The 42,119-nt window shown below is 73.0% G+C and carries 32 protein-coding genes and 1 pseudogene; 20 read left to right on the plus strand and 13 right to left on the minus strand.

Annotation, left to right across the window (positions count from 1 at the left end):
- Positions 1 to 120: 120 nt before the first annotated feature.
- A pseudogene (locus V9U70_RS16755) lies at positions 121 to 816 on the plus strand (eCIS core domain-containing protein); the annotation flags it as partial.
- A 650-nt stretch (positions 817 to 1,466) separates the two neighbouring features.
- Here V9U70_RS16755 and V9U70_RS16760 read toward each other — a convergent pair.
- Positions 1,467 to 1,982, minus strand: a complete 516-nt coding sequence (locus tag V9U70_RS16760) for a DinB family protein (RefSeq protein WP_336676073.1) — start codon at positions 1,980 to 1,982, stop codon at positions 1,467 to 1,469.
- A gap of 120 nt (positions 1,983 to 2,102) precedes the next feature.
- Entirely contained in the window at positions 2,103 to 2,675 is a 573-nt protein-coding gene (locus V9U70_RS16765) for a dihydrofolate reductase family protein (protein WP_336676075.1), read from the minus strand.
- Between the two features lie 269 nt (positions 2,676 to 2,944).
- Here V9U70_RS16765 and V9U70_RS16770 point away from each other — a divergent pair, with 269 nt between their 5' ends.
- Together V9U70_RS16770 and V9U70_RS16775 are read left to right on the plus strand one after the other, a co-directional pair.
- Positions 2,945 to 3,415, plus strand: coding sequence for a hypothetical protein (locus V9U70_RS16770; protein WP_336676077.1), 471 nt, complete (start codon positions 2,945 to 2,947; stop codon positions 3,413 to 3,415).
- A 174-nt stretch (positions 3,416 to 3,589) separates the two neighbouring features.
- Positions 3,590 to 4,600, plus strand: a complete 1,011-nt coding sequence (locus V9U70_RS16775) for a DUF5954 family protein (protein ID WP_336676079.1) — start codon at positions 3,590 to 3,592, stop codon at positions 4,598 to 4,600.
- Between the two features lie 72 nt (positions 4,601 to 4,672).
- Here V9U70_RS16775 and V9U70_RS16780 read toward each other — a convergent pair whose 3' ends face one another.
- The gene (locus V9U70_RS16780; RefSeq protein ID WP_336676081.1) at positions 4,673 to 5,965 is read right to left on the minus strand and encodes an LCP family protein; all 1,293 of its coding nucleotides are present in this window, start codon (positions 5,963 to 5,965) and stop codon (positions 4,673 to 4,675) included.
- Positions 5,966 to 6,082: 117 nt separating this feature from the next.
- Here V9U70_RS16780 and V9U70_RS16785 point away from each other — a divergent pair, with 117 nt between their 5' ends.
- On the plus strand, positions 6,083 to 6,631 hold the full coding sequence (locus V9U70_RS16785; protein WP_336676083.1) for an acyl-CoA thioesterase: 549 nt from the start codon (positions 6,083 to 6,085) through the stop codon (positions 6,629 to 6,631).
- Between the two features lie 189 nt (positions 6,632 to 6,820).
- Here V9U70_RS16785 and V9U70_RS16790 read toward each other — a convergent pair whose 3' ends face one another.
- The gene (locus tag V9U70_RS16790) at positions 6,821 to 8,326 is read right to left on the minus strand and encodes an LCP family protein (protein WP_473828699.1); all 1,506 of its coding nucleotides are present in this window, start codon (positions 8,324 to 8,326) and stop codon (positions 6,821 to 6,823) included.
- Positions 8,327 to 8,507: 181 nt separating this feature from the next.
- On the opposite strand from V9U70_RS16790, the gene V9U70_RS16795 reads away from it, so the two are divergent.
- Positions 8,508 to 9,536, plus strand: coding sequence for a glycosyltransferase family 2 protein (locus tag V9U70_RS16795; protein WP_336676085.1), 1,029 nt, complete (start codon positions 8,508 to 8,510; stop codon positions 9,534 to 9,536).
- Between the two features lie 88 nt (positions 9,537 to 9,624).
- Here V9U70_RS16795 and V9U70_RS16800 read toward each other — a convergent pair whose 3' ends face one another.
- From V9U70_RS16800 to V9U70_RS16815, 4 genes are all read right to left on the minus strand, one after another.
- Positions 9,625 to 11,355 carry an LCP family protein gene (locus V9U70_RS16800; RefSeq protein ID WP_336676087.1) on the minus strand — a complete coding sequence of 577 codons (1,731 nt, stop codon included), beginning with the start codon at positions 11,353 to 11,355 and terminating at the stop codon, positions 9,625 to 9,627.
- Positions 11,356 to 11,403: 48 nt separating this feature from the next.
- Positions 11,404 to 13,164 carry an LCP family protein gene (locus V9U70_RS16805; protein WP_336676089.1) on the minus strand — a complete coding sequence of 587 codons (1,761 nt, stop codon included), beginning with the start codon at positions 13,162 to 13,164 and terminating at the stop codon, positions 11,404 to 11,406.
- Positions 13,165 to 13,388: 224 nt separating this feature from the next.
- Positions 13,389 to 14,822 (minus strand): LCP family protein, encoded by a 1,434-nt coding sequence (locus V9U70_RS16810; RefSeq protein WP_336676090.1) that lies wholly within the window; start codon positions 14,820 to 14,822, stop codon positions 13,389 to 13,391.
- 174 nt (positions 14,823 to 14,996) lie between these two features.
- Positions 14,997 to 15,749: a TIGR03089 family protein gene (locus V9U70_RS16815; protein WP_336676092.1), complete on the minus strand. Its 753-nt coding sequence runs from the start codon at positions 15,747 to 15,749 to the stop codon at positions 14,997 to 14,999.
- Positions 15,750 to 15,886: 137 nt separating this feature from the next.
- On the opposite strand from V9U70_RS16815, the gene V9U70_RS16820 reads away from it, so the two are divergent.
- From V9U70_RS16820 to V9U70_RS16830, 3 genes are all read left to right on the plus strand, one after another.
- Entirely contained in the window at positions 15,887 to 17,458 is a 1,572-nt protein-coding gene (locus tag V9U70_RS16820; RefSeq protein WP_336676093.1) for an N-acetylmuramoyl-L-alanine amidase, read from the plus strand.
- A gap of 79 nt (positions 17,459 to 17,537) precedes the next feature.
- Positions 17,538 to 18,629 carry a mannose-1-phosphate guanylyltransferase gene (manB, locus tag V9U70_RS16825; protein ID WP_336676094.1) on the plus strand — a complete coding sequence of 364 codons (1,092 nt, stop codon included), beginning with the start codon at positions 17,538 to 17,540 and terminating at the stop codon, positions 18,627 to 18,629.
- Between the two features lie 176 nt (positions 18,630 to 18,805).
- Positions 18,806 to 19,816 (plus strand): DNA-3-methyladenine glycosylase family protein, encoded by a 1,011-nt coding sequence (locus V9U70_RS16830; RefSeq protein WP_336676097.1) that lies wholly within the window; start codon positions 18,806 to 18,808, stop codon positions 19,814 to 19,816.
- A gap of 18 nt (positions 19,817 to 19,834) precedes the next feature.
- Here V9U70_RS16830 and V9U70_RS16835 read toward each other — a convergent pair whose 3' ends face one another.
- The 3 genes from V9U70_RS16835 to V9U70_RS16845 are packed head-to-tail and all read right to left on the minus strand — an operon-like array spanning position 19,835 to position 22,663.
- Entirely contained in the window at positions 19,835 to 21,157 is a 1,323-nt protein-coding gene (locus V9U70_RS16835; RefSeq protein ID WP_336676098.1) for a coenzyme F420-0:L-glutamate ligase, read from the minus strand.
- The gene (gene cofD / locus V9U70_RS16840) at positions 21,154 to 22,110 is read right to left on the minus strand and encodes a 2-phospho-L-lactate transferase (RefSeq protein ID WP_336676100.1); all 957 of its coding nucleotides are present in this window, start codon (positions 22,108 to 22,110) and stop codon (positions 21,154 to 21,156) included. Before cofD ends, V9U70_RS16835 begins: the two co-directional genes overlap by 4 nt.
- A 13-nt stretch (positions 22,111 to 22,123) precedes the next feature.
- On the minus strand, positions 22,124 to 22,663 hold the full coding sequence (locus V9U70_RS16845) for a cysteine dioxygenase (protein ID WP_336676103.1): 540 nt from the start codon (positions 22,661 to 22,663) through the stop codon (positions 22,124 to 22,126).
- 766 nt (positions 22,664 to 23,429) lie between these two features.
- Here V9U70_RS16845 and V9U70_RS16850 point away from each other — a divergent pair.
- The 3 genes from V9U70_RS16850 to V9U70_RS16860 all read left to right on the plus strand — a co-directional run bounded on the left by V9U70_RS16850 (position 23,430) and on the right by V9U70_RS16860 (position 29,614).
- Entirely contained in the window at positions 23,430 to 23,693 is a 264-nt protein-coding gene (locus V9U70_RS16850; RefSeq protein ID WP_336676105.1) for a WhiB family transcriptional regulator, read from the plus strand.
- Positions 23,694 to 24,206: 513 nt separating this feature from the next.
- On the plus strand, positions 24,207 to 28,079 hold the full coding sequence (locus V9U70_RS16855; RefSeq protein ID WP_336676107.1) for a glycosyltransferase: 3,873 nt from the start codon (positions 24,207 to 24,209) through the stop codon (positions 28,077 to 28,079).
- A complete protein-coding gene (locus tag V9U70_RS16860; protein ID WP_336676109.1) occupies positions 28,076 to 29,614 on the plus strand; it encodes a DUF5719 family protein in 1,539 nt (512 codons plus the stop codon). Before V9U70_RS16855 ends, V9U70_RS16860 begins: the two co-directional genes overlap by 4 nt.
- 77 nt (positions 29,615 to 29,691) lie before the next feature.
- Here the strand turns inward: V9U70_RS16860 and V9U70_RS16865 are convergent, their stop codons facing one another.
- Positions 29,692 to 30,120, minus strand: a complete 429-nt coding sequence (locus V9U70_RS16865) for a metallopeptidase family protein (RefSeq protein WP_336676136.1) — start codon at positions 30,118 to 30,120, stop codon at positions 29,692 to 29,694.
- Positions 30,121 to 30,575: 455 nt separating this feature from the next.
- Here V9U70_RS16865 and V9U70_RS16870 point away from each other — a divergent pair, with 455 nt between their 5' ends.
- The 8 genes from V9U70_RS16870 to V9U70_RS16905 all read left to right on the plus strand — a co-directional run bounded on the left by V9U70_RS16870 (position 30,576) and on the right by V9U70_RS16905 (position 39,500).
- Complete coding sequence (locus V9U70_RS16870; protein ID WP_336676111.1) at positions 30,576 to 30,953, plus strand: DUF3499 domain-containing protein; 378 nt, start codon at positions 30,576 to 30,578, stop codon at positions 30,951 to 30,953.
- A gap of 94 nt (positions 30,954 to 31,047) precedes the next feature.
- Complete coding sequence (locus tag V9U70_RS16875) at positions 31,048 to 32,424, plus strand: phosphomannomutase/phosphoglucomutase (protein ID WP_336676112.1); 1,377 nt, start codon at positions 31,048 to 31,050, stop codon at positions 32,422 to 32,424.
- Between the two features lie 251 nt (positions 32,425 to 32,675).
- Positions 32,676 to 32,858, plus strand: coding sequence for a Trm112 family protein (locus tag V9U70_RS16880; RefSeq protein WP_336676113.1), 183 nt, complete (start codon positions 32,676 to 32,678; stop codon positions 32,856 to 32,858).
- A gap of 163 nt (positions 32,859 to 33,021) precedes the next feature.
- Positions 33,022 to 34,158, plus strand: coding sequence for an SIS domain-containing protein (locus V9U70_RS16885; protein WP_336676114.1), 1,137 nt, complete (start codon positions 33,022 to 33,024; stop codon positions 34,156 to 34,158).
- Positions 34,159 to 34,726: 568 nt separating this feature from the next.
- On the plus strand, positions 34,727 to 35,902 hold the full coding sequence (gene manA, locus V9U70_RS16890; protein WP_336676116.1) for a mannose-6-phosphate isomerase, class I: 1,176 nt from the start codon (positions 34,727 to 34,729) through the stop codon (positions 35,900 to 35,902).
- An 89-nt stretch (positions 35,903 to 35,991) separates the two neighbouring features.
- The gene (locus V9U70_RS16895; RefSeq protein WP_336676119.1) at positions 35,992 to 36,987 is read left to right on the plus strand and encodes a cation diffusion facilitator family transporter; all 996 of its coding nucleotides are present in this window, start codon (positions 35,992 to 35,994) and stop codon (positions 36,985 to 36,987) included.
- A gap of 276 nt (positions 36,988 to 37,263) precedes the next feature.
- Entirely contained in the window at positions 37,264 to 38,721 is a 1,458-nt protein-coding gene (gene ahcY, locus V9U70_RS16900) for an adenosylhomocysteinase (RefSeq protein WP_336676120.1), read from the plus strand.
- A 161-nt stretch (positions 38,722 to 38,882) separates the two neighbouring features.
- Positions 38,883 to 39,500 carry a hypothetical protein gene (locus V9U70_RS16905; protein ID WP_336676122.1) on the plus strand — a complete coding sequence of 206 codons (618 nt, stop codon included), beginning with the start codon at positions 38,883 to 38,885 and terminating at the stop codon, positions 39,498 to 39,500.
- Positions 39,501 to 39,631: 131 nt separating this feature from the next.
- Here V9U70_RS16905 and V9U70_RS16910 read toward each other — a convergent pair whose 3' ends face one another.
- The gene (locus V9U70_RS16910; protein WP_336676124.1) at positions 39,632 to 40,645 is read right to left on the minus strand and encodes an RDD family protein; all 1,014 of its coding nucleotides are present in this window, start codon (positions 40,643 to 40,645) and stop codon (positions 39,632 to 39,634) included.
- Positions 40,646 to 40,764: 119 nt separating this feature from the next.
- On the opposite strand from V9U70_RS16910, the gene V9U70_RS16915 reads away from it, so the two are divergent.
- Positions 40,765 to 41,772, plus strand: a complete 1,008-nt coding sequence (locus tag V9U70_RS16915; protein WP_336676126.1) for a stage II sporulation protein M — start codon at positions 40,765 to 40,767, stop codon at positions 41,770 to 41,772.
- Positions 41,773 to 42,119: the final 347 nt, after the last annotated feature.

Raw genomic sequence — 42,119 nt, forward strand, 5'->3', positions numbered from 1 at the left:
GGGGCCGACCGGCCGTACTGCCTGTTCAGACGCCGAGCTCTGCCCTCGCAGCCCTAGCCGCGTGTCTCGGCTCCCCTGTATCCAGGAACCCGGGCTGTCGATCACGGAAAGGGGCGCTCGGTGCAGACGCAGGGCGGAGAGAGAAGAACGGGCGACCAGGGCAAGGGGCGACGGACCCTTGGCGCCGCGCGGGCGGCAGTCGCATCGGCACGGCCGGGATCGTCCCCGCCGCGGGGCCTCCTCGCTCAGCAGAGCGCCGTGGGCAACGCCGCTGTCGTGCAGATGCTCCGCGACGCCGGCCACCGCGGAGCGCAGGAGGAGCACCAGCACGGGGACGGCTGCGGCCACCCCCAGCCCGAACAGGCGGTGCAGCGGTCCGCCGTCCACGACGTCCTGCGCACCCCTGGCCGGCCCCTCGACGACGCCACCCGCACCGACATGGAGAGCCGGCTCGGCGCCGACTTCTCCGACGTCCGCATCCACAACGACTCCGCCGCCAAGGCGTCGGCCGCCGAGGTCGGCGCCCATGCCTACACCAGCGGCAACCACGTCGTCATCGGCGACGGCGGCGGCGGCAAGCACAAGCTCGCCCACGAACTCACCCACGTCATCCAGCAGCGCCAGGGCCCCGTCGCCGGAACCGACAACGGGTCAGGGCTCCGCGTCTCCGACCCGTCCGACCGCTTCGAACGCGAGGCGGAGGCCAACGCGACACGGGCGATGCGCGGCCCGGCCCCCGTGCAGTCGCTCGCCGACGACCGGGAAGAGGCCTCCGCGCGGCGTGGCCCCGCAGAACCGGCCGTCCAGCGGACGGCCGCGGGGGAGCAGCCCGACCTCCAGTTCCGGACCCACACGCTGAGCGCCGGCACCGTCGCCTTCAAGGGCGGTGACTGGGAGAACGGACAGGCGCTGATAGCGGCGGCCGCGACCTTCCACACCAACGGCGAATGGGGGGCCTGCTACCTGGGCACGCCGGCCAACGTCTCGGTGGGGTACATGGAGGAAGGGAACAACCTCCTCCAGATCACCCTGACCCAGCCCCTCAAGCTCCTGGAGATCTACGGCCGCACAGCGGACGATGGGAGCATCGGAGGGGACGCCAAGGCCGCGATGGTCAAGGCCGCGAGGAACTATCCCGCCGGCGCCTACCTGATGGACTCCATCCTGGCGGACGGGTACGACGGGGCGTACATGAACGCCGACGACGAGGGCCTCGGCAACAAGGAGATCATCCTCCACTGGTCGCGAGTGGCGGAGGTGTGCGAGGCCGTCCTGGCGGACCCGCAGCCCCAGTGGAACCGCCGGGAGTACCGGTTCAACGAACTCCCGTAGCGGCGCCCGTGGGCGGGGCCGGCGGCAGCGGACCCGCCCGCCGGCCCGGGCCGCGGAAGCCGTGGCGGCCCCGTGTGGTGAGGCGCCCTCCGGCCCCGGGGGCCGCGCCCGTCCTCGTCCGGGCGGCCGGGGTGTCAGACCCCGGTCTGCCCGTCGACCAGTTCACGCACCACGTCGAGGTGGCCGTTGTGGCGGGACGTCTCCTCGATGAGGTGGAGGATCACCCAGCGGAGGTCGACGTGGCGGCCGTCGCCGATGGGGCGTTCGGCTGGGGTGTCCAGGCCGTGCCCGGCCACCAGGCGGCGGTAGCGGGCGCTCTGCTCCTCGTACTCCGCGAGGAGCTGGGGCAGCGGGACGTCGACCGCTGTCCGCATCTCCGGGTCGGGGTCCTCCTCCGTCGCCTCCGCGAGCGGGCCGTCGTCCTCCTCGCCCAGGAACATCACGTGGAACCAGTAGTGCTCGACCCACCGCAGATGGCTGATCAGGCCGCACAGCGTCATCAGCGGCGAGTTCGGGAGGGGCGCCTTGCGCGCGTCTTCGGCGGACACGCCCTCGCACTTGGCCCGCGCGGTGTCACGGGCGTAGTCGAGGAAGGCGGTCAGCTGCGCACGCTCGTCCCAGGTGGGGGGCGTGTCGGTTCGTCGAGTCATCGCGAGGAGTCTCCCCCGGCGCGGTGCGGGTGTCGACCTCTTTCCGGGCCCAGCCGCGCCCCGAAGCGGGCGCGGCGCGGCTGGCCGGGCACACGCCGTGACGGCTCTGCCGGTTACGTCTCAGTGGACGACGTCGAAGACGTTCTTCTGGATGCCGTTCGCGTACGCCTCGTGCTCGACCAGCTTCAGTTTCTGGCGGTCCTTGTCCGTGTCGCTGAACAGGCGCTTGCCCGCGCCGAGCAGCAGCGGGAAGACGAGCAGGTGGTACCGGTCGATCAGGCCGGCGTCGGAGAGGCCCCGGTTCAGGGCGGCACTGCCGTGCAGGAGGACCGGGCCGCCCTCGGTCTCCTTCAGGGCGGCGACCTCGTCGAGCGACCGAAGGAGCGTGGTGGCGCCCCAGCCGGGCACCAGGTCGTCGTCGGAGAGGGTGGTGGACACGACGTACTTCGGCATCGCGTTGTACCCGGTGAACTCCTCCATGCCCGGCCAGACCGCGCTGAAGGCCTCGTAGCTCGCTCTGCCCAGCAGCATCGCCGCGGCCTCCTCCTGCTCCCGCTCCTTGATGGCGTACGCCTCGGGGAGGAACTCCACGTCCTTGAAGGTCCATCCGGAGTTCCGGTAGCCGGGCTCGCCGCCCGGGGCCTCCATGACGCCGTCGAGCGAGACGAAGGCGGTGCTGATCAGGGTGCGCATCGGAGCTCCTGTGTGTCGTGACCGTGTCCCGGCCGGCGCTCGGCGCCGGCCCGCGGCTCCCGGTCCATGGCCCTCGCGGGGTGTACCGCGTGGTGACGGAGGTACTGAATCCTCACGGAGGTACTGACCGCGCGCCGGGCGGAAACTCATCGCTCCCCGCGTGCGCCACCGCTTCGGAGCACGCCCCGGGCTCCGAAGCGGTGGCGCCCCCGCCCGCAGCGCCCCGTACCCGTGATACGTCCCCGCCCCGGCCGCTACCCTCCCTCCCCATGACCGAACTCGACAGGCTGACCGCCCTCTTCGGCGCCCTGGGGGCGGGCGGCGACGCGGAGGACTGGGCCGAGTCCGAGGCCGAAGAGGGCCTCCCGCAGCTCGCCCGCTACCGGTTCCTGCGCACGGTGTGGCAGGACATCGACGCGTGGGGCGCGGGCGCGCACCGGTGGGTGGAGTCCTATCGCTGCGGCGGGTCGGCGGCCGAGGCCGTGGAGCGCGCCCTCGCCGCCGGGCTCACCCCGGAGGACCTCGGCGCGCTGGCCCGGGAGATCGCGAGGGAGACCGCGTTCGGGGTGCTGCACGCCCTCTCCGACCCCGCGGACGGCTCGCTGGCCCCCGACGTCGAGGAGCGACTGCCGCGCTGGCGGCTGGCCGAGCTGGACCCGGCCGGCGAACCGACCGGACGCTACCTGGACGCGCTCCACGAGGACTTCGCCGAGGTCGAACCGAAGGGCCCGGCGGCATGACGGCGCACGCGCGAACGGTGAGGCCGACCTCCGGACCGCCTCCGACGACGCCGAGCAGTGCGTCCGGCCCGGCGGGGCGCGCCCGTCGGGGCCGGCCCGTGCGCCGGGAGGCCGCGGAGAGCCCTGTGCGGCGGAAACCCGGACACCGGCCGCCCGGTTCGGCACACTGGGCACATGGCCGATCACCCGGAGCTCTCACCGGACCACCTGACCATCAACGTCACGCGTCGCGACGACCCGGTCTTCGAGGTCACGGAGGCGGACGCGTTCGCCTCCCTCCGCACGTACCCGGACATCGTGGTCCGGGGGCCGATGTTCGGGCTCGCCGAGCAGCGCCGCGGCGACCGGCCGCGCTGGCGGCTGCTGGGCGAGATGGATTCGGGTTTCCCGCAGATGGCCCGGGACGAGCTGAACTCGCACCTGTGGTTCATGGCGAAGGACGACACCGACGACCGGGCGGTGCGGCGGTCGCTGCTGGCCGCCGTGGCGCGGCTGGAGACGGAGCCGGTCGACGAGGTGTCGGCGGCCGGCGTCCGCTACCGGGTGGTGCGCGCCGACGAGTTCGCCCGGATCGGCGGCGGCCGGCTGGAGCCGCCCCGGCCCACCGACGTGGACTCCGACGACTGGGACCCGAACGCGCCGGAACCCCCGTGCGACGACGGGTTCGTGATCGACCACGCGGCGGCCGTCGGACTGACCGAGGGGCTCGGCCGGGCGAGCCTGCTGTCGCTCTCGTACACGTCGAGCCGCTTCCCCGACGACGTACGGGCCGATTCCCGGAGGGCGTTGACCAGCCACCCGGGGGTCGTCCTGCTCCCTCCGGCGTTCCGGGCGATGGAGCGGAAGGAGGCTTCCTGGTCGATGGTGACCGGTCTGCACGCCACCCCGCAGGGCGCCCGGCGCTCCCTCGTCCACCATCTGACGGTGTCCCTGCCCCGGCTGGGGAAGGCCGACGAGAAGGAGGCGCTCGTCCACGCCCGTGCCGCCGACCGGTTCGCCGAGCGCACCCGGCCCAATGAACTGGTGGTGCGGGGAAGGCGGTTCGACATCGTCAGGGTCGAGCGCGTGATGCGCGTCGGGCCCGACGGGCCGGAGAAGCCGCGCCCCTCTGACGCGGACGCGTACGGCCCCTCCCAGATGCACCCCGCCATGGACGAGTCGGGCGTCATCACCTACGGCGCATAGCGGCGGGCCCGTCGGACGGCGTGCCGCCCGACGGGCCCGGCCCGTAGCGCGTGAACCGGTCGGCGACCGGCGTCAGTCGCCGGTGACGGTGACCTTCTCGTCGTTGTTGAGCTGCTCCACGAGCTGCTTCACCTTGGCCTTGTCCCAGACGAGGTTGCTGCCCACGCTGCCCGAGATCGGCATGTTCATCGAGGTGCCCTCGCCGCCGGTGACGCCCTTCATCGCGAAGAACATGTCAGCCAGCGCCCAGAGCGACATGTCCTTGTCCACGATCAGCGTGTCGAGGCCCGCGCCCAGCGTCGGGTACAGCGTGAACGGGTTGAGGATCGTGGACGGCGTCGCCGTCTGGCTCGCCAGCGCCGCGAGGAACTTCTGCTGGTTCTTCGTCCGGTCGAGGTCGCTGCCCGCGAACGCGTACCGGGTCCGCACGAAGGCCAGGGACTGTTCGCCGTTCAGCGTCTGCTTGCCGGCCTGGAAGTCGGCCCCGGACTTCTTGTCCTTGAACGCCTTCGGAATGTCCAGCTCGACGCCTCCGATCGCGTCCACGATCTTCGCGAAGCCGCCGAAGCCGATCTCGACGTAATGGTCGATGCGCAGGCCGGTGTTGAACTCCACCGTCCGCACCAGCAGTTCGGGTCCGTCCTCGGCGTAAGCGGCGTTCAGCTTCACCTGCCGGCCCCGGCCCGGGAACACCTTGCCGGACTCGGACCCCTTGAAGGACGGGATCTCGACGTTGGAGTCACGCGGCAGCGAGATCAGCGTCGGTCCGCTGGAGCCGTCGTGCAGGATCATCATCGAGTCGGTGCGCTTGCCCTCGGCGGAACCGGTGCGCAGCCGCTTCTTCTCCTCGTCCGACATGCCCTGACGGCTGTCGGACCCGACGATCAGGTAGTTCGTCCCGTCGCCGGCCTCCGGCCGCTCGATGACCTTCGCGAGGTCGACCTCGCGCTTCAGCTTCGAGTCGGCCCAGAAGTAGGTGGAGACGGAGACCACGAGCACGACGACCACCAGGGTCAGCGCGCCGAGCTTGATCCGGCGACGCCAGTCGGGGGCGGGGCGGCCCTGGACGTAGCCCCCGTCGCCGCCGCGACGGCCGCCGCCCGCGCCGTAGACCTGGCCCGTGTTGTAGCCGCTGTCGTACCCGGCGGCGGGGCCCCCGTGGCCGGGGGCGCCGGACCGGTGGCGGTCGTCGTGCCCCCGGCCCTGCGGCGGCACCTGCGGCCGCCGCGGCGCCTGCGCCGGAGGGGCGGGGGCCGGGCGGCGGACGTGCGGCATCGCCCGTGCGCTCTCGGGCCGGGGGGCGGCGCTGCCCTGCCCGTAACGCTCGCTGCGGTCGCCGGTCCGGCGATCGGGCCAATCGTTCATCCGACCAGTGTGCCGTCCCCGCGCACACCTATTACAGGGTGTAAGGGAAATTGCACCGGGGCTGTTGCGAAGCTGATGCATTCGGCGAGACCCGGAGCCGCGCATAAGGTGGACTGTATGACAGATCAGGCCACCCGCCCGGAGGGCGAGATTCCGGGCAAGCCGACCGCGGCCTCCCGCACCACCCTCAGCCACATCATGACTGGCAGCGACACCAACCTCCTCGGCACGGTGCACGGCGGCGTGATCATGAAGCTGGTCGACGACGCGGCGGGCGCCGTGGCCGGCCGGCACTCCGGCGGCCCCGCGGTGACCGCCTCGATGGACGAGATGGTCTTCCTGGAGCCGGTCCGGGTCGGCGACCTCGTCCATGTGCGCGCCCAGGTCAACTGGACCGGCCGCTCCTCGATGGAGGTCGGCGTCCGTGTGATGGCCGAGCGCTGGAACGAGTCGACCCCCGCCCAGCAGGTCGGCAGCGCCTATCTGGTCTTCGCCGCCGTCGACGGGGACGGCAGGCCGCGCGCCGTACCGCAGGTGATCCCCGAGACCGAGCGGGACAAGCGGCGCTACCAGGAGGCACAGATCCGGCGCACCCACCGGCTCGCCCGCCGCCGCGCGATCAAGGAGCTGCGCGAGAAGCGCGTGGCCGACGGCATCGACGACTGAGACCCGCCGCGACCCCCACGGCGTGCGGTCCCCCGCGCCCTCACGGCCCGGCCTCCGAGGCCCCCATGGCCCAAGGCTCGCCGCGCCCTCACGGCCCGGCCCCCGAGGCCCTCCCACGGTCCCCGACCCGCCGTGACCCGCGCCTCCGGCCGGTGCGCCCGACCGCCTGCGCGGTTCACGCCCCGCCTTCTACGGGCACACCACCTCGTCGCCCCTCACCGTGGAGAACTCGCCCGCCTCCCGGCTCCCCGACCTCACCCGCCGCACCTCCGTGAAGTCCGAGCCCACCGTCACGCTCAGGGTCCCGCCGTGGCCCTTCACCGCCTCCAGCTCACTGCCGGGCAGGGCGGCCGCCAGGGACTGCGCCGAACGGTCCCAGCGCGGGTCGTACGTCACGACCGTCCGCCTCGCATCCCGCCGCTCCCCGTTGAGCGGGAGGCCCGTCGTGGCGAACCCGGTGCCGCGCAGCTGCTCGTCCACGGCCCGGCCGAGGCCGTCCTTCGAGGTCCCGTTGTAGACCTGGACCCGGACCTTCCGCGGCGCCACATCGACCAGCGCGGCCGCGGGCTCCTCCGGCCCGGCCGCGGACTCCGGCTCCGCCGGGGCCAGCGGCTCGTCCTCACGCAGCGCCCGGAAGAGCTTCTTCGCCTTCGCCGCGTCCCACCGCACCGTCGCGCCGATGCCCTTCACCGGGAAGCTGGGGTTGCCCACGGGGACGGAGGCGAACTCGGACGAGGACGGGCTGAAGCCCCGCATCGCCGAGCCGAGCGCCAGCATCTGCTTCGTGCCGAAACCCTTGTCGGCCCGGACCGAGCCGAGCACAGAGGCCGACACCTGCTGGAACTTCACCGGGTTCAGCAGCACGCCGCTGCTCGTCACCTGTTCGATCAGCGCCGCCACGAACTTCTGCTGGCGCTGCATCCGGCCCAGGTCGGAGCCCCCGTCGACATGGCGTGCGCGGACGTACTGGAGCGCCTGGCCGCCGTCCAGCTCATGGCTGCCCGCCGGCAGGTCCAGGCCGCTGTACGTGTCCTTCATCGGGAGGGCCGTGCAGATCTCCACCCCGCCCACCGCGTCCACCGTCTTCATGAAGCTGGTGAAGTCGACTTCCAGATAGTGGTCGATCTTGACCCCCGTCATGTGCTCGACCGTGCGCACGGTCAGCGTCGGCCCGCCCTCCGCGTAGGCGGCGTTCAGCTTCACCGGGTGGGAGGCGTGCTGCTCGCCCGTGGTGCGGTCCGTGTGGGCGGGGATCTCGGCGTAGCTGTCCCGGGGGAGGCTGACGACGCTCGCCCGCTGCTTGTCCGCCGACAGATGGATCAGCATGATCGTGTCGGTGCAGTGACAGGGCTCGCCCCCCAGCCGGTACTTCTCCCGTTCTTCCCGCGTGATGGTGTCCCGGCCGTCGGTCCCGACGAGCAGGAGGTTCATGCCCCCGCCCGCCCGAGGGCGGTTCTTCATGTCCTTGAACGGGTCGACCCGGCCGATCCCCGTCTCCAGCTCGCTCACCACGGCGTGACCGATCCCACCGGCCCCCAGCACCAGCACGGACAGCCCGACGGCCGCCCGCATGCCCCAGCCGGGCCGCTCGTCCTGCGTGCGGGAGCGGACTGGCCGCGTGCCCCGGGGCGGCCGGCGCCCGGGGGGCGTGGCGCGGGGGCACGGCGGGCGCTGCGGTCGTGGCGGCGTGGGCACGGGGGGAGACACCTCCGCGGTGCAGGGGGGACCATCGCACGGTAGGCCCATACGATCTGCGTCCCGGCCCGCGACCCGGCGGGGCGCACCGGTATCCCCCGTTCGCGGTAACGTGGCGGCCGAATAACGCCGCCTCCAGGGGTGCGAAACCCCCGGCGCCCCGAGGACCCCCGAGGACCACATGTCTGCCGCGCAGTACCCCGCCGTCTCCGTGATCATGCCGGTGCTCAACGAGGAACGCCATCTCAGGAACTCGGTCCGGCACATCCTGGAGCAGGAGTACGCCGGGGAGATGGAGGTCGTGATCGCGCTCGGCCCCTCCACCGACCGCACCGACGCCATCGCCGCCGAACTGGTCGCGGAGGACCCCCGGGTCCACACCGTCCCCAATCCCTCCGGCCGCACCCCCGCCGCCCTCAACGCGGCGATCGAGGCGTCCCGCCATCCGATCGTCGTACGGGTCGACGGCCACGGCATGCTCTCGCCCGGCTACATCGCGACGGCCGTGCGCCTCCTGGAGGAGACCGGCGCGCAGAACGTCGGAGGCATCATGCACGCCGAGGGCGAGAACGCCTGGGAGGACGCCGTCGCCGCCGCGATGACCTCGAAGATCGGCGTCGGCAACGCGGCCTTCCACACCGGCGGCCAGGCGGGCCCGGCCGAGACCGTGTATCTGGGCGTCTTCCGCCGCGAGGCGCTGGAGCGGGCCGACGGCTACAACGTCGAGTTCATCCGCGCGCAGGACTGGGAGCTGAACTTCCGCCTCCGCGAGGCCGGCGGGCTGATCTGGTTCTCGCCCGAGCTGAGGGTCCAGTACCGCCCGCGCCCCACGGTGAAGGCGCTCGCCAAGCAGTACAAGGACTACGGCCGGTGGCGCCATGTCGTCGCGCGCTACCACCCCGGCTCGATCAACCTGCGCTATCTGGCCCCGCCGACCGCCGTCGTCGCCATCGCGGCGGGCCTGGTCGTGGGCGCGACGCTCACCCCGTGGGCCCTGGTCGTCCCGGGCGGTTACGCGGCCGCCATCGTCGCCGGCTCGCTGCCCGCCGGCAAGGGGCTGTCGCTGAAGGCCCGCGCACAGATCCCGGTGGCCCTGGCGACGATGCACATGTGCTGGGGGTTCGGCTTCCTCACCAGCCCGCGGTCCCTGGCGAAGAAGGTCATCGCGAGCCGCCGCCCGGCGATGACCGGCAGGGCCGAAACCGTCTGACGGGCCCGGGCCGGCCCCGTACGGTCCCGGCGTCCGCGCCCGTGGGGTCCACCGCCGCGGTGGGCCCCGCAGGCGCACGCCCCTCACGTCACCAGGTGTACGCCGGGTTGACCTTCATACAGGCCTCCTCCTCGCCGTTGAGGGCCCCCGCGGACTCCGGGGTCTTCTCCTGGCCCTCGGGCACGGGGTAGGCCTCGCCCTCCCGCCAGTCGGCGCCCACGACGAGCGAGATCCCCGAGACGTCGGTGGACTTCTTCACCTGCGTCAGCGGGATGCCCAGCGCCTTGGCGGCCGCCTGGGCGTCGCCCTCCAGATCCGCGCTCGGGTACAGCACGCCGGTCCGCGCCGCCCCGGCCACGTCGGCCGCGTCGACGGTGGTCTTCGTGAACCCGGCTTCCCTCAGCTGGTCCGCCACCGCGCCCGCACGCCCGGAGGCCGGACCGAGCGCGTCCGTGGCGGTCCCGTTCCGCACGGCGACGGCGATGTCCCCGACCGGGGCAGAGGGGTCCTCCACGGCCTCCTGCGGCTTCTTCCGCTTCGACGCCTTCCCGTCCAGCGGTACGTCCTCGCGGACCATCCGGAACAACTGCTCCGCGTCTCCCGCCTTCGGGTACACCCGGCCCCTGTTCACGCCGGTGCCGTAGACGTTCGGCATGGTCGACATCGTGATGCGCTTCGTGGGGACCTTCTTGAACTCCTCGGCCAGGTCGTAGAGCTTCTTGACCGTGTCGAGGCCCTTGTCGACCGTCAGCGCCTCGGTGGCGGCCTCGGCGAGGTTCATCAGCTTGGCCGGGTCGGTGAGCTTGGTGCCCTTGCGCAGCTCCCGGACCATCGCGTTCATGTACTGGTGCTGTGCCTTGGCGCGCCCGAGGTCGGTGTTGTCCTCGAAGCCGTACCGGGTGCGCAGCCACGCGAGGGCCTGCTCGCCCTGGACGTAGGTGGTGCCCTTCTCCAGCTTCAGCCCCGAGCCCTTGCCGTCGCGGCCGCGCGAGTGGATGTTCGCGTCGACGCAGACCGGCACGCCGCCGATGGCGTCGGCCATCGACACCACGCCCGCGAAGTCGATCATCATGAAGTGGTCGATCCTGATACCGGTCAGCTCGTACCAGGTGGCCACCGTGCACCCCGGTCCGCCGCGCCCCAGGCTCTCGTTCGTCTGCACGTCCACGGTGGAGGCCGGGAACACCTCGCCGTCCGGGGCCGTGCACTTCGGCATCTTGAGCATGGTGTCGCGCGGCATGCTGATCACCGAGAGGTTGCTGCGGTCCGCGGATATGTGGAGCAGCATCTGCACGTCGGCGAGCGGCGGTGCGCCGAAGGTCTCCTTCGCCCCGCCCAGCTTCTGGTTGGCCTTGGAGTCGCGGGCGTCGGAGCCGATGAGGAGGATGTTCAGCGGGGTCTGCCCGGCGGCGTTGGCCTTGTGGTCGGCCATCTGCTCGTCGCCGAGGGTCAGATCCTCTTTCCTGATGTTGCTGTTGAGGTACTCGTAGTAGAGGTAACCGGCGCCGCCGGTGCCGAGTATCAGCACGGCGAGCACGGAGGCGCTCCAGCGCAGCACGCGCCGTTTCCCGCTCTTCGGTGCGCGGCGGGTGCTGCGCCCGCGGGGCCGGTCGCCGTCGCCGCGCCGGCCCTTCGGCGCCCGGCGGCCCCGGCCCTCGTCGGCCCGACCGCCGGGGCCCTGGCCGCCGCCCGCCCCGTACGGGGTCCCGTCCTGCGGGCTCTCCTCCCGGCCGCGGCCCCGGCTCCGGTCCCGCTCGTCCGCGGTCGTGTGGCGGACGCGTGACCGCGTTCCCTCCCCGGGCGTACTGCTCCGTCCCACCGGACCCCCCTGCTGTTCAGGCCGTCGCTGCGGCGCGGATACCCGGTGTCACTCGGCGCATACCGCCTTGTCGGCGCTTGCTTGCTTGGCGCTCTCCGGAGCCTTCGCCGGCCCGGTGATGAGCTGTCCCGCGCCCTTGAAGTCCGCCCCCAGCGTGAGCACCATCGCCTGAAGCCCCTCGGCGTCGGTGGCGCCCTGCTTCATGGCCGAGGCGGGCAGCCCCATCATCGCGGCGAGCGCGCGGGCCTGGTCGGCCTGGTTGGGCGCGTACTCCAGCGTCGTCTTGTCGATCTTCTCGGGGGCGTTGGCCTTGTTGGTGGACTTCAGCACGCCCTGTTCGTTCTGGAGCCAGGTGACGGTCGCCCCCGCGGCGCCGGAGATGCTGCCGCCGTTGAGGACGTCCACGCGCACATCGGCGGGAGCGGCCTGCGGGCCCTTCAGCAGGGCCGCCTGCTTGCCCTTGGCGGCCTTCTCCTGCTTCTTCACCTCGGTCAGCGAGGTGTCGGAGCGCAGCATCGAGAAGAGCTGCTCTCCCTGCTCCGGGTGGACGACGACGGTGACGGGCTTCGGCTCGGCCGGGTTGTCGATGACCGGCATCGTGACGAAGCTGATGTTCTTGGTGTCGACCTTGCCGATCTCCTGGGCGAGTGTCATCAGCTTCTTCGCGCTGCCGATGCCCTGGTCGACCGTCAGGGCCTTGGTGGCCGCGTCGGCGAGTGTGAAGAGCTTCTTCGGGTTGGTGAGGGTGTCGCTCGACTTCATCTCCCGGATCATGGAGCCGAGGAACTGCTGCTGCACCTTGATGCGGTCGAGGTCGCTCTTGTTGCCGAAGCTGTCCCGGGTGCGCAGCAGGGCCAGGGCGTCCTCGCCCTGCACCTTCGACTCGCCCTGGGGCAGCTTCAGATGCGACTTCGGGTCGTCGATCGGCTTGGCCATGCAGACCTTGACGCCGCCGACCGCCGTCGTCAGCTCCTTGACCGCGTTGAAGTCGACCATCATGAAGTGGTCGGGCTTGATGCCGGTGATCGCCTCGACGGTCCGCATGGTGCAGCCCGGGTCGCGGCCCTCCTGGCCGAGGCTGGTGTTGAAGCGGACGTTCGGCGTGCCGGGGATCACCTTCGTCGACCCGTCCGGCTGCTTGGTCTCGCAGTCGGGGATCTCCGTCACCAGGTCGCGCGGGATGCTCATCGCCGTCGCGTTGGTCCGGTCCTCCGCGACGTGGAACAGGATGTTGGTGTCGGCGTGGCCGGCGCTGCCCGCGTCGCCGTACCCCTTGTTGCCCTCGCCGGTGCGCTTGTCGGTACCGATGATCAGGATGTTCATCGGGCCGTCGCTGAGGACGTCGCTGTTGCCGGCGTCGCCCACGTCGACGGTGTCGATGTTGCCGTTGAGCTGCTGGTACAGGACGTAGGCGCCGGCCGATCCGGCGACCACGACGAACGCCATCACCCCGCCCGTCCACAGCAGCGCCGCCTTCCTCCGCGACTTCTTCGGCTTGCGCTTGCGGCGGCCCGCCGCGGGCGGCTCCGCCCCGCGTCCGCCCTGGGTGCTCCGGCGGCTGCGCTGGCCGGGCACCTCGCGGCGCGGGCCGCCGGGGGGGACGCCGTCCCTCCCGCGGCCCTCACGGGGAGAGCCGGACCGCACCTCGCGGCGGCTGCCGGCCCCTTCCGCCGTGGCCGTGCGCGCGACGGCGGGCGACTCCCCTGCGGAGTGATCCAGTCGCAATTCGTAATTGCCGGTATGCGGGTTGAGCACCCACTGGTCGGCGGGGTCGATATCGTCCGCCCGCCCACGGCTATGCGCGTCCACGGTTGCCTGAGTCCTCCGTCGGTGCCACGCGAGGCGCCCTCCCCCGGCAAGGCGCTCGTTCTTTCGCTCCAGCAGTGCACGACCTGACGGCCGGAAGCACCGGATCGCGTCACACTATCCGGCCGATTCCACGTCGAGCGACGTGCGTGACACATTGCACGCCCCTTACAACCGGGCATTCTTCCCATTACGCGTCGATTGTGTTCTCCGTCTTGGTAATTGCTTTACTGCTTGCACAGGTCGTCGGCCGCGCTCGACCCCGAATAGGTAGGGGCGGGCGTCGGGCTTTCGGACCCGGCGTCATCCGGTTTTCCGTCCTCGTTCCTTTCCCGTTCGCCCTCCGCGTCCTTGAGCTCGTCGGCCGGGACCACGGTGACGGGCCGGTCCTCGCGGAGTTGCTCGAACAGCTTGCTCGCGTCCGGTTCGACGAGTTCGTCCCGGTTCCGGTTGTGGCGGTACGGCTGCCGGGGGACGGTCAGGAACCGCACCTGGTCGGTCGGGACGTTGCGCATCCCGCGCACCAGGTCGTACAGATCACGCAGCGAGTCCAGCCCGGGGTCCGTGGTCAGCGACTTGGTCGCCGCGTCCAGCACCGGATAGAGCCGGGTGGGGTTGAGCAGGACCCCGTTGCTCTGCATCTTGTTGACCAGGGCGCCGAGGAACTGCTGCTGGCGCTCCATCCGTTCGGTGTCGCTGCCGTCGCCGAGGGACTTTCGCGCCCGTACGTAGCCGAGGGCCTCCTCGCCGTTCAGCTTCTGCCGCCCGGCCGGCAGCTCCAGGTGGGCGTCCTCGTCGTCGATCGGCTCCGCGAGGCAGATCTCCACCCCGTCCACGGCGTCGACCATGTCCTTGAAGCCGTTGAAGTCGACGACCATGTGGTGATCGACGCGGATGCCGGTCATCCGCTCCACGGTGCGGACGGTGCAGGCCGTGCCGCCGGCCTCGAACGCCGAGTTGAACTGAGCCAGCCGCTCCCGGGTCTCCTCGCCGTCCGCGGTGCGGCACCCGGGGATCTCCACCATCAGGTCGCGGGGGAGGGAGACCGCGGTCGCGCTCCTCCGGTCCGCGGCGAGGTGCAGCAGGATCGTGGTGTCCGACCGCTGGCTGCCGCCGTCGTCCCGCCCGTACTCGCTGTTGTCCCCGGCCCGGCTGTCGGACCCGATGAGCAGGATGTTCTGTGCGTCCATGACGACCGGGGCCGGCCGTTCCTCCTCGTAGGCCTTGAGCACGGCGGCGGCACCGGTGTCGGTGGTGATGTTGGCGTCGAGCTTCTTGTAGAGCCACCAGCCCGCGCCCGCCGAGACGAGCACGAGGAACGAGGCCGCGAGGGCGGCCCAGCGCAGCCAGGGGCCGCGCCGCCCACCGCCGCCCTCGGGGCGGTCGGCCCAGGCCCGCGCCGCGCCACTCGCAGCGCCGCTGCCGCCGTGGCCGGTGTCGCCGCCGGGGCTGCCGTCGTCGCCCCCGGGGCTGCCCGCGCAGTCGCCGGCGGGTGCTTCGTCCTGCGGGGGGCCGTGCTGCGACGGTCCGGTGGGGGAGGCATCGGGAGCGGGGCGGGCCTTAGCCCCGTGCTCCTCCTGCGACCTGCTCGGCGGCGTGTCCCCGGCCGGGCGGTCCGAGTCGTCCGGCGGGCCGGCACTGTCGGTCACGTCTGCGTCCATCCTTCACGTTCGGCGGCGCGATGGGCCGCCGGTCGCAGGAGTAGACGGCTGAACCTCACGCTTGGTTGTGCACTGTCAGGAGGCGGTCTGTACCGCCGATCATCTACCCGCTCCGGCGCGTGGCGCCGGGGACTCGGCCCGCTGTGGGCCGGACGAGTGCACGTCAGGCGCTTGTCATACCGCCGTGTCGGTCACGCGTTCGCTCTCGACGCGCTTGGCCAGGCCGTCCGCGTCGAGCTGCCCGAGGTGGCGGCAGAGCACCACGGACGCCCCGGCCGCCAGGGGCGCGAAGAGTCCGGCGCTCAGCCCGTCCCAGCTGTCGTACGTCCGTCCGGTCAGCAGCCGGGAGCCGGGCGCGAGCCCGAGGGCGGCGGCGTCCTCACGGGCCCTGGCGACGAGCTGTGCGCCCGTCAGCCGGAGCCCGTCCACGGTCAGCGCTGCCGCGTCGGCGTCCACCGGAGCGAAGGGGGCGAAGCGGTCGCCCTGGCTCGGCACCTCCACCGCGTAGTCCGCGAACCCCTCGGGCGGCTGCGGGAAGCGGCCCCCCAGGGGGCGCAGGGCGAGCGCGACCCGTTCGCCCCGGCAGGCCCGCGCCCGCTCCAGGGTGTCCGGGCCGGTCACGACGAGGTCGGCGGCGGCCGGATCGCCCTGGACGTCGGCGACGACGCCGACCGAGGAGCAGGCGAGCAGCCAGACCGCGGACTGCCAGTGCGCGGGGAGCAGGAGGGCGAGCCGGTCGCCGGGCTCCGCGGCCAGGTCGCCCTGGAGCAGATTGGCGGTCTTGGCCACCCAATTGGCGAAGGTGGCCACCGACAGTTCGACGCGTTCTCCGGTGGCGTCGTCGTAGAAGGTGACCAGGGGGCGGGCCGGGTCCGAGGCGAGGGCGGATCGCAGCAGGTCGGCGGGGGTGCGGTCGCTGGGGTTCATCCGCGCAAGCCTACGCGCGCCCGCCGTGCGGGGCGGGCTGAACGGGTGTCACGTACACCGGTTCGGGCGACGGGGCGTCACCTTGGGTGCCCTGTCCGGGTAGCCGGATATGGGTGCATACGTACAGGATCATCTGTATGCGTGCACTCCTTGTCACCTCAGTCGGCGTCACCTGCGCGGCGGCACTCACCCTGCCGCTCGCCGCACCCGCCGTATCCGCCCCGGCCTCGCACTCCGCCCCGGCCCGGCCGCCGTCCCTCATCCTCCAGCCCGCAGCCGCGGACCCCACCCGCCTTGCGGACGCGGACCCCTCGCCGGTCCCGCCCGAAGCCGCGGTGGACGCAGCCGCGCCTCCCGACGCCACCGCCAACGCCCCCGACGCCGATCCCCGCGACGAGGGGCCCCGCCCGGAGGGGCCCCGGGCCGCCGAGTCGGCCGCGGAGCCCGCGGGTTCGACGCAGTCCCTCCCCCTGGAGCCCCTCGCCGCACCGTCGAACCGTGCCGCCGGCGCGGTGGCCCAAGGCCTGCCCCCGCGCGACGCCCGCCGCTTCTCCCTGGTGGGCGTGGTCTGGGACGACCCCGACGCCGAACTGCACGGAACCGTCCAGGTCCGCACCCGGGCGACCGGGGGCGCGGGCTGGTCGGACTGGCAGGACGTCGAGACCCACAACGCCGAGCACAGCGCCGACCTCGGCAGCGCCGAGCGCGAGTCCGGCGGCGTGCGCGGGGCGACGGCCCCGCTCTGGGTCGGCGACTCCGACGGAGTGGAGGTCCGCGTACGCCCCGGGGCCGCCGACCCGCAGGACGGGACCGCCGCCGCACCGCTCCCCGACGGACTGCGCCTGGAGCTCGTCCATCCCGGCGAGGACCCGGAGCCGGACCCCGCGCGGGCCGCGACCGGCGACGGGGCCGCTGCCTCCGTCAGGTTCGCCGACACCCCGCCGGCGACCGCGCTCGGGCCGGAGCTCCTCACCGCGCAGGCGGCCACCTCCTCGGCCGTCAACGCCGGCCTCGCACCGTTCGGCGCGACCGTCATCCCCGCCCTGGGCCAAGCGGAGGCGGAGCAGCGGGAGACGCTGTTCACGGCGGCCGCGGCGAAGCCGTACATCGGCCCGCGGCCCGGCATCGTCACGCGCAAGGGCTGGGGCGCGGACGAGAGGCTCCGCGAGCGCACCTTCGCGTACACCAAGACCGTCAAGGCGGCCTTCGTGCACCACAGTGCGACCGGCAACAACTACACCTGCAAGCAGGCCCCCGCGATGCTCCGCAGCATCTACCGCTACCACGTCAAGAGCAACGGCTGGCGTGACATCGGGTACAACTTCGCCGTCGACAAGTGCGGGAACATCTACGAGGGCCGGGCCGGAGGCGTGAAACGAGCCGTCCTGGGGGCCCACACCCTGGGGTTCAACAGCAACTCGATGGGGATCGCGGTGCTCGGCACCTACTCCTCGTCCAACCCGCCCACCGCCGCGGTGAACGCCGTCGCCAAGCTCACGGCCTGGAAGCTCGGGCTGTTCGGGGCCAACCCCAAGGGCAAGGTGACCCTCGTCTCCGGAGGCAGCAACAAGCACAAGAAGGGCAAAAAGGTCAAACTCAATGTGATCTCCGGGCACCGGGACGGCTTCGCAACCGAATGCCCCGGGTCGCGTCTCTACAAGAAGCTCGGCACGGCCCGGACCACCGCCGCCAAACTGCAGGGCCGCTGACCGGGGCCTTCCCGCCCGGTCTGCTTAGACTGGCCAGCCGATACGAGGCCAGGCCCCACCAGGAAGCAGAGACAGTGCTGTGACAGAGGCAAAAGAAGCAATTCTCCTGGTCGGTGGCAAAGGCACCCGGCTGCGCCCGCTCACGGTGCACACCCCGAAGCCGATGGTCCCGGCGGCGGGCGTCCCCTTCCTCACCCACCAGCTGGCGCGGGCCAGGGCGGCCGGGGTGGAGCACATCGTGCTCGCCACGTCCTACCTGGCCGAGGTGTTCGAGCCGTACTTCGGCGACGGTTCCTCGCTCGGACTGCACATCGAGTACGTCACCGAGCAGGAGCCGCTCGGCACCGGCGGGGCCATCCGCAACGTCGCGCCGAAGCTGTCCTCCGGGCCGGAGGAACCGGTCCTGATCTTCAACGGCGACATCCTGACCGGGCTCGACATCCGGGCCCTGGTCAGCTCGCACACCGTCTCCGGGGCCGATGTGTCGCTGCATCTGACCCGGGTCGAGGACCCGCGCGCCTTCGGCCTCGTGCCGACCGACGGGACGGGCCGGGTCACCGCCTTCCTGGAGAAGCCGCAGTCGCCGGAGGAGATCGTCACCGACCAGATCAACGCGGGGGCCTACATCTTCCGGCGCTCGGTCATCGACACGATCCCCGAGGGCCGCCCGGTCTCGGTCGAACGCGAGACCTTCCCCGGACTGCTCGCCTCGGGCGCGCACCTCCAGGGCATGGTCGACTCCACGTACTGGCTGGACCTCGGCACCCCGCAGGCCTTCGTCCGCGGTTCCGCCGACCTCGTCCTCGGCCGGGCCCCGTCCCCTGCCGTCCCCGGCCGCTGCGGCGACCGCCTGGTCCTGCCGACCGCCTCGGTGGCCCGCGACGCCAAACTCACCGGCGGCACGGTGATCGGCGCCGACGCGGTGATCGGCGCGGGCGCGCGGATAGACGGCTCGACGGTCCTGGCGGGCGCGGTCGTCGAACCGGGCGCGGTCGTCAGGAACTCCCTCGTCGGCGCAGGCGCCAGGGTCGGCAGCCGCACGGTGCTGGAGGGCGCGGTGATCGGCGACGGGGCGCGGGTGGGCGCGGACAACGAGCTGCGCGACGGGGTCAGGATCTGGTGCGACGCGACCCTCCCCGACGCTTCGGTCCGCTTCTCCTCGGATCAGTAGGCCACGGACCGGCAGGGCCTTTCCGTACTCGGACGGCGCCGCTGAGCCCCTCCCGTGCGGAGCGCCCCTCTCCCCGGGGTGGCGCCGGGCGCCCGCACGGGTCCGCGTCCGGCGATGGGGCCCCGTACTCTCTGGTGAGCCCCCTTTTTGCCCCACAGACGACCGAGGCACCACCCGTGGCAGGACGATTCGCCCCCCGCACCGCGCGAGCGGCGCTCCCGCAGCAGGCCGGCCCGGCCCTGCCCGGCGGCGCGAGCAGGGGACCCCGCGCCAGCACGCCGCTGTCCCGGGAGTGGACCCCGCCCGGCCCGCTGGACCTCCGTCTGGTGCTCGGCCCGCTGCGCCGCGGCCCGGCCGACCCCACGTACCGGACGGCCGCCGACGGCACGTTCTGGCGGGCCAGCCGCACGCCCGAGGGGCCGGGCACCCTGCGCCTCGCCGCACGCGGCGACCGGATCGAGGCGGTGGCCTGGGGACCGGGCGCCGACTGGCTCCTGTCCCGGCTCCCCGCCCTGCTGGGGGCCGACGACGACCCGGACGCGTTCGTCCCGCGCCACCGGCTGCTCGCCGTCGCCCGGCACCGCCGCCCGGGGCTGCGGCTGCTGCGCACGGGCCTGGTGCTGGAATCGCTGATCCCCTCGGTCCTGGAACAGAAGGTCACCACGGACGAGGCCTACCGCGCCTGGCGCCTCCTGGTCCGCCGCTTCGGCGCCCCCGCGCCCGGCCCCACCGCGGACCTGGGCCTCCACGTCATGCCGGACCCGCGCACCTGGGCGATGATCCCGTCCTGGGAGTGGCACCGGGCGAACGTCGACGCCAAGCGCTCGGCGACGATCCTGCGCGCGGTACGGGCGGCCCCCCGGCTGGAGGAGGCCGCGACGATGGACCTCCCCGAAGCCCTGGCCCGCCTGGAACTGATCCCCGGGATCGGCCCCTGGACGTCGGCCGAGACCCTTCAGCGCTCGAACGGCGCGGCGGACGCGGTCACGGTCGGCGACTTCCACCTGCCGGGCATCGTCGGGCACGCCCTCGCGGACCACCGCGACGCGGACGACACGGAGATGCTGACGCTGCTCGCCCCGTACGCGGGGCAGCGCCACCGGGCGACCCGGCTGATCCTGCTCTCGGGCCGCGTCCCGGCGCGCCGCGCGCCGAGAATGGCCCCGCGCGACATAGCGCCGCTGTAGCGGACGGCCCCGGACGCCTCACCGCACCGTGAGGAACGCCTCCGCATCCCGCGCGGGCCGCTCCCGCGGCTCCCCGGCCGCATGCCCCACGGCCACCGCCCCCAGCGGGTCCCAGGACTCCGGCAGCTCCAGCACCTCCCGCACCACGGACCGGCAGAACATCGTCGAGGACACCCACGCCGACCCCAGCCGCTCACCCGCCAGCGCCACCAGGAAGTTCTGCACACCGGCCCCCGCGGCGACCACGAACATCTCGCGCTCGGCGCTGTCGCGGCGCTCGTCGCCGTAGGTGTGGGAGCCGTCCATCACCAGGCACGGCACCACCAGATACGGGGCGTTGCGCAGCACGTCGCCCCGCCGCACCCGCTTGGCGATGGACTCCTCGCTCTTCCCGTCGCGCCGCAGATCCGCGATCCAGGCGTCCCGCATCGCGTCCAGCAGCCTCGTCCGCGACCCTGCCGACTCCAGCAGCACGAAGCGCCACGGCGTCGTGTGGTGCGGAGCGGGAGCGGTGACGGCGGCCGCGACCGCCCGCCGGACCGCCCCCGGGTCCACCGGTTCCCCGGTGAACTCGCGCACCGTGCGCCGCAGCGTCATCGCCTCCCGGACCGCCTCCGACGTACCGAGGCGGAACATGTCGTCGGCCGCGCCCCGCACCAGCGCCCGCGCTCCGGGAGTGTCCTGGGCCACGGGCGCCACCACGTGCGGCAGCCCCCGCACCACGGCGACCGGCAGCCCGGACGCCTTGCCCTTGACCAGGTCCCCGGCCGCGGCCAGCTCGTCCGCCGTGGCCACGACCGTGGCGCTGAGCGGATTGCCGTACGCGTCCGTCCCGCCGCGAAGGTCGTCCAGCACCCGCACCCCGGCCGCGCCGATGGCCACGTCGGTCAGCCCGCTGCGCCAGGGCCGGCCGGAGGTGTCCGTGACGACGACGCCGATCTCCACGCCGAGCGCGTCCCGCAGTCCGTCGCGGATCGCGCGCGCCGAGGCGTCGGGGTCCTCTGGCAGCAGCAGCACGGTCCCCGCGGGCGTGTTCGAGGCGTCGACGCCGGCCGCGGCCATGACCAGCCCCTGCCGGTTCTCCACGATCCGCAGTGCTCCGCGCCGCGCGACCACCCGCACGGTCTCGGCGTCGATCGCCGCCTCGCGGTCCGCCGCCTCGACGGTCCGGCCCTCCGCCTTGGAGACGATCTTCGAGGTGACGAGCAGGACGTCGCCGTCGACCAGTCCGGGCTCCGTTGCGGCGATCAGCTCGGCGAGGTCGTCCCCGGCCCGGACCTCGGGCATCCCGCCCAGCGCCCAGACCCGGAAGGAGGGCGTGCCGTCCCCGTCGGCGCTCATGCCTGGACCTCCTCGGCGAGCGCCAACGCCTGACGGGCCATCTCCGCCGTCGCCTGGACGTCGGTCATCATCAGAGGCACCGCCCGGCAGCGGATTCCGGCCGTCTCGACCTCGTCGACCGAGCCGGCGTCCACCGTGTCCACCAGCCAGCCGTCCAGCAGCCCGGAACCGTAGTGCCGGGCGACCGCCGCGGCCGTCGACTCGACGCCCACCGCGGCGAGCACCTTGTCGGCCATGCCGCGCACGGGCGCGTCCCCGACGATGGGGGAGAGCCCGACGACCGGCACCCCGGCTTCGGCGATGGCCTCGCGGATTCCCGGGACCGCGAGGATCGTGCCGATGGACACCACCGGGTTCGACGGCGGGAAGAGAATGACGTCGGCGGAGCCGATGGCCTCCAGCACCCCCGGCGCGGGCGTGGCCTGCTCCGCGCCGACCGGGACGATCGCCCGGGCCGCGACGGAGGCGCGCAGCTTCACCCAGTACTCCTGGAAGTGGATCGCCCTGCTCTCGCCGTCCAGCCCGACGGCGACGTGCGTCTCGACGCGGTCGTCGGACATCGGCAGCAGGCGCACCCCCGGCTCCCAGCGGGCGCAGAGCGCTTCGGTGACCGCGCTCAGCGGGTAGCCCGCGCCCAGCATCTGCGTACGGACGATGTGGGTCGCGAAGTCGCGGTCACCGAGCCCGAACCACCCGGGGCCCACGCCGTACGCCGTGAGTTCCTCCTTGACCCGGAAGGTCTCGTCGGCCCGCCCCCAGCCCTGCTCCTCGTCGATGCCACCGCCGAGGGTGTACATCACGGTGTCGAGGTCGGGGCAGACCTTCAGCCCGAACAGATGGATGTCATCACCCGTGTTGCCGATCACCGTGACGTCCGCGTCGGGCGCGGCCTCCTTGAGGCCGCGCAGGAAGCGGGCACCGCCGATACCACCGGCCAGAACAACAATGCGCATGCACAGCAGTTTGTCAGGCGGACACGGCGTCCACGGCCGTCGGGGCGCATCGCGACGCCTGCATCGGCATCTCGGTCAGACCCGGGTAGTAGATGTGCAGACTCACCGCGGGTTCGAGCGCGTCGTTGACCACTTCGTGGACATAGCCCGGAGCGAACGCGCGCTGCGCGCCCGCGCCGAGGGTCCGGCTCCCGCGCTCGGTGTGTTCGGTCAACTCGCCTTCGAGGACCGTCAGCACACCGGAGGAGCGGCCGTGGCCGTGGCGCCCGCTGCCCTGGCCGGGCACCCAGCTGAGAAGCCACACCTCGTAGCCGGGCGGAGCCTGCCCCGCCGGGTCGGGCCCGAGGGCCGCGGGGCCGACCCGCAGGCGGTGGTACCAGCGGGAGACGGAGTCGTACCGGACGAGTCCGGCCCACTGCGCCCGGTCGGCCGCGATGGAGCGCGCGAGGCCGACGAACTCGGCGAGGGTGGAGGGGTGTTCGCGGGCGGGTCGCAGGAGGTGCTGGACCTCGAGGAGGTCGCCGGCGATCTGGAGGTCGCTGTCGCTGTTCATGGCTGCGGTGGGTCCTCGGCAGGGGAGTCACGTGCGGGGGGAGTCGCGGTGAACGTCCCACGGCTCGGCACAGGAGCTGCGGGAAGAGCCGCGGGGCGGCGCTGGGGGATCGCGGGGAGCCGTGCGGCGGCGCGGAAGAAGCGGAGGCGCTCGACCGGGCGGGCCGGACCGGGGTCACCCGGTCCCGAAGGCGGGAGAGGAGCTGGAGCCCTGGGGCTTCAACAGCTGTGACAGCTGGAACAGCGACAGCGGGCCTGGACAGCACTGCGGAACCCACGAACGTGGGTGACGTGCATCGCTGAGGTCGCTGACATGGAGCTCAGGAGACCGGCTCGGCCGCCCGATGTCAACCCGATGCCCGATATGTGGACAATCTTTCGCTCCTTCTGAGTGACAGGCGCAGAGAAAGGTTTGTGCACCCGGATGACCGGTCATGTGGCGCAGAGGCCCCATGGTCAAACCTGGTGGAGATCTCGTGACCTGACTGTGATCTCGGTCGCTTAGGTGATCGAATCGCAACACGAGGGGATCTTCGTTCATCTTGACCGGTGGAGGTGCGAGAGGGTGGAGCCCGTGGCATATGTCAGGTTTTTGGCGATTTGAACACTTTCTGTATACGCTTGGTTCCGCAGAGTGAATCCCCCGGCCAATAGCAGATCCTCGCTTGACTGGCTCGGAGATACACACTTGTAATTTCACTCGTGTCGTTCGGCCGTGACCAGTAGCGGCCGCATCACGGGACGCAAGAGACAGACGAGGGGCGCACATGACCGAGCTGTTCCAGCAACTGCTGGTCGAGGACGCGGACGAGGAACTCGGCTGGCAGGAGCGCGCACTGTGCGCCCAGACCGATCCCGAGTCCTTTTTTCCCGAGAAGGGCGGGTCCACCCGCGAGGCCAAGAAGGTCTGCCTCGCCTGCGAGGTGCGCTCGGAGTGCCTGGAGTACGCCCTGGCCAAGGACGAACGCTTCGGCATCTGGGGCGGACTCTCGGAGCGAGAGCGGCGGCGCCTCAAGAAGGCCGCCATGTAGGACCCGGCCCCGGGCCGACCGCGCCACCGCCGCTCTGCGGTGGCCCGTCGAAGGGCCGGCGCCCGCCCCACAGTCGCCCGGACCGTCGTCCGGCGACTCTCCAGCAGCCGACCGGGGCCCGCTGCGACCGCCACCCGGCAGCCGCCCCCGCGGCCCGCGCCGGCCCGACCGCCGCCGGCAGGGCATCGGACAGACCGCCCCGGCCGCCCGGAACCAACCCCGCGCCGGCCCCGCGTCCCCGCCGCACGGCGGCCACGGCCCCGCGCCGTCACCTCGCCGGCGCCCGCCGCCCTCGACGGCCCGTTCGCCCACGCCTCTCCCGGGGCTCGGGCGACGGGCCGTCGGCAGGTCCGCGCCCGGCCCCCGCCACCGCTCGGGGCCCCGCTCCGTGTCCGTACCGTTAGTGTGGGGCCCCGTCCGAGATGCGCCAACGCCCCGCCAGGGCGCGCGTGTACACCGATGCAGCCCGCGGGGGGATACGCCCCCGGACCCGGCCGGAGGGCCCGTACCTCGATGTCCGTGCACAGCCACTCGGCGGCGCCGAACGCGGCCGCCGCCGCCCCAGAGTTCCCCCGGCACGTCGTCACCGCCGTGCTCGTCTCCCACGACGGCGCCCGCTGGCTGCCCGACGTGCTGGCCGGGCTGCTCGGGCAGGAACGCCCCGTCCAGAACGTCGTCGCCGCCGACACCGGCAGTGCGGACGACTCCGCCCGGCTGGTCACAGAGGCGCTCGGCGGCGAACGCGTCCTGCACCTCGCACGCCGTACGAGCTTCGGCACGGCCGTCGAGGAAGCGGTCCGAACAGCCGGGGCCCTGACCCCGGACGATCTGCCGTACCTCAAGCGGCCCGGCGGCTGGGACCCCGTCAGCCGGACCTGGACGGACGAGAACTACGACCTCCCGGAGCTGCCGCACGGCGAACCGGTCCAGTGGCTCTGGCTGCTGCACGACGACTGCGCCCCCGAGCCGGACGCCCTCGCCGAGATGCTGCGCGTCGTGGACACCGACCGGCACGCCGCGATCGTCGGACCCAAGCTGCGCGGCTGGTACGACCGCAAGCAACTCCTCGAAGTCGGCGTCTCCATCGCCGACAGCGGACGCCGCTGGACCGGCCTGGACCGCCGCGAGCAGGACCAGGGCCAGCACGACCAGGTCCGTACCGTCCTGTCCGTCTCCTCCGCCGGCATGCTGATCCGCCGTGACGTCTTCGAGGAGCTGGGCGGCTTCGACCGCGGCCTCCCCCTGATGCGCGACGACGTCGACCTGTGCTGGCGGGCCCACCTCGCCGGCCACCGGGTCCTCGTCGCCCCGGACGCGGTCCTGCGGCACGCAGAGGCCTCCGCACGCGAGCGCCGTCCCATCGACTGCGCGGGCCGCTCGGTCGTCAGCCCCCACCGCGTCGACAAGGCGGGCGCGGCCTACACGATGCTCGTCAACGCCCGCGGCAAGGCCCTGCCCTGGGTGCTGCTCCGGCTCGTCGTCGGCACCCTGCTGCGCACCCTCGCCTACCTCGTCGGCAAGGTGCCCGGCCAGGCCCTCGACGAGGTCACCGGTCTCCTGGGCGCCCTCCTGCGCCCCGGCCGCATCCTCGCCGCGCGCCGCGCCCGGGGCAGGGGCGTCATCGACGCCGCCGAGCTGCGCGCCCTCTTCCCACCGCCCGGCGCGACCGTCCGGGCCACCGTCGACCAGATCGCGGGCGACTTCGGCGTCCGCGCGGAGGCCGACGCCGGCGGTTCACGGCACGGCGCCGTCGAGTCCGGCCCCGGCGGCGACGACGCGGACTTCCTCGAAGTCGACCAGTTCGCCCGCCTCAAGCGCATCGGCCGCAAGCCCGGACCGATCCTCTTCGCCCTGCTGCTCGCCGTCTCCCTGGTGGCCTGCCGCAACCTGTTCACCGGCGGCGCGCTGGCGGGCGGCGCGCTGCTGCCCGCACCCGACGACATCGGCGCGCTCTGGGGCCGGTACGCGGACGCCTGGCACACCGTCGGGACCGGCGGCACCCAGCCCGCGCCGCCTTATCTCGCCCTGCTCGCCGCCCTGTCGGGCCTGTTCCTCGGCTCCACCGGCCTCGCCGTCAGCGTGCTGCTGGTCTGCTCGATCCCGCTGGCCGGGCTCACCGCCTACTTCGCCACCCGGCCGCTGCTCCCGTCGCGGCTGCTGCGGGCCTGGGCGAGCGTCGCGTACGCCTTCCTGCCCGCCGCGACCGGGGCCCTGGCCACCGGTCGCATCGGCACCGCCGTCCTCCTCGTCCTGCTCCCGTTGATCGCCCGCGCGGGCGTCGCCGCCCACGGGCTGCGCGCAGACAGCGCCGCCGGGGAGCGCGGCAGTTGGCGCGCCACCTGGGCGTACACCCTGCTGCTGACCTTCGCGACGGCGTTCACCCCGATCATCTGGCCCCTCGCGGTGATCCTCCAACTCGGTGTGCTGGTGCTGCGCCGCCGCGACATCGCGGCCTACGCGCTCCGCTTCCTCGCCGCCGTCGGCACCCCGGTCCTGGTCCTCGCGCCGTGGTCGCTCACCCTCCTGACAGACCCCTCCGCCTTCTTCCGGGAAGCGGGCCTGGACATCGGCGCCGGCACAGCCTCCGCCCTCGACCTGCTCGGCATCAGCCCCGGCGGACCGGGCGCCGCGGGCGGCGTCCTGCTCCTGGGCATCGTGCTGGCGGCGCTCGCCGCCCTGCTGCGCGGGGAGCGGCAGCTCGCCGTCCGCACCGCCTGGGCGGTCGCGCTCGTCGGACTGCTCTGCGCGGTCCTCGCCAACGGATCGGCCTGGGCGGGGCCCGCCACCCTGGTGTACGGCGCCGCGCTGATCGCCGCCGCCCTGGTGGGGGCGGACGGCGCGCGCATCCGGGTCGCGGAGCAGAGCTTCGGCTGGCGCCAGCCCGTCGCCGCGCTGATCGCCCTGGCCGCCGCGGTCGCCCCCGTGCTGGCCGCGATCGGCTGGATGATCGGCGGCGCGGACGGCCCTCTGGAGCGCCGCGACCCCGTGCAGGTGCCCGCGTTCGTCGCGGAGGAGAGCACCACCCGGGACCAGCCGCGCACCCTCGTCCTCGGCGGCGCCTCGCCCGACTCCGTGGCGTACAGCCTGGTCCGCGGCTCCGGAGCCCGCCTCGGCGACGGTGAACTGACCGAGGCGGTCGGCGGCAACAGCCACCTCGACAAGGTCGTCGCCAATCTGGTCGCCGGCTCCGGCGCGGACCAGGGCGGCCAGCTCAGCGGCTTCGCCGTCCGCTACGTCCTCGTACGCGACGGAGCGCCGCGCCAGATGAGCCGGGTCCTCGACGCGACCCCCGGTCTCAGCCGCCTCAGCCAGCTGGACGGCAGCGCCCTGTGGAGGGTGGACCGCCAGGTCGCCCGCGTCATGATCGCCCCGGCGTCCGGGGAGGGCGAACACCTTCCCGTCGGGTCCGGGCCCGTCGAGGCCCACTCCGAGATCCCGGCCGGCGAGGCGGGCCGGGTCCTGCGGATCGCCGACGCCGCCGATGCGGGCTGGCACGCCACGCTGGACGGCGCACCGCTGCCCCGCAGGACCGTCGACGGCTGGGCCCAGGGTTTCGAGCTTCCCGCGGACGGGGGCCGCCTGGATCTCACCTACGAGGCCCCCCTCACGCACACCGCCTGGATCTGGGCGCAGGCCGGGCTCGCCGTCCTCCTGGTGATCATGGCTCTGCCGGGTCGCCGCCGGGACATCGACGACGACCTGCCCGAGGAGGCGCTCGCCGTGGCCGCGGAGCCGGTCGACGGCGAGGGCCGCCGGGCCCGCAGGCTGCGCGCCGCGGCCCAGGCCGAGGCGGCGGCCGCCGCGGAGGAGGCCGAGGACGGCCGCAGGCCCGACGACGGCACGGCCGGCGAAGGAACCGACGGCCACGGCCCGAGCAGCCACCACGGCCCGGACGCCGCGTATCCCGGGGAGTACATCCCCGCCCAGCAGACCGCCGACCCGTATGCCGGCCACGACGCGGCGCACGCCCCGGCGCACGACCCGCAGGAGGCCACCGGGGGCTACGCGCCCATCCCGCAGCAGCAGTACGGCGAGTACGGCGAGTGGGCCGGGCAGCAGCCGCAGGGCGCCGATTACTACGCCCCGTACCAGGCGGACCCGTACGCCCAGCAGCAACCGCACCAGGGGCATCCGCACCAGCAGGACGCGGGCTATCCGGGCTACGGCGACCAGGGCGGCTACGGCGTCCAGGACCCGTACGCCCAGCAGTACGACGAGCAGGGCGGGTACGACGCGTACGGCCCGTACACCGGCCGGCAGCAGGCACAGCAGCCCCCGTACCCGCACCCCGGCCAGCACTCCGGGAGCGGCGAACACGTCGACCCCCCGGCCCCGGGCCAGGCCCCGTGGCCGTCCGGCAACGCATCGCGAGGCGAGTCCGAGTGAAGTCCACCCACCTGTCCCTGATCGCCGGCGCCGTCGCGCTGGCCGCCATCACCGGCTTCGCCTCGGTCGCCGCGCCCGAAGGACCGGCGGCGCCCGCCGCGGGAGCCACCTCGCTGCTGCCGGTCGAACGCTCCAGCCTGGTCTGTCCCACGCCCAGCGGGTCCGATCTGGCGCAGACGCAGTACACCGCGTTCACCCCGGCGGGGAAGGGCGGCGACGCCGAGGCCGCAGCCGAGCTGAAGCCCGCCCTGCCGATCGTGGACGCCGAGGACGAGACCGACCCGAAGAAGGCCGCGAAGGCGGAGGAAGCGGCGAAGAAGGCGCAGGAGAAGGCCGACAAGCCGTTCCTCGCCGTGAAGGAGCCCGGGAAGCCGGTCGTCGCCGAGGCGGACGGCTCCGACGCCCCGGCCCTCGTCGGCACGGCCACCGGCCGGCTGGCCCCCGGCTGGACCGCCCAGCAGACCACCGAGATCACCGCGGGCGGGGCCCGCGGCCTCCTCGGAGTCACCTGCACCGCCCCCGACACGGACTTCTGGTTCCCGGGCGCGAGCACCGCGAAGTCCCGCCAGGACTACATCCACCTCACCAACCCCGACGACGCCGCGGCCGTGGCCGACATCGAGCTGTTCGGCCCCGAGGGCCCCCTCGACTCCGATGTCGCCGACGGCATCACCGTGCCCGCCCGTTCGAGCACGGCGCTCCTGCTGTCCACCCTCACCCCCGAGGCCGTCGACCAGCTGACCGTCCACGTCACCACCCGCTCCGGGCGGATCGGCGCGGTCGTCATGAGCGCCGACGACGCCTCCGGCAGCGACTGGATCAGCGCCTCCGACGAGCCCTCCGCCACCCTCGTGCTGCCCGGCGTCCCGGCCGACGCCGCCTCCGTGCAGCTGGTGGCGTTCGCGCCCGGCGAGGACGACGCGGAGGTGAAGGTCGAGCTCATGGGGAAGAACGCGACGTTCTCCCCGGCGGGCAACGCCACCCTGCACATCAAGTCGTCGATGACGGCCGTCGTCGACCTGAAGGCCGTCACCCGCGGCGAGCCGGGCTCGTTGCGCCTGAGCCCCGTGCAGAAGAAGCGTGCGACCCCGATCGTGGCCGCGCTGCGCGTGGTCCGCGGCAGCGGCGACAAGCAGGAGGTCGCCTACCTCCCGGCCACCGGCCCCATCGGCGCCCGGGCGAGCGTCGCGGACAACAGGGCCGAGGGCTCGACGCTCTCCTTGACCGCCCCGGGGGACACGGCACGCGTCAAGGTCACCACGTCGGCGGGCAGCGGCGGCGGCGAAGCTGCCGTGGAGACGTACACCGTCAAGAGCGGCACGACGCTCGCCGTCGAGCCGAAGGCCCCGGACGGGCTCAAGGGCGCCTACGCGCTGACCGTCGAGACGACCTCCGGCGGCCCGGTCCACGCCTCCCGCACCATGGCCCGCACCAAGGACGGGGTCTTGATGTTCACCGTGCAGACCCTCGCCGACGACGGCGGCACGGTCGAGGTCCCGTCCGCCCGGCAGGACCTCTCGGTCCTGGCCGACTGAGACCGTCCGGGCCCTCCGGTCCCGGACGGTCCCGAAGGGCCCGGACGATCAGGGCCGGGCACTCACCGGCCCTGCCCTCAGTCCTGCCCGTACCGGGGATCGACCGACTCGGGGGCCAGCCCCAGCAGCTCCGCGACCTGCTCGACGACGACCTCGTGCACGAGCAGGGAACGCTCGTCGCGGCTCTTGGTGCGGATCTCGACCGGACGCCGGTAGACGACGATCTGAGCGGTGCGCCCCTTGGCCGCGGGGAGGGCGCTGCCGAGCGGAACGGTCTCCTCCGGAGTGCTGGGCACGTCGAGGACGACGAAGTCGACCTCGGCCAACTGGGGCCAGCGCCGCTCCAGTCGCTCCACCGAGTCCCGCACCAGATCGCGGAAGGTCTCCCCCCGGCTGACCGACAACGGCACCTGCGGCGGCGCGACCGGTCCGCGCATACCGCGGCCGTGCCGGTCGCGACGGCGGGGCCGCGGTTCGAACGGGGGGGTGGGTACGGAGCTGTCCATCACCGACGCAGCGTAACGCTCCGGGACCGGGCCGCCCGTGGAGATGGGGACGTCGGCCCCGTACGGGCCGGCCCCGGGGGAGCGGCCGGGACGCCGGATGCCCGGACGGTCCGGGCCCTGAGCCGGGGCGAGGAGCAGGAGCCGGGGCGCGGAGAGGGCGGGCGCACCGGCGCCCGAAGGGCTGCCGCCCCGTTCCGGTGGTCCAAAGTCGAGCATTCCGGCCAAGGTTGTGCCCATTTCCGGCCCCGTGTGCGATCGCCGAGAGTCCACCCGTCCTCCGGGCCGCCCCGCCCCCGACCGGCGGGGCCGGCCCACGACCACCGCTTGGCCGCTTCGACGCAGGTCGCACGAGCCGCCCGGATGTCGGCTGTGCCGCAGGTCACAGGGCGACACGGTGAGGCTGCCCGGGCCCGCGTCGTCGCAGCCCGCTCAAGAGTGCGGTACCGTCCAACATCGTGAGCCCTGTACGTCGCTGTTCGCGCACCGCGTGCGGCCGCCCTGCCGTCGCGACACTGACGTACGTCTATGCCGACTCGACTGCGGTCCTCGGCCCGCTCGCCACCTACGCCGAGCCCCACTGCTACGACCTCTGCGCCGAACACAGTGAGCGGCTGACCGCGCCACGCGGCTGGGAAGTGGTGCGGCTCTCCGACGGCTCCGCGCCGGCGCACCCCAGCGGCGACGACCTCGAAGCACTCGCCAACGCGGTCCGCGAAGCGGCCCGCCCCCCCGAGCGGGGCCCGGAGGGCGGGGAACGCGGTCCGCGCTCCGCCGACCCGGTGGAAGTGGCCCGCCGCGGTCACCTGCGGGTGCTGCGCTCCCCCGATTCCTGAAGCCGGTTCCGGCGTCCGAGGCCAGGGGCCGACTCCTGGGGCCCTGCCCGGCCCGGTAGTTTGGGCGGTCCGCTCAGACCCAGGAGGACCAGCCGTGGTTGCTGATCTGTCGCAGCTCGTGAAGGCGTACGACGTGCGGGGAGTAGTGCCCGACCAGTGGGACGCCTCGCTGGCCGAGCTCTTCGGAGCCGCGTTCGTCCAGGTCACGGCCGCCGACGCGATCGTGATCGGCCACGACATGCGCCCCACGTCACCGGGGCTCGCCGGTGCGTTCGCCCGGGGCGCTGCGGCCCGGGGCGTGGACGTCACGCTCATCGGCCTCTGCTCGACGGACCAGCTGTACTACGCGTCGGGGGCGCTGGACCTGCCCGGGGCGATGTTCACGGCCTCGCACAACCCGGCGCAGTACAACGGCATCAAGATGTGCCGTGCGGGAGCCGCCCCCGTCGGCCAGGAGACCGGCCTCACCGAGATCCGCACCCTCGTCGAGCAGTGGTCGGAGCAGGGGGGCGCCCCACGCGCCGCTGAGGGGCTCGCCCCCGGCACGATCACCGAACGCGACACCCTGACCGATTACGCGGCCCACCTCCTGGGACTGGTCGACCTCACGGCGATCCGGCCTCTGAAGGTCGTCGTGGACGCCGGCAACGGCATGGGCGGCCACACCGTCCCCACGGTCTTCTCCGGCCTCCCGCTCGACCTCGTGCCGATGTACTTCGAACTGGACGGCGCCTTCCCGCACCACGAGGCCAACCCCCTCGACCCGAAGAACATCGTCGACCTCCAGGCGCGTGTCCTGGCCGAGGGCGCCGACCTCGGCCTCGCCTTCGACGGCGACGCCGACCGCTGCTTCGTCGTCGACGAGCGGGGCGAGGGCGTCTCCCCCTCCGCGATCACCGCCCTGGTCGCCGCCCGCGAACTGGCTCGGAACGGGGGCACGGGCACCGTCATCCACAACCTGATCACCTCCTGGTCCGTCCCCGAGGTGGTCCGCGAGAACGGCGGCACCCCCGTCCGCACCCGGGTCGGGCACTCCTTCATCAAGACCGAGATGGCCGAGCACGGTGCGATCTTCGGCGGCGAGCACTCGGCCCACTACTACTTCCGCGACTTCTGGAACGCCGACACGGGCATGCTCGCGGCCCTCCACGTCCTGGCCGCGCTGGGCGGCCAGGACGGCACGCTGTCCCGCCTCGTCGCCGAGTACGACCGGTACGCTGGCTCCGGCGAGATCAACTCCACCGTCGCCGACCAGACCGCCAGCCTGGCCCTGGCCAAGAAGATGTACGGCACCCGCGACGACACCGCCCTCGACGAGCTGGACGGCCTCACCGTCACGTCCGCCGACTGGTGGTTCAACCTCCGCGCCTCGAACACCGAACCCCTTCTGCGCCTGAACGTCGAGGCGCGGGACGAGGCGACGATGACGGCGGTACGCGACGAGGTGCTGGCGCTGATCCGTACCGGCTGAGGCACTGACGAGCCGGCGTGCCGAGGAGTCGGAGTGCCGAGGAGCTGGGGCGCCGAGGAACGGGCTGCGAGGCGGGCAGATGTGCGGGGAAGCAGACCGGGCCGGTCGCGGACATCGCCGCCCCGGTCGCCCCGACGACTGTCTCCCCGTTTCGCGCCCCCGCCGGGGCCGCGTCCCCGCGACCCCGGCGGTAGGCTGACGAGGCCTGATCCACGCGGATCTGGACACGCATGCTCGAAGGGACTCGCCCCATGCCGCTCGAAGCCGGCCTCCTGGAGATCCTGGCCTGCCCGGCCTGCCACTCCCCGCTCGACGACCGTTCGTCGGCCGACAGCCCCGAGCTGGTCTGCACCGGTGCCGACTGCGGCCTGGCCTACCCGGTGCGGGACGGCATTCCGGTACTGCTCGTCGACGAGGCCCGCCGCCCCGCCTGACCGGGAGCGACGCGCGAACGGCTCCCACGTCGTACGACGTGGGACCACCGGGTCCGACGACCGGAGGCGGGCGCAGCACACCGTCTCCGCGCCCGCTCCCGCATCCGCCCCGGCGGGCACGCCGCAGCACGCACCCCGCCCGGTGATCGAAAGGCCCACCGCCATGTTCGACGAGTCCTTGCTCGACGCCCCGGAAGCCCTCGCCCGAGCCGACCGCCGCGGCCTCCTCCGCGGCGCGGCCGAGGCCGGGGCGCGGGTGCGCACCGCCGCCCGGCACGCCGCTGAGGCGGGCATCGGCGGTCTGACCCCGGAGGGCCGGCCCCGCGCCGTGCTCGTCGCGGGCCCCGGGACCGCGGCGTCCGGCGTCGCGGACCTGATCGGCGCGCTGGCGGGGGCGGCCGCCCCCGTCGTACGCATCCACCCCACGGGCGTCGCCCCGGCCGCGGGTGCGCTGCGCTGGGCCCTGCCCGGCTGGGCCGGGTCCGTGGACCTGCTCCTCATCACGACGGCCGACGGCTCCGAACCGGGCCTCGCCCTGCTCGCCGAGCAGGCCTACCGCCGCGGCTGCACCGTCGTCGCCGTCGCCCCCACCCGCTCGCCGCTGCGCGAGGCGGTCGACGGGGTGCACGGCCTGGTCGTCCCGATGGCGGCTGCCCCGCACGGCGAGTACGACGCGGAGACCTCGGCGGCCGGCCCCGGCACCCTGTGGGCTCTCCTCACCCCCCTGCTGGCCCTCCTCGACCGGGTGGGCCTGGTGAACGCGCCCGCAGAGGAGTTGCAGAAGGCGGCGGACCGCCTGGACCGCACCGCCGAACGCTGCGGCCCGACCGTCGCCACGTACAGCAACCCGGCCAAGACGCTCGCCGCCGAACTGGCGGACAGCCTGCCGCTGCTGTGGACGGAGGGCGACGCCGCGGGCCCGGTGGGACGCCGCTTCGCCGCCGTCCTGTCCGAACTCGCCGGCCGCCCCGCCCTCGCCGCGGAGCTCCCCGAGGCGCTGCCCTCCCACGGCACGCTGCTGACCGGGGACTTCGCGGCCGGCGCCGACCCCGACGACTTCTTCCGCGACCGCGTCGACGAAGGCGAGACACTGAGGGCCCGGGTCGTCCTCCTCCGGGACCGCCCCACGGGAGGCCTCAGCGCCTACCCGGCGGCCCGGGAGCTGGCGCTCGGCCATGACACGCCGGTCAGCGAACTGGAACCGGAGGAGGGCGGCGAACTGGAGACCCTCGCCGAGCTGCTCGCGATCACCGACTTCGCAGCGGTCTACCTCTCCCTGGCCTCGGCGCCCCGCCCCTGAGGCCCCGCCGCCCCTGCCCTCATGGGCGCGCGCCGTCCGCAGCACGTCGCGGAGGGTGCGGCGGCCTGGCCCCGGTCCCGTCCGGCCGGGTGCGGGGCCAGCGGCCTCCGTACCCGGCGGGATGCGGAGGCCGTCCCTCACGGGGGCGGCAGCCTTCCGCATCAGCCCGTACCGGTCGTACCGGTCCGCCGCCGCCCATGCCCCGCCCCCATTCCGTCCGCCGGGTCCGCCCTCGTCCGAGGGGCCGACGCCGACCCGCGCCCGGCGGACGGAAGCCGGCCCCGGCCCGCCACGCCCCTCTCTGCGGACGGGCCCGGCACCGGCTCGCGCGCGGCGGGCGGAACGCCGGACGCGACTTCGGCCCCCACCCTGCGCAGGGAGGCCACCCCGGCCCCCACCCCACGAGCGGAACTCCCCGGCACCCGCCCGCAACGCCGTCTCCACCCGGCAACCCGACTCCCGCAACCTGCCGCGTGCAAGCTGACCCGTAAACCTGTAAACCGGGAAACCAGGGCCCGGCGATCCTGCCGGCGACCGTTCCCGCCCGCCCCACCCGAGGACGATTCTCATGGACCGGCTGTCCAACACCGTGCGCCCCTACGCCTGGGGGTCCACCACGGCCATCCCCGCCCTGCTCGGCACCCGGCCCACTGGCGAGCCACAGGCCGAGATGTGGATGGGCGCCCACCCCGGAGCCCCCTCGCGCGTCACCCGCACCACCACGACCGGGGAGACGGAGACCGCCCTCACCGACGTCATCGCCGCCGACCCGGAAGGGGAGCTCGGCGCCGCCGCCGTCGCCCGGTTCGGCCCCCGCCTCCCCTTCCTCCTCAAGCTCCTCGCCGCCGGAGCCCCCCTCTCCCTCCAGGTCCATCCGAACCCGGACCAGGCGCGCGACGGTTTCGCGGACGAGGAGGCACGAGGCGTCCCGATGGACGCCCCGCACCGCGTCTACCGGGACGGGAACCACAAGCCCGAGCTGATCTGCGCCCTCACCCCCTTCGACGGGCTGTGCGGTTTCCGCAGGCCGACCGAGGCGGCCGACACGATGGAAGCGCTCGGAGTCGACTCCCTCAAGCCGTACGTGGACCTGCTCCGCGCCCACCCCGAAGAGGCCGCCCTCCGGGAGACGCTCACGGCGATCCTCAGCGCCGACCCGGCAAAGACGGCGGAAACCGTGGAGGAGGCGGCCGCCGCCGCCGAACGCCTCGGCGGCGCCCACACCCTGTACGCCCGCATCGCCCACCACTTCCCCGGCGACCCCGGTGTGCTGGCGGCGATGCTGCTGAACCACGTGGAACTCCAGCCCGGCGAAGCCCTCTTCCTCGGCGCGGGCGTCCCGCACGCCTACCTCGACGGTCTCGGCGTCGAGATCATGGCCAGCTCGGACAACGTGCTGCGCTGCGGCCTCACCCCCAAGCACATCGACGTACCCGCACTCCTGCGGATCGTCCGCTTCGAGGCCACCGAACCCGGCGTACTGCGCCCGGAGGCGGACCCGTCGGGCGAGGAGCGGTACGAGACGCCCGTCGACGAGTTCGTCCTCTCCCGGTACATCCTCGCCGCCGGCGCGACACCCGCCGAGCTCACCGCCCCCGCCCCGCAGATCCTGCTCTGCACCGCGGGGACCGTACGGGCCGGCGCGCTCGACCTGCACCCGGGGGAGTCGGTCTACGTACCGGCCGGCGAAGCGGTCGACGCCGCCGGACCGGGCACACTCTTCCGAGCCACCGTGGCCGTCTGACGCCCCCGGCCACCGCGGCGACTGCAACAATGTGCCGCCTTACCGCGGCGGCACAGGCCACGCACCGAGGAAGGGACACCCACGCACTCATGAGCGCGTCAGGCGGAACCAAGGCGATCATGGCGGCACTCGTCGCCAACCTCTCGATCGCCGTGGCCAAATTCGTAGCGTTCCTCTTCAGTGGCTCCTCGTCGATGCTCGCGGAGAGCGTCCACTCGCTCGCCGACTCGGGCAACCAGGGGCTGCTGCTGCTCGGCGGCAAGAAGGCCCAACGCGAAGCCACGCCCCAGCACCCCTTCGGCTACGGCCGCGAGCGCTACATCTACGCGTTCCTCGTCTCCATCGTCCTCTTCTCGGTCGGCGGCATGTTCGCCGTGTACGAGGGCTACGAGAAGATCCAGCACCCGCACGAGATCGAGGCCTGGTACTGGCCGGTCGGCGTCCTGGTCTTCGCGATCATCGCCGAGATCTTCTCCTTCCGTACGGCGATCAAGGAGTCCAACCAGACCCGCGGCAACCTCTCCTGGACCCAGTTCGTCCGCCGTGCGAAGGCCCCCGAGCTTCCGGTCGTCCTCCTGGAGGACCTCGGCGCGCTCGTCGGCCTGGTCCTGGCGCTCGCGGGCGTCAGCCTGGCCCTCGCCACCGGCAACGGCGTCTGGGACGGCATCGGCACTCTCTGCATCGGCATCCTGCTGATCATCATCGCGATCGTCCTCGCCGCCGAGACGAAGTCCCTGCTGCTCGGGGAGTCCGCCGGCATCGAGGACGTCGAGAAGATCAAGGCGGCCGTGGTCGACGGCGACACCGTCACCGGCATCATCCACATGCGCACCCTCCACCTCGGCCCCGAGGAACTGCTGGTCGCCGCCAAGATCGCGGTCCAGCACGACGACACGGCCGCCGAGATCGCCCATGCCATCGACGCCGCCGAGAGCCGCATCCGCGACGCCGTCCCGATCGCCCGGGTCATCTACCTGGAGCCGGACATCTACAACACCGAGGCCGCCGCGCCCGGCACCGCCCCGGGTACGAGCACAGGCGCGGGCGCGGACGCAGGCCCAGCCCCGAAGGGTTCCGGCCACTGACCCACCGCACACCGGCCCCGTTCGGCCCGGTGACCCCTCACACGCGCCCGGCTTCACGTACGGGCTGGGGCTCGCTGGGCCGTTCGGTGTAGATTCGGATACGCATACAGACGTCGCTGCTGATGGCGGTCGATCGGTCCGCGGAGCGGGCCGGGCGAGGGAGAGAGGGCCTCCGACGGACTGCACTGCGGACACCCGGGCATTCGTGTGCCCGTGCCGCCGCAGAGCCAGCCCAGAGACAAGCCCACCTCGACCCTTCACGAGGAGCAGCCCGTTATGACGACGGTCACCCATGGCCAGGACTTCAAGGTCGCCGATCTCTCCCTCGCCGCCTTCGGCCGCAAGGAGATCACCCTCGCCGAGCACGAGATGCCCGGCCTGATGTCGATCCGCAAGGAGTACGCCGCGGCCCAGCCGCTGGCCGGCGCCCGGATCACCGGCTCGCTGCACATGACAGTGCAGACGGCCGTGCTGATCGAGACGCTGGTCGCGCTCGGCGCGGAGGTCCGGTGGGCCTCCTGCAACATCTTCTCGACCCAGGACCACGCGGCCGCGGCGATCGCGGTCGGCCCGAACGGCACTCCCGACGCCCCCGCGGGCGTCCCGGTCTTCGCCTGGAAGGGCGAGACGCTGGAGGAGTACTGGTGGTGCACGGAGCAGGCGCTGACCTGGCCGAACACGCCCACCGGCGGCCCGAACATGATCCTGGACGACGGCGGTGACGCCACCCTCCTGGTCCACAAGGGCGTCGAGTTCGAGAAGGCCGGGGCTGCCCCCGACCCGTCGACGGCGGACAGCGAGGAGTACGCGCAGATCCTGACGCTGCTGAACCGCACGCTGGGCGAGGCGCCGCAGAAGTGGACGCAGCTGGCGTCGGAGATCCGCGGAGTCACAGAGGAGACCACCACCGGCGTCCACCGCCTGTACGAGATGCACCGTGACGGGACCCTCCTGTTCCCCGCGATCAATGTGAACGACGCGGTGACGAAGTCGAAGTTCGACAACAAGTACGGCTGCCGCCACTCCCTCATCGACGGCATCAACCGCGCCACCGACGTCCTGATCGGCGGCAAGACCGCCGTCGTGTGCGGCTACGGCGACGTGGGCAAGGGCTGCGCGGAGTCGCTGCGCGGCCAGGGCGCCCGCGTCATCATCACGGAGATCGACCCGATCTGCGCGCTGCAGGCCGCGATGGACGGCTACCAGGTCGCCACCCTGGACGACGTGGTGGAGCAGGCGGACATCTTCGTCACGACCACGGGCAACAAGGACATCATCATGGCCTCGGACATGGCCCGGATGAAGCACCAGGCCATCGTGGGGAACATCGGCCACTTCGACAACGAGATCGACATGGCCGGTCTCGCGGCGATCGACGGGATCGTGAAGGACGAGGTCAAGCCGCAGGTCCACACCTGGACCTTCCCGGACGGCAAGGTCCTCATCGTGCTGTCCGAGGGCCGCCTGCTGAACCTGGGCAACGCGACGGGCCACCCCTCGTTCGTGATGTCCAACAGCTTCGCCGACCAGACGCTGGCGCAGATCGAGCTGTTCACGAAGCCGCAGGAGTACCCGACCGACGTCTACGTGCTGCCCAAGCACCTGGACGAGAAGGTCGCCCGCCTCCACCTCGACGCCCTGGGCGTCAAGCTGACCACGCTCCGCCCCGAGCAGGCGTCGTACATCGGCGTGAAGGTCGAAGGCCCCTACAAGTCCGACCACTACCGCTACTGATCCCGGCCCGACCCGCCCGGCGTCCGGAAGGCCCGGCCTCCCGGACGCCAGGCGGCGTCACGGCCCATAGCGGCAGAACCGAGCGCAGGCCCCCGCACCCCCGTGCCGGGGGCCTGCTCCCGTTACCGCCCCCGCACAGCCCGAGGAACCTGAAGGACCCCATGCCCCGCGGTAGGTATTCGCTCCACGACCTTCACGATCACACCCCCCTCGGTGAAGAACACTTCCACTGCGCCCCCGGCCCCTCCGGCTGGCGCTACGTCTCCCAGACCACGTCCCCCTCGGGTGACCACCTCGGCTCCGTCGACCTCGCTCTGGACGAACTGGGGCGCCCCATCCGTCTTGAACTGCATGCCGCGAGCTGGCAGGTCCGAGGAGCGGCCCTGGAAGGCGTCACCTGGGTCCGTACCGACCCGACCGGCGCCCACGCCACCGAAGGCAACGTCCGCGCCCACGCCTTCGCCGGTACGTCCCCCGCGTTCCTCGTGTCCATGACCCGTCTCCTGCGCCTCACCCCCGCTTCCCCCTCGACCCGCGTCCGCGTGGTCACCTTCACGGACCCGGTCCTCGCACCCCGGACCACTGATCAGTCCTGGGCTCTGGTGAACAGTGAAGCGCACGCCACTGACAACGGCCCCCTGACCGTGGACGAATACCAGGTCAGCGCCCTGGACACCGGTGAACAGCACACCGTGCACATCGCCGGCGACGTGGTCCTCGCCGCACCCGGCATCGAGCTCGAACACCTGGAAACTCCCCCGTCGCCCCGCGCCCCGTAGCCGTAGGCCCGGGACACACCGGCGAACCCGGACCGGTCCGGGCGGCCCGGCACTCGCACGACGGCCCGCCGCACGCCGGGCGGACCGGAACCGGCGGTCGCTCTCGGCCGGGCAGCCCCGGGCGACCCCCCTCAGCCGGGCGGAGCGAACCCCGAGCCCGCGCCCCCGCGCCGCTGCTCACCAGGCCCGTCGCCCCCGGCCGCCCCGGAATCAAGCGGCGAAGGGGGCCCGCCCGCGGGGGCGTCCTGGCCGCCACGGCCGACGGCCGGGACATACGACGCCGGCCCGGAGTACGCCCCGCCCCCGGCCGGGCCGGGGGGACCGGCGAACCCTCCGGCCCCATGGGGCCCGGCGCCCCCGGCCGGGGACACCGCCGTCGACGGTCGCCCGTGTCCCGGAGCGAAGACCCGCCGCGCGTCCCGCACCTGCCGCTCATGCACCACCCCTGCCAGGAACGCGGCCGCCGGCACACCCTGCGGTGGTGTGGCCCCGGTTCGTCTCACCAGCTCGCCGGCCAGCCCTTCCGCGACCGAACGGCCCACACCCGGGTCCAGCTGCTGCATCCGGGTCAGGTACTGGCGTATCGAGAGCCAGAGCTCGTCCGGCACGGCCGACAGGTCGAGCCGGGAGAACCGGCCGATCAGCCAGGGCGGGGGCGGCGGCACGGCGACGGATCGCCCCGAGGCCGCGACGCGCTCCCGGACGACCAGCGTCCCGGCGAACACGTCGCCGAGCCGACGGCCCCGCGCCGACACCAGGGAAGCGATGGAGGCCACGGCGCCGAACGTCATGAGGATCTCGACGAGCCCCATCGCCCCTCGCACGAGCGCGTGCCGGAACCGGATCGGTCCGCCGTCGTCCCGCACCACACGCAGCCCGCAGGCCAGCTTCCCCAGCGAGCGGCCGTGGCTGAGCGTCTCGACCGCCACCGGCCCACCGATCAGGACCAGGAGAAAGGACGCGACCCCGATCGCTGCCACGGCTGCTTCGTCCAGGGAGACGGAGGCGATTCCGAGGACCACCGACATCAGGAGGAAGACGGTCAAGGTCACCGCCAGATCGATCGCCGACGCAAGAGCCCGGCTCGGCAGCCTCGCCGGTCTCAGTCCCAGAACGACCGCGTCCCCGGTCACCAGCTCACTCATCGGGTCCCACCCTTCGCCGACCTTCTCCGCCCCAGCCGGGCCCAGTCTGCCAAGCTGATCGGCAGCGCGCCGCAGTAGTACGGACCCGTACGCACCCATGCCTGGAGCAACAGCCGCCCATGGACCTCGACGTCTTCGTCACCGCCCACCGCACGGAGTGGGACCGTCTCGACCACCTTCTGCGCCGCGGGCGACGCCTCACCGGTGCGGAAGCGGACGAACTGGTCGTCCTCTACCAGCGCACGGCGACCCACCTCTCGCTGATTCAGTCGAGCACTCCGGACCCCTTTCTCACCGCCCGCCTCACCCAGCTCGTGGCCCGCGCCCGCTCGACGGTGACCGGGGCCCGTAAAGCGTCCTGGCGGGACGCGACCCGATTCCTCACCGCGGGATTCCCCGCGGCCGTCTACCGCTCGCGCCACTGGTGGGTGCCCACCGCGGTGCTCTCCATCGCGGTGGCGGCGCTGATGGGCTGGTGGATCGGCACCCACCCCGAGGTCCAGGCAGCCATCGCCGCCCCCGAGGACCTGCGCAGCATGACCCGGCCGGGAGGGGAGTACGAGACCTACTACTCCAGCCACCCGGCGGCGTCGTTCGCGGCGCAGGTATGGACCAACAACGCGCAGGCGGCCGCGTTGTGCCTGGTCCTGGGCGCGTTCCTCTGTATACCGGTGCTCTGGATACTCTTCCTCAACATGCTGAACCTCGCCGTCGGCATAGGCCTGATGTCCTCCGTCGGCCGCCTGGACGTCTTCCTCGGCCTGGTCCTCCCGCACGGCCTGCTCGAACTCACCGCGGTGTTCGTGGCCGCCGGCACGGGGCTCCGCCTCGGGTGGACCGTGATCGACCCGGGGCCTCTGTCGAGGCGTACCGCCCTCGCCCAACAGGGGCGGGCCGCTCTGGGAATGGCCCTCGGCCTGGCCCTCGTCCTCTTCGTCTCCGGACTGATCGAAGGATTCGTGACTCCGTCCGGACTGCCGACCTGGGCCCGGATCACCATAGGCATCGCCGCTGAACTGGCTTTTCTGGCGTACGTCTACATCCTGGGCGGCCGCGCGGTACGCGCCGGAGACACTGGCGACCTGGCAGCCGTCGAACGCAGTGCCGAACTCCCCTCCGCGGCCTGACCGCCGATGTGCGCGCGCCCCGGCTGAGCTGCTAGTCTCCTCTTCGCCCACAAGAACCGTTGACACGGAGACTGTGGGGAGGTAGATTTTAACGGTTGCCTCGGACTGGACATGTTCGAGACGGCCGCGTAAGATCCATTTCGCTCGTGCAGGGGATGCTGGTTCATCCCGCCGAGCCACTTGATTCTTCTCTTCGAATCGATCGAGCCGTTTATTCGGGCCCGAATGTTTCTGATAAAGTCGGATCAGCCGAAAGACAAGGCCATTCCACAGGCCACCAGCATTTCGAAAACGGACCGGAAACGGAACGAATGAGAGTCTGGTAAAGTTGGAGCCGCCGGAAAGGG

The organism is Streptomyces pratensis (genome assembly GCF_037137275.1).
GTDB classification, from domain to species: Bacteria; Actinomycetota; Actinomycetes; order Streptomycetales; family Streptomycetaceae; genus Streptomyces; species Streptomyces pratensis_B.

Bases quoted from the DNA above. Each gene is read 5' to 3' on its own strand.
- V9U70_RS16760 (WP_336676073.1), bottom strand. From the start codon at position 1,982: ATGACTCGACGAACCGACACGCCCCCCACCTGGGACGAGCGTGCGCAG.
- V9U70_RS16765 (WP_336676075.1), bottom strand. From the start codon at position 2,675: ATGCGCACCCTGATCAGCACCGCCTTCGTCTCGCTCGACGGCGTCATG.
- V9U70_RS16770 (WP_336676077.1), top strand. From the start codon at position 2,945: ATGACCGAACTCGACAGGCTGACCGCCCTCTTCGGCGCCCTGGGGGCG.
- V9U70_RS16775 (WP_336676079.1), top strand. From the start codon at position 3,590: ATGGCCGATCACCCGGAGCTCTCACCGGACCACCTGACCATCAACGTC.
- V9U70_RS16780 (WP_336676081.1), bottom strand. From the start codon at position 5,965: ATGAACGATTGGCCCGATCGCCGGACCGGCGACCGCAGCGAGCGTTAC.
- V9U70_RS16785 (WP_336676083.1), top strand. From the start codon at position 6,083: ATGACAGATCAGGCCACCCGCCCGGAGGGCGAGATTCCGGGCAAGCCG.
- V9U70_RS16795 (WP_336676085.1), top strand. From the start codon at position 8,508: ATGTCTGCCGCGCAGTACCCCGCCGTCTCCGTGATCATGCCGGTGCTC.
- V9U70_RS16810 (WP_336676090.1), bottom strand. From the start codon at position 14,822: ATGGACGCAGACGTGACCGACAGTGCCGGCCCGCCGGACGACTCGGAC.
- V9U70_RS16815 (WP_336676092.1), bottom strand. From the start codon at position 15,749: ATGAACCCCAGCGACCGCACCCCCGCCGACCTGCTGCGATCCGCCCTC.
- V9U70_RS16820 (WP_336676093.1), top strand. From the start codon at position 15,887: ATGCGTGCACTCCTTGTCACCTCAGTCGGCGTCACCTGCGCGGCGGCA.
- V9U70_RS16835 (WP_336676098.1), bottom strand. From the start codon at position 21,157: ATGAGCGCCGACGGGGACGGCACGCCCTCCTTCCGGGTCTGGGCGCTG.
- cofD (WP_336676100.1), bottom strand. From the start codon at position 22,110: ATGCGCATTGTTGTTCTGGCCGGTGGTATCGGCGGTGCCCGCTTCCTG.
- V9U70_RS16845 (WP_336676103.1), bottom strand. From the start codon at position 22,663: ATGAACAGCGACAGCGACCTCCAGATCGCCGGCGACCTCCTCGAGGTC.
- V9U70_RS16850 (WP_336676105.1), top strand. From the start codon at position 23,430: ATGACCGAGCTGTTCCAGCAACTGCTGGTCGAGGACGCGGACGAGGAA.
- V9U70_RS16855 (WP_336676107.1), top strand. From the start codon at position 24,207: ATGTCCGTGCACAGCCACTCGGCGGCGCCGAACGCGGCCGCCGCCGCC.
- V9U70_RS16865 (WP_336676136.1), bottom strand. From the start codon at position 30,120: ATGGACAGCTCCGTACCCACCCCCCCGTTCGAACCGCGGCCCCGCCGT.
- V9U70_RS16880 (WP_336676113.1), top strand. From the start codon at position 32,676: ATGCCGCTCGAAGCCGGCCTCCTGGAGATCCTGGCCTGCCCGGCCTGC.
- V9U70_RS16885 (WP_336676114.1), top strand. From the start codon at position 33,022: ATGTTCGACGAGTCCTTGCTCGACGCCCCGGAAGCCCTCGCCCGAGCC.
- manA (WP_336676116.1), top strand. From the start codon at position 34,727: ATGGACCGGCTGTCCAACACCGTGCGCCCCTACGCCTGGGGGTCCACC.
- V9U70_RS16895 (WP_336676119.1), top strand. From the start codon at position 35,992: ATGAGCGCGTCAGGCGGAACCAAGGCGATCATGGCGGCACTCGTCGCC.
- ahcY (WP_336676120.1), top strand. From the start codon at position 37,264: ATGACGACGGTCACCCATGGCCAGGACTTCAAGGTCGCCGATCTCTCC.
- V9U70_RS16905 (WP_336676122.1), top strand. From the start codon at position 38,883: ATGCCCCGCGGTAGGTATTCGCTCCACGACCTTCACGATCACACCCCC.
- V9U70_RS16910 (WP_336676124.1), bottom strand. From the start codon at position 40,645: ATGAGTGAGCTGGTGACCGGGGACGCGGTCGTTCTGGGACTGAGACCG.
- V9U70_RS16915 (WP_336676126.1), top strand. From the start codon at position 40,765: ATGGACCTCGACGTCTTCGTCACCGCCCACCGCACGGAGTGGGACCGT.